The following is a 57,671-nucleotide window of genomic DNA, read 5'->3' on the forward strand; positions in this document are numbered from 1 at the left end:
TAATAGCTGAAATTAGGCACAGTAAAATTAGGCTAACAAGATACCAGCGGATATATTGAATTGAGAGGCGAAGCTGCTCAATTTTTGTTTGATGCTGTAAATATTCTTCCTGAAGGCCAGACATAAGATTTTTCTATCCTATTTTTTTACATTTATACAGAAAGAATCTGATTTATCAGTGGAAAAAAATTTAAATTAATATTCATACTGTAAAAGTAAGTTAACTTTAATTGTTGATTTAATCAATGTTCAATAAGTTTATATGGATAAAAACCGATAATTTAAAATAGATAATGCTACAACAGGTGCAGTTTCAGTACGTAATACACGGTCCCCAATACACCAGTTCATAAATCCAGCTTGATTGGCTTGCGTAATTTCATTGTCACTTAAACCACCCTCAGGACCAATTAAGAGGGCTAGTTCAGGTTGTATCCCTGCCAATACATCTTTTTGCTCTTTTTCAGGAGCCAAAACAAATTTAGATGCAGGAAGGTCGGATGAGTTTAACCATTCATGAAGAGCAATAGGTGCTAAAACTTCTGGAACTAAATTGAGTCCACATTGCTCACATGCTGCAATTGCAACAGCTTGCCAATGATCTAATTTTTTTTGATCGCGGTCGTATTTCAAACGCATTTCGCAACGTTCACTGGTCAAGAGCTGAATCTTACTGATGCCAAGTTCAGTTGCTTTCTGAATGGCATAATCCATTCGGTCACCTTTACTCATGACCTGACCAAGAATGGCTTTAAATGGGGCATTACGGTTTACAGGATTAAAATTCTCAATAGTGACAAACGCATTTTTTTTATTAATTTCGGTCAATGTCGCGAGATACTCACCACCTTGCCCATTAAATAGTGTGGCTTGTTCTTGTAATTGTGCGCGTAAAACACGTACCCAATGATGGAAGACTGATTCAGTTAGTTGAATTGTTGAGCCAACTGTAAGTTCAGTTTCGATAAAAAAACGATTCATTGGGTACGCCTTACAAAATTAATTTAAACCAAGGTCAACAACAAGCTGACGAGTTGGTTCGACTTGGTTCATTGAGTAAAAGTGTAAGCTTGGTGCACCACCTGCAATGAGGCGTTCGCATAGCTTAACAACAACTTCATGACCAAAAGCTTTAATACTTTCACTGTCATCGCCATAGGCTTGTAATTGCTTACGAATCCAGCGAGGAATTTCAGCACCAGTACCATCTGCAAAGCGAATTAAATTACTTGCATTGGTAATAGGCATGATACCAGGAGCGACTGGAATGTTAATTCCAGCTTTATCCAAACGCTCTATAAAATAAAAGTATGAGTCTGGATTAAAGAAGAATTGAGTAATTCCCGCATTAGCACCAGCTTGTACTTTTTCAATAAAACGTTGGATATCTGAGTCGAGGCTTTCGGCTTGAGGATGCATTTCTGGATAAGCCGCAACTTCAATATGAAAGTGGTCGCCTGAGTGCTCACGAATAAAACGTACTAAATCTTGAGCATAAGGAAGTTCGCCAAGACCAACCTGTCCAGATGGTAAGTCACCACGTAAAGCGACAATACGGTCAATGCCTTGAGCTTTGTATAAATCGAGTAGTTCAGCAATACGCGTCTTATCATCACCAATACAAGAAAGGTGAGGGGCAACAGGAGTGCCTTTACCATTGAAATCTTCAATAGCAGCAAGTGTGCGTTCACGAGTAGAACCACCAGCACCATAAGTAATCGAGAAAAACTCTGGATTTAATTGCTGTAATTCTTGGTGAACAATACGAAGTTTTTCAGCACCGGCATCAGTTTTTGGCGGAAAAAACTCAAAAGAAATAGGTGTACGTTTAGTCATGTCAAATCCTTGTAAACAGCGAAACATTTTTAGAAAAAAGGGCAGTCGGTTCACCGTCTGCCCTTATGTTCTTAGTATTTGTAAGCGTCAGATTTGAATGGCCCCTCAACAGCAACGCCTAAATAATCAGCTTGCTCTTGAGTTAACTGAGTGAGTACACCACCGAAACCTGCAACCATTGCAGCAGCAACTTCTTCGTCAAGTTTCTTAGGAAGAACTTCTACGCGAATTTTTGCAGCTTTTTCACTTGCAGGTAGGTCGGCAAATTTCTCTTGGAATAAGTGAATTTGACCTAAAACTTGGTTAGCAAAAGAACCGTCCATAACACGTGATGGGTGACCAGTTGCATTACCTAAGTTTACAAGGCGGCCTTCAGAAAGAAGGATAAGATAGTTGTTTTCGTCTTCTGAACGATAAACTTGGTGAACTTGTGGCTTAACTTCAACCCACTTGTAACCACGTAAATAAGCCGTGTCGATTTCTGTATCGAAGTGACCGATGTTACATACAACTGCACCAGCTTTTAAGCTGTCTAACATCGCTGCATCACACACATGGTAGTTACCAGTTGTTGTTACAACAAGGTCAGTGTTGCCAAGAAGATCGTGGTTAATATCTTCTTTTTTACCTGTTTGTACGCCGTTTTTGTATGGAGATACAACTTCATAACCATCCATACATGCTTGCATTGCACAAATTGGGTCAACTTCAGTTACACGAACGATCATGCCTTCTTGACGTAAAGATTGAGCAGAACCTTTACCTACGTCACCGTAACCGATCACAAGCGCACGACGGCCAGATAAAAGCATATCTGTTGCACGTTTGATTGCGTCATTTAATGAGTGACGGCAACCATATTTGTTGTCGTTTTTAGACTTAGTAACAGAGTCATTTACGTTGATTGCCGGTACTTTTAAAGTGCCGTCTTTCCACATTTCGATAAGACGTTGAACACCTGTTGTGGTTTCTTCGGTAATACCGTGAATGCGCTCTAAAAGTGCAGGATATTTTTCATGAACAAGAGCAGTTAAGTCACCGCCATCATCCAAGATCATGTTGGCATCCCAAGGTTGGCCATTTACATTGATTTGTTGTTCAAGACACCATACATATTCTTCTTCAGTTTCACCTTTCCAAGCAAAAACTGGAATACCGCGAGCAGCAATTGCAGCAGCAGCGTGGTCTTGAGTCGAGAAGATATTACAAGATGTCCAGCGAACTTCAGCACCTAATTCAACAAGCGTTTCAATAAGAACCGCTGTTTGAATGGTCATGTGGATACAGCCAAGAATTTTTGCGCCAGCAAGTGGTTTAGAAGCTGCATAGCGTTTACGTAAGCCGATCAAAGCTGGCATTTCTGCTTCAGCAAGTTTGATTTCTTTACGACCGTAGTCAGCAAGTGAGATGTCAGCAACTTTGTAATCTGTAAATGAAGCATTAACCGCGTTCATCAGGATCTCCTAGGAAAAAATAGTATTGATCATTCTGTTCGCGGATGCCGTTGTTGGTTAAAACGAGTGTTTAACCGATCGTCGAGCCTGGCAAAATGATCTTTAGTGCCGATCATTTGTCGCAGCATCCCTCGACTAGCGAAACATTGTACTTGGAAAAGCTTTTAGTGCCAATCCAGTTTTGTTTATTATCTGCGTAATTACGACTTTAGATTTAAATTATGGCCTTAAATATTCCCGAATCTTTGGCAAACCTCGAAGCGAACTGTGGCCTTTTTGCAGTTTGGATGGTACTTCAACATCATGGAGTGCAAATTGATGTCGCTGAGCTAATTAAAGTTTGCCGTTATGACGATGAAGGAACTTATACGATTGCTTTAGCCGTTGCTTTAAAAAAGTTGGGCTTTGAGGTGTCATTTTACTCAGATCATGATCCTAACATTAGCTCAAGCGAACGCATGAGCTATAAAGAAGCAAAGGTATTAAGAATACCAACTGGGCCAGCGCTGAGCTATCAAGATATTCAAACAGAGACGCAAAATGGAAAAATGGTGATTGTGTACTACGACACTTTAGAAGGGGTAGGGAATCAGTCACTCATTTATTCTATAGATCAAAATGAAATCTGCTTTTTTGATAGTTTTGAGCCGATGTCGGCAGCAGTTTTTGAGAATCAACGTAAAGCAGAAGGTATTTGCCGTCAGGCTGTCGTGATTGGTGATCGTAATTTAAATATTCATTCGACTAAATTGAATTAAATTTAAATGAGCCAGTAAAGTGCTGGCTCATACTGAAGTTATTGTTGTTGATATTCTTGAATGACTTCTAACGCAGCCCGGAAAGCTTCCTGAGTAGCAGGGGCACCGCAATATGGCAGGCTATGCAATAAAGTTTCCTGAATTTCTTCAACTGTACAACCATTGTTGAGTGCACCACGAACATGGCCCTTGAGCTCTGTTGGTGATTTGAGTGCAGTTAACATTGCCAAAGTAATTAATGAGCGATATTTACGTGGCAGCACACCTTCACGTTGCCAAGTCGATCCCCATGCATGTTCATTAATCCAGTCTTGTAAAGGCTGGGTAAAGGGCACGGTATTTTCTTGGGCACGTTTTACAAAAGCTTCTCCCATCACTTCTGTGCGAACTTTTAATCCATTTTCGTAATCTTGCTTAGACATTAATTTCTCCTAAAAATAAAAGCGTCGAGTGACGCTTTTATGGCTGTTTATTAATTAATGCGATTCAAAAATGATTGCAATAGTGAATTAGTGGAGGCATCAGTCACACTATTTGATGAGGATTTGATAAAGGTAGGTCTTTATTTAGCTTTTCATCAAAAACATCGGTAAGCATGCTATCGAATCGAATTGCGTTGTACTGCAATAATTGTTGAGCTTCGCTTTCAGAAATAAAGCCTTCTTTTATCGCTTGCGCAATATTCTCTTCAAAAGTAAGACCCGTAAATTTGCCTTTGGATTCAGCTTTCTTAAACTTATCCCAAAGCGGCTCAATGGTTCTTAACATTTGGAATGTGTGCTCTAGACGGCCAGTGACATCATTAGGTTCAGTTGAATAGTACACATGGCGTTTGAGTTGCTCTCTAAACGGATGTTCTTCCATCATGAGTTCAGCAACTTGTTGTTTTAACTCATCGTCAGGTTTTGAAATCACACGACCTAGCGGGAAACATATCCATTTGACAAATGCTGCTGGAAGCTTGGCTGGGAAGTTGTCAAATAGCCCCCAAAATGCTTCCTGAATATTCAAGAATGCTTTTTGCAGTGCTAGTTTTGCATGCAATTGTTCAGCTTCAGTTTTTTGTCCAGCCTCATAAAATTTTAAAATCGCTGTGGCAATAAACAAGTGCGCGTGAATATCTGCCAAGCGGCCTGATAGCATTTCTTTACGCTTTAGGTCTCCTGCGAGTAAGCCAAGTGCCATATCGGAAACAAGTGAAAAATTGGCGCTAAAACGATTGATGGTTTTATAGTAACTTGCAGTGAATTGATCTGCTGATTGAGGTGCATCACTCGAACCACCCGTCCAACCATAAGCAAATGATCTAGCACCGCGGTTAAAGGTATAGGCTAAATGTTTAAACAACAAATCATCGAATTTTTGTACGGCATTGGCTTTGTCATCAGACTGAAGTAATTGCAATTCTTCAAAAAGATAAGGGTGACAGCGCATTGAGCCTTGACCAAAAATCATCAATGAACGGGTTAAAATATTTGCGCCTTCTACCGTAATAGCAATTGGAATCGCTTGATAGGTGAGAGCAAGGAAATTGCGTGGCCCAAGTTGAATTGCACGTCCTCCAGCAATATCCATTCCGTGATTAACCACTTTACGCATCGTTTCAGTTGCATAGTATTTTGCCATGGCAGTCATTACAGCAGGGGTTCCACCTTGGTTTAGACCACACGTCACTAAATAACGGAATGCTTCAAGCATATAGGCATCGCTGGCAATTTCACTGCTTGCTTCTTGTACACCTTCAAATTTGCCGACAGAAATATTGAACTGTTGACGAATTCTTGCAAATGCACCGACAGTGAGATAGCTCATTTCACCTGCGGCTGTGGCTAATGCTGGCAATGAAATGCCGCGGCCAACACCTAGGCATTCCATCAGCATGCGCCAGCCTTTACCGGCATTTTCTTGTCCGCCAATAATCCAGTCAATTGGAATGAAGACATCTTCACCTTCTACTGTCCCATTCATGAATGGAGAGCCTGGATAATGTCGTGCACCTATTTTTACGCCTGCATGATTGGCTGGAATTAAAGCACAGGTAATCCCGTACTCAGTTTTAGTTTTATCTCCAAGTAAACCTTCGGGGTCATAAAGTTTAAATGCTAGACCGACCACTGTGGCAATTGGAGCGAGCGTAATCCAACGTTTAGAGAAATTCATGCGGAGCCCAAGAACTTGAGCACCTTCATATTCGCCATAGCAGATTACACCCGAATCTGGAATTGCACCTGCATCTGAACCTGCTTCCGGACTGGTTAAACCAAAGCATGGAATTTCTTCACCTTTAGCAAGTCCCGGTAGATATTGCTGCTTTTGCGCATCTGTACCATAATGCATGAGTAATTCACCGGGTCCTAATGAGTTAGGAACCATACAACTCACCGCAGCAGTTAATGAACGCGAGGCAATTTTGCTCATAATGCGACTTTGAGCAAATGAGCTGAACTCTTTACCGCCAAAGGATTTTGGAATAATAAGACCCAAGAAGCCTTTATCTTTAATGAACTGCCAAACTTCAGGAGGAAGGTCTTTTAATTGATGGTGAATTTCCCATTCATCAAGCATGCTACATAGCACTTCAACTTCATTATCGATAAAACTTTGTTCTTCTGGTGAAAGTGTAGGATAGGGATATTTTTCAAATTGCGACCAATCTGGAGCCCCCATAAATAACTCTTTTTCCCACCAGCTTGTTCCTGCTTCTAAGGCTTCTTGTTCAGTGGTACTGATGCTCGGCATTGAGTTGGCCAGAGTTTTATATGCAGGTTGGGTAATTAAGTTAAACCGTAAATGTTTAAACAAAATAATAATGCTAAGTGCAATAAGGGGAATCCCTAAAAGTAATGCCCACGGCGTTAAAATGAAAGCAGTAAGTATGGCTACAGCAATCGTAATAACACTACCAGCGACTCTATTTAGGTTAAAAAAGAAAATTGCCCATATTGCAACAAGCTGAATGACAATACTTAAAACAAAGAGTAGGAAAATCATACTTGCTCCTTGCTAGATAAGCCCTCAAGTTAGAAATAATAAAAAAGCGAGGAGAGATTTAAGGCTTAACTAGCGAATTTTTTAATGCTGTTTAAATTTGATTTTTTATGTCGCAATTGATGTATATGCTAGAGCAGGGATATATCGTGCTTTTAGGTATAAAATATTTTTGAATGAAAGTGTAATGGCTTGTTTTATCGATTTGTCAAGAAATGTTATTGATTTTCTTATACAAATAAAAAGCCCTCTGAACTAGAGGGCTTTCATTGATTTTAATTTTTAAGCTTCGACAACTTGAACAGCAATTTTTTTAGCTGGATCTACTTTACGACGAACTTCTGGTACTGGTTCACCGTGGTATTGACGATCAGCAAAGTAACTTGAACGAACCATTGGTGCAGACCAAATATTTCTAAAGCCAAGTTTACGGCCATGCTCTGCATAACGTTCGAACTCTTCTGGCGTTACAAAGCGGTCAATTGGTGCATGTTGTTTAGAAGGCTGTAAATATTGACCAATAGTTACATAGTCAACATCGTGAGCACGTAAGTCATCAAGTAATGCAATAACTTCTTCTTCAGTTTCACCAATACCGACCATCAAACCACATTTTGTTGGGATATCTGGGCAGTATTCTTTAAACATTTTTAATAAGTTTAAAGAGTGTTGATAATCTGAACCTGGGCGCATCGCTTTATATAGACGTGGCACAGTTTCAATGTTGTGGTTAAATACGTCTGGCGGACATTCAGTCATAATGCGTAAAGCAATATCCATACGTCCACGGAAGTCTGGTACTAAAATTTCAAGTAATGTATTTGGGCTAAGTGCGCGAGCTTCTTTAATACAGTCCACAAAATGTTGTGCACCGCCGTCAAGCAAGTCATCACGGTCAACCGAAGTGATTACTGCATATTTGAGCTTAAGATTGGCAATTGTCTCTGCCATATGGCGTGGTTCATCAGGGTCCAATGCATTTGGACGACCATGCGCTACGTCACAGAAAGGGCAACGACGTGTACAAATATCACCCATGATCATGAATGTTGCTGTACCACCGCCAAAGCATTCTGGAAGGTTCGGACAAGCTGCTTCTTCACAAACGGTATGGAGTTTTTGAGCACGTAAAGTCGTTTTAATACGCTGAACTTCTTCTGGTGCCGTCATCTTGACACGAATCCAGTCAGGTTTACGCGGCACTTCAACCGTAGGTACAACTTTTACAGGAATTCTTGCGACTTTTTCTGCGCCACGAAGTTTTACACCCTGTTCAGGTTTACGGTGTTCTGACATATTTAACTTTTCCACTCGTTTATAGAGACATTGACATTGTATTATAGCGGACTTCTACAAGTAATAGCGGAAAATAACTATTCATATAATAAATGTGGCTATTCAGAAATATAGGGTTGAGAAATACATAAATTCACCGCATATTAGCCATAATTTATTATAAAATATGGTCATTCAACAGAGGAAGGAGCTTTCAATGCCACGTAAAAAAGAGGTCGTTAGTGGGAATTTCGTTAAGTACGATGCGGTAGTTCTCGGTTCTGGACCTGCAGGTGAAGGCGCGGCAATGAAGCTTGCAAAAGCTGGTAAGCGTGTTGCAATTGTAGATGTACGTGATCAACTCGGTGGTAACTGTGCACACGTAGGAACCATTCCAAGTAAAGCATTACGTCAAACAGTTTCTAGCATTATTCGCTATCAGCGTGATCCAATGTTTCAAAAAGTAGGTGAATGGAAGCAGTTCACTATGAAACAGGTCTTGCGTAATGCGCACAAAGTGATTCAACAACAGGTTGATACGCATACACGCTTTTATGACCGTAACAAAATTGGTGTCTTCCACGGTCGTGCATATATTCAAGACAAAAACACAGTTTTAGTTTTTAGCCACGAAGGCATTAAAGAAACAATTATCTGTAAGCAAATCGTGATTGCGACAGGTAGCCGTCCTTATCATCCGCAAGGTCTTGATTTTGACCACCCGCGCGTATTTGATTCGGACAAAATTCTTGATCTTGATTACTCAATTCAAAAAATCATTATTTACGGCGCAGGTGTTATTGGCTGTGAATATGCCTCAATCTTTATTGGTTTAGACCATAAAGTTGACTTGATCAATACTCAACAAAAACTCTTAAGTTATCTAGATGATGAAATCGCCGATGCTTTGTCTTATCACTTACGTGAACAGGGCGTGTTGATTCGTCACAATGAACAAATGGATCATCTTGAAACATTTGATGACCACGTTGTTCTACATTTACAAAGTGGTAAAAAGATTAAAGCTGATGCGATTCTTTGGTGTAATGGCCGTTCAGGTAACACAGAAGGTTTAGGTCTTGAAAATGTTGGGTTGGTACCAAATAGTCGTGGTCAACTTTCTGTAAATGATCAATATCAAACTGAAGTTGAAAACATCTATGCTGCTGGTGACGTGATTGGTTGGCCTTCACTTGCTTCGGCTGCCTATGACCAAGGGCGCTGTGCTGGTGCAAACATGAGTGGTGAAGACGCTAAGCCAGTACGTGATATCCCTACAGGTATTTATACCATTCCGGAAATCTCATCTATTGGTAAGAATGAACAGGAATTAACGGAAGAGAAAATTCCGTATGAAGTCGGTCAGGCTTCTTTCCGTCATTTGGCTCGTGCACAAATTACCGGTGATACAGTAGGTGAGTTGAAGATTCTTTTCCATCGTGACACTTTGGAAATTTTAGGTATTCACTGTTTTGGTAATAATGCTGCTGAAATTATCCACATTGGACAAGCAGTTATGCACAGCCCAAACAATACTTTGAAATATTTTGTTGAAACGACTTTTAACTATCCAACAATGGCTGAAGCATACCGTGTAGCTGCACTTAATGGTATGAATCGTTTATTTTGATTTTAAATAAGTTTTTCATAAAAAAGCCCGCAAACTTGCGGGCTTTTTTATTTTTATTAGACCATATGTTTTTTATATTTTTATGACAATGTACAGAGTGATTTCAGCGTCTCATCTTTCTAGTGTGCACAAAATGCTTGATTAAAATATTCAAACAAATCAGGTGTCTGTTTCCATAAAACAATAGATAAAACCAGAAGAGCTAAGATGAGGAAAGTCATAATTGTTTTCAAAAGTACAGCATTATGCGTCATGAATAACAGCCTCCTCATTTACAAAGAAATGTACGATTACCCCTAATATACTCAATGCGATAGAACAGAGCCAAATCGCATTGTAATTACCTGTTAAATCATAGTTAACACCGCCAAGCCAACCACCAAAGAAAGACCCGACTTGATGGGTGAAAAATACAATACCACTTAACATTGAAAGGTATTTAACACCAAACATATTTGCCACGATACCGTTGGTGAGCGGAACCGTAGAAAGCCATAGAAGCCCCATGATAATACCGAAAGCATATACTGTATAAGTGCTTAGAGGTAATAATAAGAAAGCAATGATTGCGATGCCGCGGCTACCATAAAGTGCCATTAATAACTTAGGTTTCGAGAAACGATCTCCTAACCAGCCTGCGCCATAAGTCCCTATGATATTAAATAATCCGACTAAAGCAAGAAACACCGTACCTGTAGCGGCATCAAAGCCGTGGTCGATTAAATAACCTGGTAGGTGAACACCCAAAAAGACAACTTGGAAGCCACATACTAAAAAGCCTAAAGCTAACCACCAAAAAGGTTTATGTTTTCTAGCAATATTCAGTACTTGTTTAAAGGTGAGCTGAGGTTGGGCAATTGCTTTTGGGGTTTGGTTGCTTGGCCCTTTTAACATCCATGCTAGAGGAATAATAAGAGCGATTAACAGGGCACTTACCATTAAAGCTGATGACCATCCCACTGTCTTAAGTAAGAGAAGGGTAGAAGGCAGCATAATAAATTGGCCAAAAGAACCGGCTGCACTAGCAATACCCATTGCCATACTTCTTTTTTCTGGCGGAGCAGCTCGGCCTACTGCGCTAAGCAAAACTGTAAATGAGGTTGCTGATAAAGCTAAACCAATAATAAGACCTAAGCTTAAATTCAAAATGAGTACACTTGAACTAAAAGCCATTAAGAGTAAGCCAAGGGTATAAAGTAATCCGCCGACTGTTACCACAACTTTACTGCCATATTTATCTGCAATTGCCCCAGTAAAAGGCTGAACTGCACCCCAGATTAGATTTTGCATGGCAATTGCTAGACTAAAAACATGCTGCCCCCAACCGAACTCATGACTCATCGGGACTAAATAAAGCCCAAAACCATGTCGTACACCTAGTGACAAAGCCAAAATAATGGCACTTCCAATGAGCATATAAATGAGTGATTGAGAAAACTGATGGCTTGTTTTAGTCATTGTGAGTAGAAAATTATAAGAATGTGATAAATCATTGTAGAAGATATATCGAATAATATCGATATATCTATAAAATTATTTTAAGAAAAGTTAAAAAGTATCTTAGAGATTGTGGACTATTATGAGAAAGGGGAAGAAGCAAAAATCATTTTTGATTTCTGCTTCTTATCAGAATTAGGCTGCGGAATTGCGTTCAAGTAGAGCCTGTTCAAAAAGTACTTTTTCTTTTTCTTTGTGCTCGGTTGTGAAGCGAATCAAAATTACACTACAGCCTGCAACCATAACCAGTCCACCTAAAATAAATAGACAAGTTTGAATATCAAGTACGCCTTTTAGTAAGAAACCAGCTGCCACTGCGCCCACATTTCCACCTGCGCCAATAATGCCTGCGACGCCGCCTAATGCATTTCGGTCAATAAAAGGGACCAGTGCATATGTTGCTCCGCAAGCCATATGGGTAAACAATGCAAAAATTGTCATGGAAATAATTGCAAGAGCTACGACGTTCATTTGAGAGAAGAGTATTAAGAATAAACCTTCGCCTAAAATCATTAGTACAAGCACTTTAGTACGTCCGTCTAAACCTTTTTTAAGTGCGACTTTATCGGAAATAATACCACCTAATGCACGTGCAAATAAGGCAAGAAGACCAAATATACCTGCGGTTAACCCTGCTGTTTTTAAATCCATTTTGAATTGGTCAACATAGTACATTGCCGCAACATTATGGATGAAAATTTCAATACCAAAGCAAGCACCATAAGCGAGGAATAAAATCCAGACACGGTAGTTACGAGCCGCTTGCATTAAGATTGCCATGCCACCCTTTTTACCGCTACCCACCTCAATACCTTGTGCACGAACTTCTTTAAAGTTTCCTTGAGGACAGTCTTGGGTAAGTTTCCAGTAAAGAACCCCGACAATTACCATCATTACGCCTGGTACGATTAATGCAACGCGCCAACCCATAGTTTGCTCGACACCGAACATGACAATTGCGCCGAGTAATAAAGGCATTAGAGCTTGTGTTGCACCACCGCCAGCATTACCCCAACCCGCAGCAGCTGCATTTGCTGTGCCTACGACATTTGGCGCAAACATGATACTGGTATGATATTGCGTAATGACAAAGCTTGCGCCAATTGCACCGATGAGTAAACGGAAGAAAAGAAAAGATTCATAGCTGTTGGCAGCGGCAACACCAAATACAGGAATACTGCCAAGTAAGAGAAGGGTGGTGTAAGTAATACGAGGACCATATTTATCACAAAGTGGTCCGACAGCAAGCCGCACTAAAATTGTAATTGCAACGGCGGCAATATTAATATTGGCAATTTGATCTTTGGTTAAGCCGAACTCACCTTTAATAACGGGCATTAATGGAGCGCAAGCAAACCATGCGAAGAAGCAGACAAAGAACGCGAGCCAAGTCATGTGGAAAGCACGCATGGCTGGGGTTGAAAAACTGAATAATTTAATTTCAGTCGCTTTTTTTGCATCTAAATTAATATTTGAAGACATACGCCGTCCCCCTGAACTGAACGAAATTTTAATTTGCACGACAAAATGAATTGTCTATTTGCATACCGATCAGAGCGGACATCTTTGGCCGTCTTGGTTTATCCATTGAATCGCCATTGATTCATCATGTCATAAATAAAGCAAAGGACGTGCCAAAAGATAATTTTTACTAAAAGGAAAATCTTAGTTTTTAATTTTATTAGGTTAGTTGTCTAATATAAAAATGATTAGAGAAAAGGAATTAAAAGAAGAGGTGATAATAAAAAATAAAGAAGGTTGAACTTCGTAAACATGATCCTAAAAAATGCTCATTTTTTTGGCATTTTGGTTTAAAAAGAAGCAATTTTAGTGGGATAAAAAAGCTATAAAAGCTTAAGTAAAGCTTTTATAGCTTGTGTGCTTTTGAGATTTAGAATCGGTAACCAATACCGGCATAACCTAATATTGGATTAATTTCGATATCTGCTTTTGCATTAATTAACTCACCGTATTTGGCGTCATTGACTGTAATAGTTGTATCTGTTTTTAAGTGAGCATAAGACACAGAACCAACAGCATACCATTTGTCATTAAAGTCATAGGTGAAACCGGCAGTCGCAACAGGTGCAATGGCATCGGAAGCCTCAAGATTTACTTTTGGATCACCAGAACTTTTTAAACGATCAAGAGCAGCTCCCGCTTTGCCATCTTTAATATTGACAATCATATGACCAGCATTTACTAAATCTTTTTCGATTTCAGGATTTATTTCTAATTCATTGAAATACGCATACATTACGCCCAGTCCAATATAAGGTCTGAACTTATTTACACCGGTCTTGCCAAAATGATATTGAAATTCAAATGCTGGTGTCCAAGCTCGAGCTGATGCCGCACTTCCATGGCCTTCAAGGTCAGTGATAAAAATTTGTTTTTCTAAATCAATAGATGGTAAACCAATACCCCCAATTAAAGGTAGCTCAATTGATGGATGAGCTTGGGCTTTAAGGGGAGCATAAATTTTACCTTTACCCTGTAAGTCGACTTTTGGGGGAATACCTGCCTTTATTTCTAATGAAACATTATCGGTAAAGAAGTAGTTTGTCATAATGCCTAGTGTTGTAACATCATCTGCTTCTAAACCTGTCCCCGGATTATCCCATTGATCTAATCCATAAATATTCGCATTACCACTTAATTCTGCTGGTAGTTTTTCTTTTCCTAATTTATCTAAGAAATCTATAAAGAATGTAGATAAGTTGGGATCCATATCTTTAGACATACTCTCTTTGACTGTCTTAATAGAGACATCGCCAACCTGAGCTTGTTCACCTTTTTTCACAGCAGTATTCACAAAAACAGGTTGGGCTTTTCCTGTTGGTTTGACATATAAAGGACCAGCTGAGACTGAAAAACGTTTGAAACCATCACCATCTTTTAAACTAAAATATGGGGAAGCGGCGGAAGTGACTGTTGGCAGAGCAAATAAGGCAGCTGTCATACAAAATAATGACTTTTTCATCATAAAAGGACTCCATGTCCGAGCATTTGTTTACTGATTTTTATTGAGCCCACCATAACGCGTTTTATTGAAAAAATTGTGTATTAAAAATTAATAATTGTAATTTTTTTGAAATATTTGTTTATATTTGGAAATATTTATTAATAAAAAGTACAAAATAAAAAAGAAAAGGCTACATAAAGCAGCCTTTTATTAATTTTGATTAAATTATTGATTAAAGCGTGAAAGATCTTCTTCTGGGCGAGCTGTTAATACTTCAATCCCTGTTTTAGTAACTAAAATAGTATGTTCATATTGAGCTGAAAGTTTATGGTCTTTGGTTACAACTGTCCATTTGTCACCAAGCAATTTGGTTTGCCAAACACCCGCATTTACCATAGGTTCAATAGTGAAAGTCATACCAGCTTCTAAACGCATGCCCGTACCAGCTTGGCCATAGTGCAACACTTGAGGTTCATCATGGAAAACGGTACCAATGCCATGACCACAATATTCACGCACTACGCTAAAACGCTCTGATTCGACATATTTTTGGATGGCATGTCCAATATCGCCTAAATACGAACCATCTCTAACTGTTGCCATTCCGCGATACATCGCTTCTTGAGCTACTTTACATAAACGATTTGCCAGAATAGAAGTTTCACCACCCACGATATACATCATGTTGGTATCGCCATGATAACCATCTTTAATGACGGTCACGTCGATGTTAAGGATATCGCCATTTTTTAAGATTTTATTTTCAGAAGGAATACCATGACATACAACATGGTTAACCGAAGTACAGATAGAGTGTTGAAAAGCAGGGCGTCCTGGCGCACCACCGTAACCTACACAGGCCGGAATAGCGTGCTGTACATTTTCAATATGATTACGACAAATCGTATCAAGCTCGAGTGTGCTTACACCAGCTTTAATATGCGGCTTGATCATATCTAGAACTTCAGCCGCCAGTCGTCCTGCAATGCGCATTTTTTCAATTTCATCTGGAGTTTTGATTAATCGACGTGGAGCTGTATAAGTACTGTTCATGATCTCTAAAAACTTTTGGTAATTTACAAGCGTCTATGGTATAAATAGCCGCCCATTTTATCAAATGCTTTTCGTGAATATCTTTTACGAAGAATTTTGATAGGTGGAGTAAAAATCCGCACATATATCGTCACATTACTCTGGGTGCCCGTAAAAAGGTGGAGAATGCGGATATATGGAGGCCTAACCCAACTTTTAAGGTAAAGAAAATGGCAGATTACAACGTAAGCATGCGCGACCTTCTTCAAGCAGGTGCGCACTTTGGTCACCAAACTCGTTTCTGGAACCCAAAAATGCGTCAATACATTTTTGGCGCGCGTAACAAAATTCACATCATCAACCTTGAGCACACTGTTCCTGCGTTAAATGATGCTTTGAACTTCGCTAACCAATTAGCAAGCAAAAAGAACAAAGTTTTGTTCGTTGGTACAAAACGTGCTGCTTCTAACATCATCCGTGAACAAGCTCAACGCGCTGGTCAACCATACGTAGATCACCGTTGGTTAGGTGGTATGTTGACGAACTGGAAAACACTTCGCCAATCTATCAACCGTTTAAAAGATCTTCAAACTCAATCTCAAGACGGTACTTTTGCTAAGCTTACTAAACGTGAAGCTTTAGAACGTACTCGTGAGATGGAAAAACTTGAGCGCTCTTTAGGCGGCGTTAAAAACATGGGTGGTTTACCTGACGCATTATTTGTAATCGACGTTGATCACGAAGCGATTGCAATCAAAGAAGCGAAAAACTTAGGTATTCCTGTTATCGGTATCGTTGATACAAACTCTAACCCAGACAACGTAGATTACGTTATTCCTGGTAACGACGATGCGATCCGTGCAGTAACTTTATATGCTTCAGCTATGGCTGATGCAATTCTTGCTGGTAAAGAATACGCTCAATCTCAAGCGAACGCTCAAGCAAAAGGCGATGACGCTGCGAAAGACGCTTCTGAGGCTTAATGCGTTTTGACGCAGGCTTGTCATTTTTGCGACATGTAATGGTGGCAAATTAAGCGTCGAGAGTGCAAACGGCCCAGAGTTTCTTTGGGCCGTTTTTGTTGAACAGATTTATTTTCTACCGATTTTAGGAGATCAACATGACTGCAATTACTGCAAGCATGGTAAAAGAATTACGTGACCGTACTGGTCTTGCAATGATGGAATGCAAAAAAGCATTAACAGAAGCGAACGGTGACATCGAACTTGCTATTGATAACCTTCGTAAATCTGGTCAAGCTAAAGCTGCTAAAAAAGCTGGCAACATTGCTGCTGACGGTGCAATCACTATCGTTCAAGACGGTAATAAAGCGATCTTAGTTGAAGTAAACTGTCAAACTGACTTCGTTGCTAAAGACGAAAACTTCTCTAACTTTGCACACACAGTTGCTGCTGCTGCATTAGCTGCTGGCGAAACTGATGCTGCTAAAATTGCTGAATTAAAATTAGCTGATGGCCAATCAGTTGAAGAAGCTCGTATCGCGCTTGTTCAAAAAATCGGTGAAAACATCCAAGTTCGTCGTGCGAAAATCGTTGAAGGCGAACAATTGGCTATCTATAAACACGGTTTAAAAATCGGTGTTGTAGTTTCTTATACTGGTGATGCTGACACTGGTAAAGGTATTGCAATGCACGTTGCTGCATTCAACCCAGTAGCAGTAAATGCTGAAGCTGTTCCAGCTGACCTTATCGCTAAAGAGAAAGAAATTGCTGAAGCGAAAGCGTTAGAATCTGGTAAACCAGCGAACATCGTTGAGAAAATGGTAACTGGTTCTGTTGAGAAATACTTAAACGAAGTTGCTCTTGACCGTCAAATGTACGTTATCGACAACGAGAAAAAAGTTGCTGACGTATTAAAAGCGACTGGTACAAATGTTGCTAACTTCGTACGTTTCGAAGTTGGTGAAGGTATCGAGAAAAAAGCTGAACTTAGCTTTGCTGAAGAAGTTGCTGCTGCTCAAGCTGCTGCGAAGTAATTCGTATCTTCAAAAAAAGCCCCCTATGGGGCTTTTTTTATCTCTGTTGAAAACGGAATCTAAAGATGACAAATAAAAAGAATCTAGGTATTGGCGGCATAATTGTTTTATTGATTGCTGCATATTTGGGTCTGGACTTATCTGGGCATAAAAACAACCCGACACCATCATCAAGCATACCTGCGAGTCAGCGTACTGAAACGACGTTTTCAAATGATGGAGTAGATACTATAAAGGCTGCTTATGAACGTAGACAAAGTAACGTTCAAGTGCAGGGTAGTGGTCGAGTAAAAGCAATCTTAAGAGAAGATAATGATGGGTCGAGACACCAGAAATTTATTTTGGTATTAAAAAATGGTCTTTCAATTTTAGTAGCACATAATATTGATTTAGCACCAAAAATTGAAGATTTAAGAAAGGGTGATATTGTCGAATTTAACGGGGAATATGAATATAACGAAAAAGGTGGAGTATTACATTGGACGCATCATGATCCCCAGAATCGCCATGAAAATGGTTGGCTGAAACATAATGGTCGTATTTATCAATAGAAAATAGGATATCCATTTCCGCATAACAGCAATTTTGTTCTATGCATCTTTTTAAAACATGCTATGTTTTTTTGTAGATAAATAGATGAGATGTATATATGCACCGGGAACAGGCTGACTACTTGCATTTGCGAGAGTTGGGCGGTTTAGAATTATTAAAAGCACATTATCACCAAACACAATTTTCAAAGCATACTCATGAAGGATATTGTATTGGTGTCATTGAAGAGGGTGCACAGTCTTTTTTTAGGACGGGTCAGCTACATGTTGCCCCTAAAGGTGACATTATTTTAGTTAATGCAGATGAAATTCACACAGGCTCATCTGCTGTTGAATCGGGCTGGCGTTACCGTGCAATCTATCCTACACCTGAAATGCTTGCTGAAGTAAGCCAAGATTTTTTTGAGCAAGGCCATGGGGCACCTTGGTTTCCGCAAGCTGTAATTCAGGACTTGGGATTATCTCAACAACTCTGTTTATTATTTGATTTATTAGAACAAAAAGACAATTTTTTGCTTAAAGAAACCATGTATTTATCAACATTAGCATGTTTAATGGTACGTCATGGTAAATCAAGACACACCTTTTGCGAGTTACCAGAAGCTTATTCAAAAGTATTAAAAGTTAAAGATTTGTTAGCTGATATGCCTGAAAAGAATTTTTCTTTGCAGGAATTGGCTGATATGGTCGGGTTAAGTGCATGGCATTTTTTAAGACAATTTAAAAAACATGTGGGTTTACCGCCTCATGCATGGTTAGTACAGGCGCGTTTGCAAAAAGCGAGACAATTATTAAAACAAGGCGTTCAAATTGTAATGGTTGCACAGCAATGTGGTTTTTCTGATCAAAGCCATTTTAATCGTCATTTTAAAAAGGCGATGGGTGTTACACCAACCCAATATGTGGCGAGTCTTAATCTTTAAAATTTATTTGCAGTGCTAACCGCAATTTTGTTCAAGCGAAGCTGAGCTAAATACCAGAAAATCTATAAATAATAACTGTTATAGATGTCTAGGGATGAATACTCATTTAAATCAATCTATTAGATTTTCTAAAAGCCGACCACCGCATCTTTTTTTACGAGGAGCGATAGATATATTGCCACTATCTATTTCGGTTATACCATGGGCTATTTTAGCTGGATCAATGGCAATTCATGCGGGTTTATCATTTTATAAAGCACTAGCGATGTCAGGAATTGTGTTTGCTGGCGCTGCGCAATTAGTAAGTTTAAGCATGGTGATGGAAGGTGCATCGTTATTAACCATCTATGTCACTATTTTCTTTCTTACTGCTCAACATTTTATTTATGCTTTAACTTTAAGAAATCATGTTTCTATTTTGCCTCTTCCAAAAAGATTAACTTTAGGGTTTCTGCTTACCGACGAATTATTTGCAGTAAGTGTTCCTAATGAGAAAAAACATCCTCAATACTTATTCGGAGCAGGTCTTTGCTTTTATTTATTTTGGGTGGTTTTTAGTTTAGTGGGTATTTTATTAGCAACAGCGCTACCTAATTTATTAAATTATCATTTGGATTTTTCCATTATTGCTATTTTTGTTGCCATGATTGTTCCTATGTGTAAAGGGAAGCCTGTAATGGCAGGTATTTTAATGACTTGTATCAGTGGTTTTGTGCTTAAATTTTTTCATATAGAAGGAGCCATTCTAATCTCTGGTTTATTGGGGATGTTTATTGCGGTAATAGTCGAAAATAAAATGGGAGAAAAATAAAATGTCATGGCTTATGATTTTAGGACTGGCAGCTATCGTATTTTTTAATCGTTATTATTTTTTGGAACCAAACGTAAAAGTCAAATTACCAGTACTTATGAATAAAATGTTGAATTATTCAGCTCCTTGTTTATTAAGTGCTATTTGTATTCCAGTAATTTTTTTTGAAAATAATGAATTAAGAGGATTTTTAGATAATCCTTACTTATACGCAACGATATTTTGTACTGTCGTGGCTTTCTATTTTAAAAAAGTGTTACCGAGCGTTCTGCTGAGCCTGGCATTTTTTTATTTTATAAATTTTCTAATAAATCATTAAGTTAAAGCTGAATCTTTTTAGGATTCAGCTTCTTAAAAATTTATTGAGCAATCAGTTTCTTCTGACGGCTTTTCCAATGAGGTAATATCTTTGCAAGATAAGCATCCATACACCAGACCGGACCAATCAAGAGAAATTGCAAATCTTTAAAGAAAGAAGGTTTTTTTCCTTCAATTTTATGTCCATAAAATTGTCCAATCCAGGCAAACACAAAAAGAGCAATATAAAATCCTACACCTACTGGTAGAACATAAATAAGCCATGCCATCACAACAAGTAGAGCAGCCATTGCTACTGCAAGTACAAGATCAAGCCGAGCATAAAAAATGAGGGTAAGTACTACGAGTAAAGCGGTGAGTAGGGCACTAAAGTGAGCAATAATTCCAATAATCGAAAATAAAATAGCTGGTACACATACCCAGTGAATTTTCTTATTTATCGGGTTTTGATGACTTTCACTATATTCATCAAACCATTCACTGATAGATTTCATAGACCTTGTTCTCCTTGTCTAATTTTGAGTCATTCTTTTTCTGTTTATATTTTATCCTCTCGTTACCGAGAGAGACAAGACAAGTTGTATATCGACATGTTTGTTAAATCAAGTAAGCCTAAAATTTAAAGTTTATTCATTGCGGCACAAAAATGAAAAACAGCACTGAAGAAAGGGGAGGATGAGCTCAAAAATTTCAGGTTATTTATTTGTGATTTTGAGAGAGTCGAATCCTCAAAAAAACCTCATTTTCATGAAGAATGGGAAAATAATAGAAAAATATTCAACTCATCTTGTCTTAAAACGCGTTAAACAACTCTTTTTAGACTAAAGTGGTACTAGGGTAGCGGAATTATTTTAAAATGGCTGTAATCGAAAAATATGCGCAAAAATCGATAAAGAATAAATAAGTGTGTTTTTGGGTTAAAAAATAATCATTTTTGTAATGAAAAAACGAGTCTAGACACAAAATTTTTATAGGATTTTTTTGCTCTTTTTATATTAAAAAAGCCACAATTTAACTTGTGGCTTTTTCATGAACTCGAGGAGTAATCGCTTATGAAGTAGGACCGTCTACACGCTCAATACTTACTTTAGCAGTACCAGCATTGGTAATACCAAGGCGTTTAGCTGCACCGTATGATAAATCAAGCACACGATTACCATGGAAAGGACCACGATCGTTTACTTTTACCACTACGCTTTTGCCATTGTCTTTGTTGGTGACACGGATATAACAGTTAAGCGGTAAGCTACGGTGAGCAGCAGTAAGTGCATTCATATCGAATGTTTCACCACTTGCAGTTTTACGGCCATGGAATTGACGACCATACCACGATGCCATACCAGTTTGGCTAAACTTACGAACAGTATTTGAAGCTACTGTGTTAAGTTTTTCAATCACTGAAGGCTCATCTTCAGGGATTTCAATTTTAGCTGCGATAGCTTGACGACGGATTTGATCGCCAGAACGTTCAGTGATTGAAAGACTGTTAATGTTAGAGAAACGAGAATTAAAGTTTTGAGTATCTTTACTCAACACACGAGCAGCTAAATTTGCATTTGGACCATCTACATCGCTATTTAATGATGATGATTGCATCATTTCAGCGTGCAGTGGGGCCATGCTTAAACTAGCCGTCAGTGCAAGAATGTATTTCAGCGATAACTGCATTTATATAAACTCCTGAGAACATGCACTTTTTCATTTAGCCAAAGAGCTAAAAATTGAAGTGAACATGCCTAATTATTCACTTTTGCAATTGCTTGATTGGGGTGGATAATATTCATCGCTTACGGAGAGTGTCTAGTCTTTAACGAGAAATAGTTACAAAAAGGGCAAAAACTTACAGTTTTAGGTTAAAAAATAACCAAATATGTAACAAGGTATTTAAAATGTTTGTATTGTGATCGATTTAACAAAAATATTTATTGACTTTTACATAAACTCATCAAAAAGCTAGCCTATCGGCTAGCTACTTCTGTACCTAACAACCATACGGCAGTCGCATACATTCGGCTTTTGTTATAAGTCGTAATTACTTGAAAGTTCGGATAGGTTAAATAGTAAATTGGACCGTTATAGTCTTGTAATTGAATAACATTTACCATATCTAAGTCATCAATTTTGACTAACGGATTTAAAGGGGAAATCCCTTGATTTTTTAGTACACCATACGGAGTGGGCTGGGTCAAATCTTTAGCAATGATACTTTCCGGATTTGAACCTGTGTAACGAGCCATAAAACCAATAGGTTGATCGCGTTGCCAGCCTTGCTTTGCTAAGTAATTTGCGATTGAACCAATCGCATCTTCTGCAGAGTTTCGTAGGTCGATATGACCATTACCATCAAAGTCGACCCCGTACTTACTAATGTTGCTTGGCATAAACTGCGGGAAGCCAATGGCACCAGCATAAGAACCTACAATACTATTGGTTGGATAACCTTCTTTGTAAGTCCATGCAATGAGAGCAGCTAACTCATCGCCAAAATATTCAGCACGGCGTGGGTAGCCAAAAGCTAACGTTGCAAGTGCATCACGAGTAATAAACGAGCCTTTATTGGCTCCATAACCTGTTTCAACACCTAAAATGCCTAGAATAACCGCTTGAGAGACACCAAATTGTTGTTCAGCACGATTGAGAGCATCGGCATATTGGTTTTTAAAGCGGACACCACGTTGAATAGTACCTTCGACTAAAAACATAGAGCGATAGTCGTACCAAGGCTTACTTTCACCAGGGCGAGTCATAATATTTATAATGTTTGGTAAATTTTTTGCACCATTCATAGCGGCGTCAACCTGTTCACCGCTTAAGCCATAAGTGCTCATGGCTTTTTGTTTAAAATTTAAATAGTTAGGATGAGTTACAAAATCATTGGCCTGAGCAAAATGACTTGTGCTAATAAGGCCAGTACACAAGGCAAGCACTTTTAAAGTTTTATTAACAAATTGAGACAACATATCTTTTTTAAATTCCAGATTATCGATGTGTATGAATAGACATGACTAAACCAAAAGTGGCCATTAAAGTAATAATAGCGGTACCGCCATAACTCATAAAAGGTAAGGGAACACCCACTACAGGTAAAATACCACTGACCATTCCTGCGTTTACAAATACATAAACAAAAAAAGACAAACCAAACGCGCCAGCCACTAATCGGCCATAATTGTGAAAGCTTTGTAAACCGATTTGAAATGTTCTAAAAATAATGGCCGAATAAAGAATTACTAATATAAGTACACCAATTAAACCGAATTCTTCTGAGTAAGCAGCAATAATAAAGTCAGTATGGCCTTCTGGTAAGAAGTGCAAATGTGATTGAGTACCTTCGAGGAAACCTTTCCCTGAGAACCCACCAGAACCGATTGCTGTTTTGGACTGAATAATGTTCCAGCCTGTTCCTAAAGCATCCGCTTCTGGGTCAAGCAACGTTAATACCCGTTGACGTTGATAGTCGTGTAAAAGGAATTCCCATGCAATTGGAATCACAATAGCTGCACAAGCTGCTGCTGCACCGATCATGCGCCAAGATAGCCCACTTAAGAACAGTACAAAAATCCCACTTGCTAATACTAATAGTGATGTTCCTAGGTCAGGCTGTTCTGCAATAAGTAAAAATGGAACACCAATTAACATTAAAGACAAAATAACCTGCGAGAAGCTAGGAGGAAGAGGTTTACGAGCTAAAAACCATGCAACCATCATTGGCATGCCAATTTTCATAAATTCGCTGGGTTGAACACTCCCGAACCCTGGAATATCGATCCAGCGTTGAGCACCCATGCGAACTTCACCAAAAACCATAACGCCAATTAAGGAAAACAGGCCAAATAAATAAAAATAAGGTGAAAAAGCTTGATAAACCTTGGGTGGAATTTGCGCTAGGCTAATCATGACCAGAAAGCCGATACCAAAGCTCATGGCCTGTTTACTGACGAGTCCCACATCTTGTGCAGATGCACTATAAAGTACCGTTAAACCTAACAATGCATTTAGGAATAAAAATAGGCATAACCAAGGGTCAATATGAAGCTGCTGCCAGCGTGAAGGTTGCATGGCAGTACTAAGGCCATCTCGAGGAGCTTGGCGTAAAAATTTATATTGTGGACTAGGAGACATGCGGCTTTAACTAAAGGTCAATCAGTGCTTGGCGCATGCTAACATAAACTTGATTTATGACAATGTATATCAATATTTTGCAATAAAAAAACCTGGCTCTCACCAGGTTTCCGATAGACTATTTTTTATTAGTTAAAGAATAGTCCATCATGATATTCAGCCATCGCTTTTAGTTCAGTGCGATTTAAACTTGGAATGAGTTTGTCGATCGCAATATGAACTGCTTTAGTTACAGCAGCAGCGCCAATATCGGCTGCTTTACGCTTAATCATGCCTAAATCTAATGTTTTATTAAAGTCAGACATAAAATGTCTCACCATAGCATCACCGAACTGTTTATATAGTTCTGCTAATGCTGCTTTATTAATATCATTACCCGCTTGAAGCTCGCCAAAATTATGCTTCAAGTTGGTAACTAGGCCAGCATCTAAAGCTACGCCAACTTTATATTGGCCTTGCGGATCTTTAAATAAGCTTTTCTCTGAAAACTCAACTGACTGTTTAACCACATCGTTTGGCGCTTTGCTGAGTAATTGCTTTAAAAGCACGGCAACTGTTGATTTGACATAACCAGCTAGTTTTTCGGCGGTATCTCTTTTTTCACTCGCTGGGAAATGTTGTACTAACTGGGTAAGTACATTTTCAATAATTTCTTCATTGAGTTGTAAAGCGATTTTGTCTCGAAGTGGATATAACGGTTCACTAGAATTTTTATTCGCAATTCCAGTCTGTATATCATTCAATAAGCCTTCAGAAGGGGTAAAACCAAAAAACGGCATGGTGTATCCTCAAATTATTCGTTTTATTGTCGTGCCAATCGAATCGGTTTTGGCATCCATGTAAGATCCGATACTCGGCAAGGATTGATATCAAGTCCACCGCGGCGAGTATAAGTTGCATAAACCATCAGCTTTTCAGGTTGCAAATTTTGCCAAATATCGGCAAAGATTTGTTCGACACATTGTTCGTGGAAACCGTTATGCTGACGGTACGAAATAATATAGGCTAAAAGACTACGATAACAAGGTTTTTTGCCCTTAAAACGAATAAAAACTGTCCCCCAATCCGGCTGACCCGTGACTGGGCAGTTACTTCTCAAAAGATGAGAATACAGTTCAACTTCGATTTCTTCACCTGACTCATCAAGTTTTAAGAGAGTAGCATCAGGATGTTGTTCTAAACGCTCTGGCATAAGATCATCAATACAGATCCCTTGAGGTTTAGAAATCTCTAAATCATCTACTTGAAATAGGGTTAATTCAACTTTTGCACCTGCCGCAGCAGATAGATCTTTTTCAACTGTTTCAATGAATGACTGTGTAGAGTCAAACTGAGTGAAGTTAAGACTATTGAAATAAAGTTTTAATGATTTTGATTCAATTAAATTCGGTGAAGAAGCTGGCAGTGTAATTCTGCCAATAGCAACCTGTGGAATACCGTGAGCATTCAACCAAGAAATTTCGAAAACGTGCCACCAATCTTTACCTTGGGTTATACCTTCGATATGAGCATATTTTTCACGAGATTGAGCACGTGCAATTGGAAATAACACATCGGGTTGATAGCTAGTTGGATATTGGGTTTCTTTGCCCAATAAAGACTGTTCGACACTCATTCACGCATTCCTGAACCACGAGCAAGTAAATAATAAGCAATTCCGTAAAGTACAGCACAGCATAATGTCACAATGATTAAAGAGAACGAAACGTTCACGTCACTATGACCTAAAATGCCGAAACGGAAAGCATTTACCATATAAACAATAGGATTAATTAAAGAAAGTTTTTGCCAAAAAGGACCAAGTGCACTAATGGCATAAAACACACCACCTAAATAGGTAAGTGGAGTAAGTACAAATGTTGGAATAATAGAAATATCATCAAATGATTTTGCGTAGACTGCATTAATAAAACCGCCTAAAGAAAATAAAACGGATGTAATTAATACTGTATATATAGTTACGAACCAGTTATGGATAAAAAGATCAGTAAAAAACATACTCATCGCGGTAACGATTGCACCAACCAAGACACCTCGACAAATACCACCAATAACATAGCCCCACAAAATAATATGCAGAGGCACAGGGCTCATAATCAGCTCTTCAATGCTTTTTTGAAATTTCACACTAAAGAAACTCGATGATACATTGGCATAACTGTTGGTAATGACAGCCATCATGATGAGGCCAGGTACAATAAATTGCATGTAACTTACGCCACCCATTTCACCAATACGTGAGCCAACCAAATTACCGAAAATGACAAAGTACAAACTCATGGTAATTGCCGGCGGTAATAAGGTTTGTGGCCAAATGCGTAGAAATCGGCGTACTTCTTTACGAACTAGAGTCCAGAGGGCAATTTGCAGTTGGTTAAAGTTCATTTTGCCGCTCCTTCAAGATTTTTCTCGACCATTTTGACAAATAGCTCTTCAAGACGATTCGATTTATTTCGCATGCTGCGAACACGAATACCTTGTGACTCTAAAAGTTGGAATAAATCATTTAATGTATGTGCTTTATCCATTGTTACTTCTAAAGTACTACTATCAATTAAGTTGAACTTCACACCAATAATATTGAGCTGGAGTGGGGCAATAGGTGCAGCCAAATCAAAAATAAAAGACTCTTCACTCAGCTGGTTTAAGAAACTTTTCATGCTGGTATCTTCTTTAATGACACCACGGTCAATGATGGCAATTTGACGACACAACATTTCTGCTTCTTCGAGATAATGTGTCGTTAAAATAATAGAAGTACCGTTTTCGTTCATTTCAGTCAGAAAATCCCACATAGAACGGCGTAACTCAATATCTACACCTGCAGTAGGCTCATCTAAAATAAGAAGTTTAGGCTCATGCATCATGGCACGGGCAATCATAAGACGGCGTTTCATACCACCTGACAGCATACGTGCTTGTATATTACGTTTTTCCCATAAGCCCAGTTTTTCTAAATAATGTTCTGCGCGCTTTTCTGCAATCTTTCTATGGATACCGTAATAACCAGCTTGCGTTACTAAAATATCAAATGCTTTTTCAAACTGCCCAAAGTTAAATTCCTGAGGGACAACGCCAAGCTGCTGTTTTGCCAAGGATGGATGAGTATCGAGATTATGTCCAAAAATCTCAACTGTTCCAGAGGTCTTTTTCGTGAGGGAGCTGATAATACCAATGGTTGTTGATTTGCCGGCGCCATTTGGACCTAACAACGCATAAAATTCACCTTCAGGCACAGTGAGGTTAATACCTTTTAACGCCTGAAAACCATTACGATATGTTTTGGACAAATCTCTTAAAACCAAAGCATCAGTCATGAAATTCTCACATTATGAAAGAGGGGTATATTTTGAGCGATAATGATTAATAAACCAAGTAAAATAGTCGGAATTTTATAAAATTGAGATAAATTTATGAAGTTATTATATATAAAATGGTGCGCTCGGCGGGGATCGAACCCACGACCCCAGGCTTCGGAAACCTGTACTCTATCCAACTGAGCTACGAGCGCATGTGTGGGGCACATCATAGGAAAAAAACACTTGCAGGTAAAGCACGAAATACGTACCAAGTGAATTTAATGCTTAATTAAACAGCAGCTTGTTATGTTTTAGTTCTTTTGCTGAATGAGCTGAATTGAATAATTAATAGAGTGAAGCGTATGTGCCAGCTCATGAGGGGGAATCCTTGACTCTTGCAAACTGGTAATCCATTGCATTTGGCAAATTTTTAGTTCTTGAAGATTTTTAATTTGTTCTATTTTTTGAATAAGTGGTTTGGCCATAAGCCCACAGTATTGGCTTAAGCTTTGTTTCATTAATAGTTGTATTTCTTCAAAAGTAAGTTGTTGAACAGGAATTGGTGGCTGAGTATTTTCAATATTTGAAGAATGGCATGATGGTTCTAGAGAAACTTTAATTTCTCCAGTCAAATCGGCACTTTCATTTTCATCTATGGTGCTTTTTTGTTGCGCTTTTACTTCTAAACTCGTGGTAGGTGATACTGAGAGAGCTATTTGTTCAGTAAATTCTGAATCGTTTTCACTAATAGGGGCAATAAGCTTTAAGTCAATAAGTTGTTGAATGAGTTCTGGTGGAGCAATGCGTTTTTTAAACTCGGTATTGAGAGTTTGAAAATCTTCATGATCAATTAATAGAAGTAAACGTCTTTGTTTGGCATTTAAAGCAATATTACGTTGTTGAAGCGCGACTCTTCCCAAATTGGTTCGATAAAAACCAGCCATCATTTTTCCCCAATATAAAAATGAAGCAGCCTGTTTGATTTTTTCTATCAAACAGTACTGTTCTTAATAAAATATAAATGGGGCTAACGATAAAACTCAAAAATGACAATATGATGAAGAATTTATGAATATCATCTATTTAGGCCGTTAAAATGCACTTTCTAATGCTTTACGTAGGTAAACGTCCAGCTCGTCTTGGCGCAATAGCCATTGAATATAGTCTTTAGGGAGTTCAGCAATAGCTGTACCTTTATGCTTGCCAAAGTTAATTGTTGTGGGAATACGTGCTTCTTCAGAAACACGGTACAACTCTTCAATGTCATGAATATTTAAATGATAGACAATATGCATCAAGATATTGGCAGTTAAAATAATATCCGCATCGGCACGGTGCGCGCCTTTGAGTAATTCACGAGCTTTACTGCTGCCTTGAGAAATCATATAGATCAGTGCTGAGATATTATGCGCTTCTGCATCAGGCCAGGTTTTACGTGCTAAAGCTAGCGTACAAATTGGTTTGATATGAGAAACATCTACACCGCAACGCGCAATCGCGGCAATATCATAATCAATATTGTGGCCAATAATATAAGTTGTAGTGTCTGGCAATTTAAAAGTTTTATAGTGGGGCTGATTTTCTAAATCTGATTCTAATATATGGTGTACTGCCATAGCCGCGTAAGAGATAGGGGTCCCAACTTGATAAAGTTGATCAAACAATTTGCTTTTATCTAAGGTGAGCTTGCCTGCATTAATTTCAATTGGGGCATATGCAATTTCAATAGGCAAACCATTTAGTGTATGTGTTTCTGTATCTAAAATAATGGCTTGCATATCCGGCCCTTTAAACAATTACGAGTAATCAAGAATGTTAACAGTTGGCCTCGCACTTTAAAACCTGAAGTGAGGTTAGAAAGTGGTGAGAACGACAATTTATATTAAAAATAGAATTTTTCAGGGATTGATTTTGTCGAATAGAACTTGCGGAAAATTAAGATTAGGCGTAATTGTTTTTAAGACATTAGAGAATGTTGATTAAAAAACTAAAGCACAACAAAAATGGAATTTAAGGGAAGATATACCAATGAAAATGAAACTATTAATGACGAGCGTTCTTAGTACGAGTTTATTTTTAGTCGCTTGTGGAGGTGGAAGTAGTGATGATGGCCCAGCTACTACTAATCCATCTGGAACTCCAACCAATAATATTCAAAATCCAGTTGTTAAAGTTGAAGCCTATACAAGTACTAACTTAGGGTCAGTTGCCGCAGAAAGTAGTATTTTAACTTATAAAATGTTAGGTCAAAGTGGACAAGAAGTGCAGGCAACAAGTCTAGTGTTTACACCAAACACTCCACCACCAGTCGGCGGTTGGCCCATTGTAGTCTGGGCGCATGGCACTACGGGTGTGGCAGATGTATGTGCACCAAGTAAAGCAGCTTTAGCAGACAGTACAAAAGATTTAATTAGTAAATTACTAGCAGCAGGTTATGTTGTTGTGGCACCTGATTATGAAGGTTTGGGTACCCCAGGTATACATCCTTTTTTAAATGTTAAAAGTGAGGCTTTTTCAATTACCGATGCAGTGGTTGCAACACGCAATTATTTATCGCAACGTAATTTATTAACTTCGAAAAAATGGGTCACTGTGGGTCATTCTCAAGGTGGGCATGCTGCATTAGGAGCTGCACAGTATGCGAGCCGTGCACAACTAGACTATAAAGGTACTGTAGCTGTAGCACCTGCTTCTAATTTGGGAAGTATTTTAGTAGATGGAGAGGCACAAGTTGCGAATGCACCTATAGACATTAAAATTGGAACCTATGCACAGCTTGATACATATACAGCTTTAGTTACAGCTGGTATTCGCAACACACAGCCGAGCTTTGATTATGGACAAGTATTTACTTCACAAATTTCAAGTATTGCTGCCCAAGCAGAAAACCTTTGTTCTGGACCATTGTATGGAGCCTTTTATGAAGGTATGAGTAATTATGCTAAAGACCATAATGGGACACTAGATGGCTTTACACGTACACAACCTAACTTTATGGCTGTACCGTTAGTTAAAACATTTTTAGATAAAGATTCGCAGCCGTTACAAGTAAAAGTTACTACTCCAATCATCATTTATCAAGGGATAGCTGATCCTACAGTACCTAAATTGGCAACTGATCTATTGATATCTAATGCCACTGCTGTAGGCACTAAAATTAATAATTATGTGACGGGTAACTGGGATCATGGGACGGCGATGAGTAGTAATGTAGATAATATCGTTGCCGATGTGAAAACTTTAATGCCTCCGCAATAATGAATAAATATAGCGAAGCCCAAGTTTGGCTCCTAAATGAGTAAACTTGGGCTTCTTTGCTAATTTCTAATAACTTGAGTTTCCCAACCATCATATTCTGCATTAACTTGTTGAGCGAATTTCCAAAGTTGTAGCGTGCAAGTATCTATTGCATGGTGGTTTACATGATCAATTCTAGAAATTTGCAATTGATAAGGCGAATCCGTTCTGTCTTTTATTTCATTTTGTTGAACAATTTCAAATCCTAAAGGCTTAATCAATTCGAGGAAGATTGCTTGATCAGATTTATTTTTAAAATAAATCCAATGATCTACAGGACGGGCAATTTCAAGAGAATCTCCATGTTTTTCTAAATTTTCGATAACAGCATTATTTGAAATAATCTGCATGATTTCTGGACTTGGATACATATAATCAAAATAAGTTGACCAATTAGGGTCTGATTTTTGACCGAAACGATAATTATAGTTTGGATAAGATTGCATGACTTGGTGAATGATGTGGTTAACATCTAGTCCATCCTCACAATAAAAGTAAAAATCTCTCAAGTGATTATGTGTTAGACGTCCGGCATAAAGGATAGGATGTGTTGCAAGTGATAGAGTGATTTGATCTTCGATTTCGATGAGTTGATCAAATTCTTCATTAGACGATAACCCATCTTCTCTAGAATGATTCATTTGTATTTCAAGCCAAAGCAAAATCGGTTTAGATGTTAGTGGAGCAATTTGGGTTAAAGCTAGATTTAGAAAGTAACTTGCTGGTTGTTCATCTATTTGACAGATGTATATATTCCAATCTTCGGGAATTTCTAAAGCTTGATCAGTTGCTTGCTGGTCTGTTCTAATATACTTTTTTTTGAACCAAAATTTATCAAGTAATCCCATATAGATATCCTTTTTATTTGTTTTATAGCATAACTAATAAGCTGAAGAAAATTCATAGATAATTAACTAAATATCAATCTGTGCAAGGACAAACTTCGTGTTACAATACGCACCAATCTTAGCACGGCTTAAAAGCCCTAATTTATAGGACCCCCGCTAATGTTTGCCAATATTTCCATTTCTGAATTTGATCCAGAATTAGCTCAAGCAATTGCTTCTGAAGATGAGCGTCAAGAAGCACATATCGAGTTAATTGCATCTGAAAACTATTGCTCTCCTGCGGTAATGGAAGCGCAAGGATCAAAACTTACGAACAAATATGCAGAAGGTTATCCAGGCAAACGCTATTATGGCGGTTGCGAATTTGTAGATGTTATTGAGCAAATGGCGATTGACCGTGCTAAAGAACTTTTTGGTGCAGATTACGCAAACGTTCAACCACACGCTGGCTCACAAGCTAACTCTGCTGTTTATCTAGCGCTTCTTAACCCAGGCGATACAGTTTTAGGTATGAGCTTGGCTCACGGTGGTCACTTGACTCACGGTGCAAAAGTTAGCTTCTCTGGTAAAACGTATAACGCTGTTCAGTATGGTCTAAATGCTGAAACTGGTGAGATTGATTACGAAGAAGTTGAACGTTTAGCATTGGAACACAAGCCACGTATGATCGTTGCTGGTTTCTCTGCTTATAGCCGTGTTGTGGATTGGCAACGTTTCCGTGACATCGCGGACAAAGTTGGTGCTTACCTTTTTGTTGATATGGCTCACGTTGCTGGTCTTGTTGCTGCTGGTGTATATCCAAACCCAGTTCAAATTGCTGACGTAACAACAACGACGACTCACAAAACACTTCGTGGTCCACGTTCTGGTTTAATCCTTGCGAAAGCGAATGAAGAAATCGAGAAAAAACTTCAATCAGCTGTATTCCCTGGTAACCAAGGTGGTCCATTAATGCATGCGATTGCTGCTAAAGCAATCTGCTTCAAAGAAGCAATGTCTGACGACTTTAAAGCTTACCAACAACAAGTTGTGAAAAATGCTCAAGCAATGGCTGAAGTATTTATCGCACGTGGTTATGATGTTGTTTCTGGTGGTACAGACAACCACTTATTCTTGTTATCTTTAATCAAACAAGACGTAACTGGTAAAGATGCAGACGCTTGGTTAGGTGCTGCTCACATTACTGTGAACAAAAACTCAGTTCCAAATGACCCACGTTCTCCATTTGTGACTTCTGGTATCCGTATCGGTACTCCGGCAGTAACAACTCGTGGTTTTGGTGAAACTGAAGTTCGTGAACTTGCTGGTTGGATCGCTGACGTGATTGATAGCAAAGGTGACGAAAAAGTTATTGCTGATGTAAAAGCAAAAGTTGAAGCTGTTTGTGCAAAATTCCCTGTATATGCAAAATAATTTGTGTATATAAAAAAAGCGCCGTAAGGCGCTTTTTTTATTAACTATTCCAACCGCCCCCTAAAGCACGGATTAAATTGATGCTTGCAATGATTTGGCTACCTTTCAGCTGAGCTGCTAATTGTTCTTGTTGCAAAATAGTGCGGTCAGAATCAATGACATCAAGATAGCTAATAGCACCTTCTCGATAACGTAAATGAGAAAGTTGATTGGCATGACGAGAAGAGGAGAGTGCTTGGTTTTGAGCCTGAATTTGTTGATCGAGAATTCTTTGATCAGATAAACCATTTTCAACTTCACGAAATGCATTCAGTACAGTTTGTCTATAGTTGGCGACGCTTTCCTCATAAGCCGCTCTTGCTTGAGCAACGCCTGCTTTACGTTGTCCACCATCAAATAAAGGTAACGACAAAATAGTACCAGCGACAGGTCCTAGTAAAAAAGTCCGACTCGACCATTTACCCAACTCGCTTAAACTTGAAGATTCATAACCTAAAGCTCCTGTAAGACTGAGTTTTGGGAAAAATGCTGCACGAGCAATTCCAATACGCGCATTATCGGCTGCCATTGCACGCTCTGCAGCCGCAATATCGGGTCGTCTTTCAAGTAAAGTTGACGGCAAACCGGCAGGGAGACGGATACTATTTGCAGTTAAAGGTTGAACTGCCAAGTTAAAGTCTGCTGGTGGTTTTCCTAATAAGACTGCAAGCGCATGTTCTGCACTGGCTCTGTTACGAGCAATATTTAGGGCAGTGGTTTGTGCGGTAGCAAGTTCGGTTTGTGCACGAGAAACATCTAATTCACTGACCAGTCCGTTTTTAAAACGAAGCTGCATTAAATCTCGTGTTTCACCTAATAATTTGATTGTACGGTTATAAATTGCTTGTTCGGTATCAAGTTGACGTATCAGAAAATAACCTTGAGCTACATCCGCTTGTAGAGCTAAAAGTGCCGACTGATATAGTGCCTCTTGTTGCTGTAGATCCGCTGTTGCTGCGTTGACACTACTTGCTACACGACCAAATAAATCGAGCTCATATGAAACATTGGCTTGAGCTCGCCATAAGGTTTGAGCCGAAGTATGTGCATTGTCATCTAAACCGAGTGAAGCTGGAGACGGCTTTTGGCGGGTTGGCCCAAATCCGGCATCAATACTTGGTAAGCGTTCAGCTTGAGCTGCCGAACGTAGTGCACGTGAAGCCTGAATATTTGCTGCCACCGCTTTTAGGTTCTGGTTGCCTGCGATAGCTTGCTGTTCAAGTTCATTCAGTTGAGCATCATTGTAAATGCGCCACCATTCACCACGAGTTTGCTGATCGGCAGGTTGGGCAATCTTCCAGTTATTATCTTCCAGTTTGGGGTCAGATTCTTTGAATTTGACTGGCACTATAACTTTTGCAGGTTGATATTCCGGAGCTAATGAGCAGCCTGCAAGGAGCAGGCTTCCCATGAGTGAGGACAACAACCAGTTTTGTTTTGATGTAATCACCAAATGTCCTCCTTAATGATCGTGTGGGCTAGCTAACGGCGCTTCATGAACTGCCGCAGAATGCAGTTTATGTTTGCTGTTGAGGGTACGAATCAGAACGTAAAAGGCAGGGGTGAGGAATAAACCAAAGAATGTTACACCGATCATGCCGAAGAATACGGCAACACCCATCGCATGTCGCATTTCAGAACCTGCACCAGTTGAAGTAACCAGTGGCACTACACCCATAATAAATGCAATAGAGGTCATTAAAATTGGGCGTAAACGTAGACGACTTGCTTCAACGGCTGCTTTAAAGGCAGTCGCACCTTGCATTTCAAGTTCCCGCGCAAATTCGACAATCAAAATGGCATTTTTACAGGCTAGCCCGACCAGTACCATTAGACCGATTTGAGTAAAGATGTTGTTATCTCCAGCAGTCAGCCAGACACCTGTCAGAGCCGCTAAGATTCCCATTGGTACAATTAAGATAACTGCTAATGGTAGGGTTAAGCTTTCATACTGAGCAGCTAAAACCAAGAACACGAGTAATACGCTAATAGGGAATACCCAAAGTCCAGCGTTACCAGCCAAGATTTTTTGGTAAGTTAAATCTGTCCATTCAAACTTGATACCACGCGGTAGAGTTTGTGCAGCAATACGTTCAACCGCAGCTTCTGCTTGGCTAGATGAATAACCTGGGGCAGGGCCGCCGTTAATATCTGCTGATGTGTAACCGTTATAACGAACGACCATTTCAGGACCATAGGTTTGAGTTACATTCACCAATGAAGATAATGGCACCATTTGTCCGGCACTATTACGGGTTTTAAGCTGCAAAATATCTTCAGGGTTAGCACGGAAAGGCGCATCGGCTTGTGCACGGACCTGATAAACACGTCCAAAACGGTTAAAGTCGTTAACGTACTGAGAACCTAAATAAATCTGCATAGTGTTGAAAACATCTGTCACAGCAACGCCTTGCTGTTTAGCTTTTACACGGTCCAGATCTACATTGAGTTGAGGTACGTTAATTTGATAACTTGAGAACATTGGACCAAGTTCAGGGGCTGATTGTGCTGCCTTCATAAAGTTTTGAGCAGCATCGTTCAAGGCTGAATAGCCTAAGGCACCTCGGTCTTCAAGTTGGAGTTTAAAGCCGCCCATCGTGCCTAAGCCCATCACTGGTGGTGGTGGGAAAACCGCGATATAAGCATCTTGAATAGCTGAATATTTCTGGTTGAGCGCACCTGCAATTGCATTTGCAGATAAGTCTTTTGCCTTACGTTCATCAAATGGCTTTAAAGTCACAAAGACAATACCGGCACTTGAGCTATTGGTGAAACCGTTAATTGATAGGCCAGGAAAGGCAACTGCACTTTCTACACCAGGTTGTTTAAGTGCAGTGTCACTCATTTTACGAATGACCGCTTCGGTACGATCTAATGATGCGCCGTTTGGTAGCTGCGCAAAGCTAATTAAATATTGTTTGTCCTGCGCAGGAACGAAACCACCTGGAACAATATAGGAAATACCAACGGTTAAACCTAAGAGTGCTGCATAGACACCCATTGCCGAAGCTTTATGGGAAATGACACGGCTGACGCCTTGACTATAACGGTCTGAAGCACGTGAAAACACACGGTTAAACAGTGCAAAGAAACGACCGAATACACGATTCATAATACGTGTTAAGGCATCCGGTTTAGCATCATGTCCTTTCAGTAACAGCGCTGCCAAAGCAGGAGATAGGGTAAGCGAGTTAAATGCCGAAATAACCGTTGAAATGGCAATGGTCATGGCAAATTGTTTATAGAATTGCCCTGTTAAGCCTGTCATAAAGGCAAGAGGTACGAATACTGCAACGAGTGTTAAAGCAATGGCTATAATCGGTCCACTGACTTCTCGCATGGCACGGTAAGTCGCCTCCCTTGGGTTTAAGCCTGCTTCAATATTCCTCTCGACATTTTCGACGACCACAATCGCGTCATCGACGACAATACCGATGGCAAGTACCATCCCGAACAGTGATAGCGCATTGATTGAGTAACCAAAAGCGAGCATGAGCGCGAATGTACCAATAATTGAAACTGGTACGGCAAGCAATGGAATGATTGAGGCACGCCATGTTTGTAAAAATAAAATAACAACCACAACAACCAGTGCAATTGCTTCAAGTAGGGTATGAACGACCGCTTTAATACTGGCACGTACGAATTGAGTCGGGTCATAAACAATGTCGTATTTAATTGAAGATGGGAAATCTTTTGAAAGCTCCTTCATCGTGCTACGCACTTGATCGGAAACTTGTAAAGCATTCGCACCCGGAGCTTGGAAAATTGGAATTGCGACAGCTTGTTTATTATCGAGTAATGAACGTAAGCCATATTGTGAAGCTGCGAGTTCAACACGTGCAACATCACCCAATCGGGTGACTGCACCGTCGGGAGCAGTTTTTAAAATGATATCGGCAAATTCTTGCTCAGTGGTTAAACGACCTTGAGCATTGACCGAAAGCTGTAAAGGTGAATTACTTGGTGAGGCGCCAATTGTACCCGCTGCAACCTGAATGTTTTGTTCACGGATTGCATTCACAATTTCAGTGGCTGTAAGGTTACGCTGTGCTACTTTTTGTGGATCGAGCCACACACGCATCGCGTAGTCACCAGAACCAAATAATCCGACTTCACCAACCCCTTGTAAACGTGCCAAACGGTCTTTTACGTTGAGCACCGCATAGTTACGTAAGTAGGTCATGTCATAGCGATTATCTGGGGAGGTCAGATGTACCACCATAGTTAAAGTAGGTGAGCTTTTTAGTGTGGTTACACCTAAGCGCTGTACATCTTCAGGTAAACGGGGCATGGCCTGAGACACACGGTTTTGAACCAATTGTTGGGCTTTATCTGGGTCTATACCGAGCTTAAAGTTCACCGTAATGGTTAAATTGCCGTCGCTGTTTGCTTGAGATTGCATATACAGCATGTCTTCGACGCCGTTGATTGACTCTTCGAGCGGAGAAGCAACCGTTTCAGCAATCACTTTTGGGTTTGCACCTGGATATTGGGCGCGTACCACCACAGATGGTGGAACAACCTCGGGATATTCAGAAATCGGTAATTGGAATACCGAAAGCAGACCGGCGAGTAAAATCAAGACTGATAGCACACCAGCAAAGATCGGCCGATCAATAAAAAATTTAGAAATATTCATATGTGATTAACCTTTTGCCGGAGTTGATGTTTTATCTGTTGGCTGAGGTTGAGGAGGAGTAGCGCTAGCAGTGATTTGTGAATTTGGCATCGGAACGAGATGCGGTGTAACAGGGTCACCCGGACGAATCCGTTGTAAACCATTCACTACAATACGATCACCCGCTTGTAATCCGCTATTTACGATTTGCAAGCCATCTTGTTGGGCACCGAGTTTTACTTCTCGGTAAGCAGTTTGATTTTTCGCATCAACTACTACGACAAAACGTTTATCTTGGTCGACACCAACCGCGGTTGGACTAATCAGAATCGCTGGGCGAGGTTGGCCTCCACCTAAACGAATTCGTGCATATAGGCCCGGTAATAAAACGCCGTTTGGATTGTCAAAAGTTGCGCGAACACGAATCGTACCTGAAGTTGTATTCAGATTGTTATCGATTGAGTTGATCGTACCTTCGCGAGTAAAGCCTGTTTCATTGGCAAGTCCCATATAGACAGGTACTTGAGAAGAATTGCGCTGATTACTGATATATTTCAGGTAAGTTTGTTCATCAACATCGAAAGATGCGTATAGGCGTGATACAGATACTAAACTTGTTAAGACTTGTGCTCCGTTACCTGCAGAGACGACATTACCCACGGTCACTTCAGCTCGTGAAATCCGGCCGCTGACTGGTGCAGTAATACGGGTGTATTCCAGATTTAAACGTGCAGATTGGACAGCAGCTCTAGCGGCTTGCAGGTTAGCATTGGCTGAACGTGCATCATTTTCGGCTAAATCCAGTTCTTGGCGAGAAACAGCATTACTCTGAATGAGACGTTGAATACGCGAAAGATTGCTTGCGGTATATGTTACCTGTGCTTCAGCTGAAGCAAGCTGGGCTTTTGCACGGTTCAGTTCTGCTTCAAAAGGACGAGGGTCGATTGTGAAAAGTAAATCACCTTTTTTAACGAAGCTTCCATCTTTGAAATGTACGGCAATGAGTTTTCCTGAAACTTGAGGTCGAATATCAACTTGATCAATTGCTTCTAAACGACCGGAATATTCTTGCCAATCGGTAATGGTTTTGCTTACTACTGGGGCTACATCAACAGTAGCAGCTTGTTGGGCAGCGGTTGGTGCAGCTTTTGCATCGGCATTTTCATGTAACAACATAAAACTGCCACCGGTTGCTAAAATAGCGACAAAGATGGCAGACAGTGCAAACTGTTTGCGGGAAAATGACATGAGGTGCTCCTAGTTATTTGGATACCTGTTTTCAGACTTTTAGTTATGGTCCGTATGGGAGAAACAGGGTTTATGGAATGGACGGAGCATAAAAGTTTGTCAATCACGAATAAATATATTAAATTTGATAACACTATTCGTATTTTTATAACAATTGATGTGTTTGCACTAGAAAATGCATTAATAGGAGTGTGCGTGTGGATCTATTTCATGCCATGAGAGTATTCAACAAAGTTGTTGAAACAAATAGTTTCAGTTTAGCAGCTGATAGTTTGGGTTTACCGCGTGCTTCTGTGACTACAACCATTCAGGCTTTAGAGAAGCATTTACAAGTTCGATTGCTTAATCGGACAACACGAAAAATTAGTCTCACACCGGATGGCGCCGTATATTATGATCGGACAGCCCGTATTTTAGCCGATGTTGCCGATATTGAATCTTCTTTTCATGATGCAGAGCGGGGGCCAAGAGGTCAGCTTCGTATTGATGTGCCTGTGTCCATTGGCCGTCTAATTTTAATTCCAAGGCTCCGCGATTTTCATGCACGCTATCCTGATATTGATTTAGTAATTGGTCTGAACGACCGACCTGTAGACTTGGTTGGAGAAGCAGTTGATTGTGCAATTCGGGTGGGTGAATTAAAAGATTCAAGCTTAATTGCGCGTCGTATCGGAACTTTCCAGTGTGCAACTGCTGCTTCACCGATTTATTTAGAAAAATATGGCGAACCTACCTCAATTGAAGATTTGCAAAAAAATCATAAAGCGATTCACTTCTTTTCAAGCCGTACCGGACGCAACTTCGATTGGGACTTTGTGGTTGATGATTTAATTAAAAGTGTGTCAGTACGTGGACGTGTTTCGGTAAATGACGGTGATGCTTATATCGACTTGGCTTTGCAAGGTTTTGGTATAATTCAAGGCCCACGTTATATGCTCACCAACCATTTAGAATCAGGTTTATTAAAAGAAGTATTGCCTCAGTGGACGCCAGCGCCGATGCCGATTTCAGCAGTTTATCTTCAAAATCGTCATTTATCGCTTAAAGTAAAAGTGTTTGTTGATTGGGTCGCTGAACTTTTTGCAGGCTGTCCATTACTTGGCGGTACAGCTTTACCTTTCGACCAGAAATGTGAATTTGCCTGTGATAAAGAAACTGGTCATGAATATACAATTCGTACTTTGGTCGAGCAGCATAATATTGCTGAAGCTTATACGCTCAAAACTTAATCTTAAAATTTGATTGATTTTTCAACATTTAATCCGTCAATACAGATCATTGCTTAGACATCTTCATAAATCCTTAACTTATGGTATAGAAATTGCTGTTATTTCAGCAGATGAGTAAGTTCGAAATACTCAAGTTTTTATCACCTTATTTGTGTTTTAAGGAGAAGCTTCAAGATGGCAAGCTTTATGAAAAAAATATTCGTTTCAACAACCTTAGTTCTGGCTGCTGTTGCGACGAATGTCCAAGCAAAGGATTGGAAGGTGATTCGTTTTGGTACTGAGTCGTCTTATGCGCCGTTTGAATATAAAACACCAGATGGCAAGTTAACTGGTTTTGATGTTGATTTGGGTAATGCTATTTGTGCAAAACTCAAAGCTAAATGTGTTTGGGTTGAAAACTCTTTTGACGGGATGATTCCCGCACTTAAAGCGAAAAAATTTGATGGCATTCTTTCATCAATGACCGTTACTGATGAACGTGCAAAACAAATTTTATTTAGTAGCAAAATCTACAACACGCCAACCCGTATGGTTGCAAAAAAAGGTTCACCGTTGTTACCAACACCTACTTCATTAAAAGGTAAGCGTGTTGGTGTACAGCAGGGCACAATTCAAGAAACTTACGCTAAAACTTATTGGGCTCCAAAAGGTGTGAGTGTTGTTCCTTATCCAACTCAAGATTTGATTTACCAAGACATGATGTCTGGTCGTTTGGATGCAACTTTACAAGATGCAATCATGGTTGATGGTGCTTTCTTAAAACAACCGAAGGGTAAAAACTTCTCTTTTGTCGGCGGCAATGTGGTTGATGTCAAAACATTGGGTGTAGGTGCGGCTATCGGTTTACGTAAAGAAGATGCAGACTTGAAAGCGAATATTGACAAGGCACTCGCTGCAATCATTGCGGATGGTACATACAAGAAACTCGAGAAAAAATACTTCTCTTTTAGCATTTACTAATGATGTGAAAAATGTCGGCTGAGTGCCGACATTTTTAAATCTATTCTCATCTCATCAATATTAGATATTGTTTTTAAGGAGAAGATGAGTCATGTCTTTTTCTGGCTATGGGCCACTCCTTCTTAGCGGAACATGGATGACCATACAGCTTGCGCTGTTATCACTCTTGCTTTCTGTCATTATTGGCTTAATTGGTGCGAGTTCAAAACTCTCTAATATTAAAGCCTTACGTTATATTGCAACCGCCTATACCACGCTCATCCGTAGTGTGCCTGACTTAGTGATTATGCTGTTGTTATTTTATAGCTTGCAGTTGGGCTTAAACCAAATTACTGAAGCACTGCAAATGGACCAAATTGATATCAACCCATTTGTAGCTGGTGTGATTACTTTAGCGTTCATTTATGGTGCATATTTTACCGAGACCTTTCGTGGTGCATTTCAATCGGTTCCAAGGGGACAAATTGAAGCAGCAATGGCCTATGGGATGACGCCGTGGCAGGTTTTTCACCGTGTATTATTCCCTCAAATGATGCGTTTTGCATTGCCCGGCATTGGTAACAACTGGCAAGTTTTGATTAAGGCGACCGCACTGGTTTCCATTATTGGTCTAACTGATATCGTAAAAATTACGCAAGATGCGGGTAGAAGTACCATGCAACTGTTCTTTTTCAGCATCGTCGCTGCCGCTATTTATTTGGCAATTACCACAGTGTCGAACCTGATTTTAATATGGCTTGAACGTCATTATTCTGCTGGTGTGAGGAAGGGACAATTATGATTGAAATCCTTCAACAATATTGGCAGTCATACCTTTGGACCGATGGCCTACAAATGACCGGTGTGGCGATGACTGCTTGGTTATTGGTGCTATCGATTGGTATTGGGTTTTTGCTTGCTGTGCCTTTATCACTTGCACGAGTATCAGAAAATATCTGGTTGCGTGGTCCAGTTTGGTTGTTTACTTATATTTTTCGTGGCACACCACTGTACATCCAACTACTGATTATTTACTCAGGTATTTATAGCTTTGATTACGTTCATGAGCATCAGACGCTCGATGCATTTTTTAGAGAGGGCATAAATTGCACTATTTTGGCATTCGCGCTTAATACTGGTGCATATACCACTGAAATCTTCGCTGGAGCAATTCGTTCTATTCCACATGGTGAGATTGAAGCTGCCCAAGCTTTTGGTATGTCAAAATGGAAACTCTACACACGTATTATCATTCCGTCGATGTTAAGCCGTGCTTTACCGTTTTACGGCAATGAAGTCATTTTAATGTTGCATGCCACAACCATTGCATTTACAGCAACAGTTCCCGACATTTTAAAAATTGCGCGTGATGTGAATGCGGCAACCTATGACACTTTCAGTGCTTTTGGAATTGCTGCGGTGTTGTATGCGGTGTTGGCTTTTATTTTGATTTGGATATTTCGTAAGTTGGAAAAACGTTGGTTGGCATTTTTAAAGCCATCGAATCATTAGGAGACATAAATGGAACAGGTTGCAAAACTAGTGATTCGCGATTTACATAAAACATTCGGCGATCATGAGGTACTTAAAGGGATATCACTTGATGCAAATGCCGGTGATGTAATTAGTATTATTGGTTCATCTGGTTCAGGTAAAAGTACCTTGCTGCGTTGTATCAACTTTTTAGAACAACCGAGCAATGGCACGATTAAGCTCAATGGTGAAAAATTACGCACGGTCTTTGATAAAAAAGGCAATTTAAAAGTGGTTGAACCAAAGCAACTACAAAAAATGCGTACCCAGCTGATGATGGTATTTCAGCACTTTAATTTATGGTCTCACATGACAGTAATGGAAAATGTCATTGAAGGGCCAATCCATGTACTTGGAGTAAAGCGTTCTGAAGCGGAAGAACGTGCGCGCAAATATCTACGTAAAGTGGGATTACCTGAAAGTGTTGAAAGTAAATATCCGGCATTTTTATCTGGTGGTCAGCAACAACGTGTAGCGATTGCTCGTGCTTTGGCTATGGAACCGGAAGTGATGTTGTTTGATGAACCAACCAGTGCGCTTGACCCAGAGTTGGTAGGTGAAGTACTAAAAGTAATGCAGGGCTTGGCTGAAGAAGGACGTACCATGGTTGTAGTGACACATGAAATGGGTTTCGCGCGTCATGTATCTAATCAGGTGATTTTTTTGCATCAAGGGAAAATTGAGGAACAGGGCCATCCTGATGAAGTACTCAATAACCCGAAAAGTGAACGTTTAAAGCAATTTTTGACGGGCAGTTTAAAATAAGCTGCTGATACCGAGTATGATGAAATTTTTTAAAAGGCTTCTCAGCATACTCGGTTGCTTTTTATTATATTTTATAGATGGGTGTTTTTAGAAAACACATTAATAATCACAATGCCTGCGATCATTAAAGCTAAACCAATGCAGGCAGCCAAGTCTAAATGTTGTTTGTAAAATATCCAGCCAATTGCAGAAATTAAAATAATACCTGCGCCTGACCAAATGGCATAGGCAATCCCGATCGGAATTGTTTTGAGCGTAAGAGATAATAAATAAAAAGCAACTGCATAACCCACAACCGTAATAATAGACGGAATTGGAACAGTAAAACCTTGAGATGCTTTTAATGCTGAAGTTGCAATAACTTCACAAGCAATCGCAATTGCTAAATAAAGATAAGACATGGGAAGCTGCGCCAGAAAGGGTTTTAATCAATCTACATGAGATGTTGATATAGTTTGACCTGTTTTAACGATTGTTCAATTTTTTTGGTACAAAAGTACCAGTAAATGGAACTAAACTGATAAATTGATTTTATCACTAGCAATATGCTCTAGACCATTTCTTCATTTATTTAATAGCTGGTCAGCATAGTCATAAAAAGAGGATCAGCGATTTTAACTTGATCCTCTAAATGGTTTTAAGAAGAGAATGAGCCGATTAAATTCAGGCCTTTAAATTTCTCTAATAATTGTTCTTTGTTTTCAATATGCACAGGGTCTTGTTTAATGCAATCGATTGGACAAACCTCCTTACATGTTGGTGCAGCATAAAAGCCTACGCACTCCGTACAACGAATCGGATCGATTTCATAAACTTTGCTCCCTTCAAAAATAGCTGTATTGGGGCATTCCGGTAAGCACATATCACAATTGATGCAGTCACTCGTAATTAAAAGTGCCATATTTAACTCGCTGAATAAGCCAATGTAGATGCAGTAATACTTTCTTTTGCATGCGGCAAGTTGCGTATGAGTAGGGCATAACTGATATCAACCTCTTGTGAGAATGGAATCTCAACAAAATGCCCCGAGCCTTTAGCATCTGTAATTGGGTTACCTTTTAAATCGCGCATTTCGGTTAAGTTAAAGGTGATATTGCCTTGAGGCGTCATCAGCTCAAGTGAGTCACCCACCACAAAACGGTTTTTAACTTCAATCCGAATATAATCACCATGACGTCCTAAAACCTCTCCACAAAATTGTTGGTAGTCGAAATGTGATGATCCATCAGCATAGTTTTGATATTCGCTATGTACATGCCGTCTTAAAAAGCCTTCGGTATAACCGCGATTTGCCAACCCTTCGAGTTGGGTCATTAAGCTTGGGTCAAAAGGTTTACCTGCTAATGCATCATCAATGGCTTTTCGATAAATTTGAGCAGTACGGGCACAATAAAAATAGGATTTAGTACGGCCTTCAATTTTCAGTGAGGCGATGCCCATTTTTGTTAAACGGTCTACATGTTGTACTGCACGTAAATCTTTGGAGTTCATAAAATAGGTGCCGTGTTCATCTTCTTCGGCAGCAAACATTTCTTCATCATTACGTTGTACGAGTAAAGTTTGAACCGAGGTTGTTTCTGATTGTCCTGATGAGCAGCAAGACTTTTCTGGTGTATTTAGCTGAGTGACTGGAATTACATCGCCGTTTAAATCTTCTTGGGCTTCATGCAGTTTATAGTCCCAACGGCAAGCATTGGTACAAGCACCTTGGTTGGCATCACGTTTGTTCATATAACCAGAAAGTAGGCAACGGCCTGAGTAGGCCATGCATAGTGCGCCATGTACAAAAACTTCGAGTTCAATATCTGGCACATGTTGCTGGATTTCTTCGATTTCTTCTAATGATAACTCACGAGATAAAATGACACGGCTTAAACCGTAATCTTTCCAAAATTTAACAGTGGCCCAATTAATAGCGTTGGCTTGAACCGACAAATGAATTTGCATATCAGGAAAATGCTCACGCACCATCATAATTAAGCCTGGGTCAGACATAATAAGAGCGTCTGGTTGCATAGCTACAATCGGCTCAAGATCACGAATAAAGTTTTTTAATTTGCTGTTATGGGGCTGAATATTCACCACAACATAAAACTTTTTACCCAGAGCATGGGCTTCATCAATTCCGATTTTTAAGTTGTCATGATCAAAAGCATTATTACGAACACGTAAGCTATAACGTGGTTGTCCTGCATATACGGCATCTGCACCATAGGCAAATGCATAGCGCATGTTTTTAAGTGAACCTGCGGGAGAGAGAAGTTCGGTTTTCATAAAATAAAAGGCATAAAAAATATATGGTTTTATTTTATTAACTCTATATTTTCGATTCAACCTACTGAATTAGTAGGGATTTGATCTATAGCTTTTTGTACAGGTAGCATTTTTTTTGCTAACTCTCCTAAACGCATCAAAGCATTTAACATTTTAGGATTTAACTCAAAACAAGCTGCAATACGTAAACAATGACTAAAACGTTTATCAGCCGAGCACAAAATTCCCGGCATACATAAGATTTTTTCATCCATGGCCTGATGAAACAGTTCTAGGGTATCAATTGATTCGGGTAGCTCTAACCATAAAATAAATCCCGCTTGTGGACGACTGACTCGAGTACCGACTGGAAAATAACGACAAATATAAGATTTGATGGTGTCAATTTGTTGTTGATAGCGTTTTTTGAGCTGACGTAAATGTAGATCATATCCGCCATTTTCTAAAAAAAGTCCTAACGTTTCTGTGAGTAAAGCTGGCTCGGCAACAGTAGTTGTAAATTTAAGCTGCTGGGCAATATTACGGAAGCGTCCAGCTTCTAGCCAACCAATTCGATAGTCGGGTGCCACAGTTTTTGTGTAGCTGCCACAAACCAAAACCCATCCATTTTGGTCAAATGCCTTAATGTTGGGTAGTAGAGGTTCGGTGAGTTGTAATTCGGCATACATCGCATCTTCAATAACAGGAATTTGGAATTGATTAGCGAGCTCTGCTAAACGACGTCGGTTGTTTTCAGGCATGCTAAAACCAAGAGGATTATGTCCTGTTGGAATAGTTAATATGGCTTGTACGCTTTGAGATTTTAAGAGTTCTTCAAGTGCGTCTAGACACATCCCTGTATGCGGCGAAGTAGGCACTTCTACAATTTTTCGTCCTAAATTCTGAAGAAGTGGATATAAGTTATGAAAAGTAGGAATCTCAAGTGCTATGCTGTCACCTGCTTGGGTGGTTGCCATAATCGCGAGACTTAAAGCCTCCATAGTGCCATGAGTCAGCACAATGTCATCTGCGGATAGAAACATGCCAAGCTGTAAACTTCGCCTCGCAATTTGAGTACGTAAACGTATAGAGCCAGGCGGTAAAGTATAGCTTTTAAAAATATCCGGCTGTGTTCGTAAAACCTGAGCAGTTAAACGTTTTAAGCGTTCAATCGGGTAGAAGTTTTCACCTGATGGGCAAGCTAGGGCCAAATTGACATAGTCGGGGTCCATCTGCTTTTTAACAATTTGCGCGAGAAAACAGCTAATTCCTGAAAGGGACACTTTTTCTTCACTGATATAACGCTCCTCAAGATCTGGCAAGTTTGAAGGTGCATGACAAACATAGTAGCCAGACTGTGGGCGAACTGAAATTAAACCTTGGTCTTCAAGCTTCCGATAAGCTTCTTTTACGGTGTTAATACTAACTTGATAATGTTGGGCACAGTCTCGAATTGATGGCAACCGAGAACCCACAGGTTGCCTGCCATTCTGAATTTGAAGAGTAAGGTCATCACTCACTTTTTTATATTTGTACATATCAATTTATTAAAAAGCAAAAGCAATGGATACACTTTATAGTGATCTCATATTTATCTCAAATATTGTGATTAATTTAGTTTAATGCTTTTAATGGAGGATTTAGTTTTAAAAACTGTGTCTATTATTTTTCATATTAACTGATACTGTGACCATTAAAAATAAAACAGTAAGATCAAAAAATGGTGAGGATTTAAAGCCATATTTTAAATTATAAAATCAGTAGGAGTGGTCTATGTCTGTTGTTGCATTTAAACAAGTCGATGTTTTTACTTCACAAGCATTTAAAGGTAATCCTGTTGCAGTCATTATGGATGCCAGTACCTTAACATCTGAGCAGATGCAAGCCATTGCGAACTGGACCAATCTTTCTGAAACCACATTTGTATTGCCAGCCACTGATTCACAAGCTGACTATCAGGTTCGAATCTTTACTCCACAAAGCGAGTTGCCGTTTGCAGGACATCCTACCATTGGTACAGCCTATGCTTTGCTTGAGGCAGGTCTAATTAAAGCGAAAGAAGGTCAGCTGGTACAGCAGTGCGCTGCTGGTTTGGTGACATTGACCGTGAATGACTCAAATCATATTTCCTTTGAGTTACCTACACCTAAAATTACACCATTAGATGCACTGCAAACCGAGAAGTTGGCCCAGATTTTAAAATGTAAAATCAATATTCAATGGAATGCCGCATTGGTAGATGTCGGAGCCCGCTGGGTTGTATTGCAAGCTGTTAATGCCAAGGCTGTTTTGGCAAGTCAGCCTAATCTAAACGCTTTAAAGCAATTTAGTTTAGATATGAAAGTAACAGGCTCTACAATTTATGGATTTTATGAAGAAAGTAATGAGCAAAAGCGCATAGAAGTTCGTTCATTTGCTCCGGCATATGGAGTTAACGAAGATCCTGTTTGTGGTAGCGGTAATGGTAGTGTGGCATCTTTCATTCGTTACCATGGTATTTTGCCTGCGCAAAATGATGTGGTGCTTTCTTCTCAGGGGCAAGCTTTAGGGCGTGAAGGACAGCTTCAACTTGAATTACATCAAGATAAAATTTTAGTGGGTGGAGCTGCTGTTACTTGTATCGACGGTACGATTAAGTTGTAAAAACAGAAATAAAAAACCGAGGACTTTGCCTCGGTTTTTTAATTAGAAAAAATCTTATTTTTCTACGAACGCACGTTCAATGACATAGTCGCCCATTTCACCCATACGAGGTGATTCAACTAAACCGTGTTGGTCAAGTAACGCAGCAACATCTTTCAAGAATGCAGGGCTACCACAAAGCATTGCGCGGTCAGTTTCACGGTTGAAACGTGGTAAACCAATTTTTTCAAATAAAGCACCAGTTTCAATTGCAGTTGTTACACGGCCTTGAGTATGGAAAGGTTCACGAGTAACGGTAGGGTAGTAAACAAGTTTGTCTTTAATACCTAATTCTTCAAAGAACTCATTGTTTGGTAATTCGTTCAAGATTAGATCTTGATAAGCTAATTCAGAAATATAACGTGTACCGTGAACCACGATTACTTTTTCAAAGCGTTCGTAAGTTTCTGGGTCACGAATAATTGACAAGAATGGAGCAAGACCAGTACCAGAAGATAATAGGTACAAGTTTTTACCAGGTAAAAGGTCATCATGAACCAATGTACCTGTTGGTTTTTTAGAAACTAAAATTTCGTCGCCAACTTGTACTTTTTGCAAAATCGAAGTTAAAGGACCGTCTTGTACTTTAATCGAGAAGAATTCTAACTCTTCTTCGTAGTTCGCACTTGCAATCGAATATGCACGCATTAACGGTTTGCCATTCACTTCAAGTCCGATCATCACGAACTGACCATTTTTAAAACGTAAGCTAGCGTCGCGTGTAGTTTTAAAACTGAAAAGGGTGTCATTCCAGTGGTGCACATGAGTAATGCGTTCAACGTTAAAAGCAGCCATTAAAGGTCTCGATCACGATTAAAAGAAAACAGGTTGCTATTCTAATCTAATTTCATTCCCGATAAACTGAATATATTTAATTGTGTTTATAAGAAAAAGTGATGATGAATTCTGTCACCCTCCCAATAGTCGGGCACATGTGCTCACCTTTTCGAGAAAAATTTGGTATTCCACGTCAGCCTAATTTGGTCAATATCGAGTCTTATATCGAAATGGTAGAACCTTATAATGACTTATTAGCTTTTGAGGGAATCGAACAATTTAGTCATCTTTGGCTCATCTGGCAGTTTCATGACAATAAAAATCAGGAGACTGCAACTAAGTTTCGGCCTCAAGTTCGCCCACCACGTCTAGGGGGCAATGAAAAATTAGGTGTGTTTGCAACACGTAGTATGTATCGTCCGGCGCCTATAGGCTTATCTGTAGTACGTTTAAACAAGGTTGAAAAAGTCGGTAAATCATTAAGAGTTTATGTTACTGGCAGTGATTTATTAAATGGCACGCCAATTTTAGATATTAAGCCTTATATTCACTATTCAGATGCAATCGTTGATGCTCAAAGTGGTTATGCGCAGGCCGAACCAGAACGAAAATCGGTCTTATGGTCTGAAAATGCATTGTCTACCCAGCAGTCTCTTTTTAAAAATAAAGAAATTAATGCACAATATCTTGATGAATTAGAACAAGTATTGTCATTAGATCCTAGACCTGCCTATCAAGAAGACCCTGAACGAGTCTATAAAATGAAATTTTCGAATTTTGATATTCATTTTAAAGTTAATAGCAATGTCATTACAGTTGTTGATATGGTGAAAGACACATCGCTCGTGTAATAAATTTTAGAACCAATGTATGTTCATCCAGAGCAAGCCAATAAATATTGTCATATGCAAAATTTGGGCAGGTATGAAAGCAAGGGCATAATACAGTCCACCAGAAATGGCAGAGTTAATGCTCTTGGCAATTGCATGAACAGCAAAGCCACCCATGAACGCGATTAATAAAGATGTCTGAGAGTTATTTGGTTCACCTTGTACAATCACTGCTGCAATAGCGGCATGTATTTCGAACAAAGAGGCAAGTAGTGTCCCTGCGATTAAGCCTGCATTACCTAAATATAGGCTTAGACCATAAACCCCTGCCTGAATGAGCGTAAGTGTCCCAGCAATAATAATCGCTTCTTTTAAGCTGAACATTCTGGTATCGAGTTCGGATGAAGCTGTACTTGGTTCTGCTCTACGTAATAAGATGAAAGCCCATACTGCTAAAAAAGCCAATGCAATGAGTGTTGGAAATATAATGAGTTTGAACCACGCCAAACTTATACCGACGACAATAATTAAGGTTTGTACCAATGTGGAAACGCATGACATTAATGCTGCACCTGCATTTGTTTTTGCATTCGCGCGACCAGAGCGTACTTCTAAGCCTAGACTTGCGATGGTGGCAGTACTTGAAACAAAACCCGAGGCTAAAGAAGAAAGTAATAAGGCATTTTTAGAGGATAAAAGCCGCTTTGCAATATGTGCGAGGGCTTGTACAAATAAAATCAACGTCAGTAACTTTAAAATCACATGAGGGTTTAGAACGGGTCCCCAAAAAGGTTTATTGGGAACTAAAGGTAAAGCAATTAGAAGTAGAGCAAGTAAAAAAATCCCGTCGCGCAACTCTGATTCGGTAATCCATTGACTGGCAATGCCGTGCATTGATTGTTTTGCTAATAAAATAATCGTCATGATGACGGCGAGTCCCGCAGCTAACGAAATATTCCAGATACAAAGTGCCCCAATAAAGTAAGTCATAATAAAGGCAAGTTCTGTGGTGACACCGGGGTCATTTGGCTGATTTTTAAGAGATACAATACTGATCGCGCCTATAAGTAGAGCGCCTACAATCCCGATTGCGGTACCAAATAAAAAACAAACTGCTCCGAGTAAGGAACTAATTGCAAAAGAGCGAAAACCCGCGAAAGTTTTATATTCGTGTTTTAACTTACTTCGTTCGCGCTCCAGACCTACCAATAAGCCGCAGCCTAATGCAGCCGCAATAGTGGTAATAAACTCTTCAAAAGATACGGTTTGTAATGACATTGTCATTGGAAGATTCATAATACTTCCTCTTTGGTTTATTGTTATATGTAGATGTCAGCCATTTAAAAATCATGTATTCCATTTCAGTTTATGCTTTTTCTTGTATTGAGCCTAGTCTCTTTTTTAATCAAACTATCACAATAAGCATCTTTATAAATATGATCTATGACACAAAAAAATACTAAGTTGAGAATTGGATTAATTATTTGAAGTTCAAAGATATTTAAAAGCTAAACTTGGGTTTTTTATACAGGTTAAATCTAAAACTTCTCTGATATATTATAAAAATATATTGGGGAAAACACATGAATATACATGTAGAAATAGACACACATTGGTGTCTAGAACAACTATTACAAGAAGGCCGTATCACTGAACGAGATAAGTTACTTGTACAAACCACAAATAGGCAAAAAGATCAGTTGAAATGGCATCCATTACAGTGGATTGCGCATTTTAATTTAAAAGACCAACATCATGTACAAGCACATTTAAGTTTAAACCGTCTCTGCCAATGGTTTGCAGATCGGGCGCAATTACCTTTATTTGTGATTGATCCTTTAAAGGCAGATGTGAGTGCTTTAACTCAAGTCATGTCGCAAGAGTTTGCGATCCGTAATCATATTTTAGCTGTAGAAGTCCATGCGGACCGGATTGTGATAGGAACAGACCAGCCTTTTCAAATAGACTGGCTAAATAATTTAGAGAAGAGTTTAGCACCCAAAAAAATTGAACGGGTATTTCTCAACCCCGAGCAATTACAACGTTATTTACGAGAATATTATCAAGTCAGCCGAGCAGTAAACTCAGCTCAAAAAGATGCGGCTCATGACCGTGATAACAAAGGTGTAGAAGCGCTTTTACAACTTGGCGATAGCCAAAATCCTGATGCCAATGATCAGCATATTGTGAAATTAGTAGACTGGATTTTGCAATTTGCATTTGAACAGAGCGCCAGTGACATTCACATGGAACCGCGTAAAGACAATGGCAAAGTTCGGTTCCGTATCGATGGTGTTTTACATACCATTTATAACATGCCTTCAAATACTCTGACCGCCGTGATTTCTCGAATTAAAATTTTAGGGCGCCTAAATGTAGCAGAAAAGCGTAAACCACAAGATGGTCGATTAAAAACACGTACACCGAAAGGCCAAGAAACCGAACTACGTTTATCTACCTTACCTACAGCGTTTGGTGAAAAACTGGTTATGCGTATTTTTGATCCAGATGTGTTAGTACGTTCTTTTCAGCAATTGGGTTTTGACCAGTCTTTATTACAGCAATGGCAGCGTATTACGCAAAATAGTCACGGCATTATTTTAGTTACGGGGCCAACAGGTTCTGGTAAAACCACAACGCTATATTCTTCTTTAAAACAGCTTGCAACCGAGCAGGTTAATGTCTGTACCATTGAAGATCCGATTGAAATGCTAGAGCCTAGTTTTAACCAAATGCAGGTCAATCATGCAATTGAACTGGGCTTTGCAGATGGTGTACGTGCGCTTATGCGACAAGACCCAGACATTATTATGATTGGGGAAATTCGTGACCAAGATACTGCGAATATGGCCATTCAAGCTGCACTCACAGGCCATTTAGTATTATCAACTTTACACACCAATGATGCGCCGTCTAGTTTGACCCGTTTACATGATTTAGGCATACAACCATTTTTAACAGCCGCGACTATTTTAGGTGTATTGGCACAGCGCTTAGTGCGTAAGCTTTGCCCAAACTGCAAACAACAAACTCATATTAATGAAGATGAATGGCAGCACCTAACATTTGACTACATTATGGAAATGCCAGAAAAAGTTTATCGGGCAGTAGGTTGTGAAGAGTGCCGGCATACGGGTTATAAAGGTCGAATCGGCATTTATGAGTTTATGCCAGTTAGTCTTGAGCTTAAGCATCTTATTAGCAGTCATGCGACATTAAATGAATTAAGAAGCCAAACTAAAAAAGAAAGTGTAGAGCCTTTAAGAATTGCAGGAGCTCGCAAAGTTATTGAAGGTTTGACCACCTTGGAAGAGGTATTGCGGGTTGTTCCATTAAATTAAATTTTTCTTAAGATTCACCTCATCTACCGATGATGTAATTTTTTTATTCCAAGGGTAAACCAAATAACAGAGGGTAATTTTATGAAAATGCTTAAAGTAATTTTGATGACTGCGGGTATGGCAACTGCGGGTGTGGTTGTAGCAAATACACCTGTGAATCAGGCAGCTATTGCTCCAGCGACAGTTACTACAGTGAAACAAGCTTTAGCATCAAAAGATAATACACCTGTAAAATTACATGGTCAGGTCGTAAAATCTTTAGGTGATGAAAAATATCAATTCCGCGATAAGAGCGGTAGCATTACAATTGATGTAGATGATGAGCTTTGGCAAGGACGTCCTGTTTCAGCCAATACAAATGTGACTTTAATTGGTGAAGTAGACATAGATTATAAGCCTTTAAAACGTGTAGAAATTGATGTAGATCAGGTCCAGTTCTAATAAATTAATTTCTACATTTATTCCTTTTAGCCGCATTTAAATCATGCGGCTTTGCTTTTTTTATAAAGACTTGGCAACATCCAATCAGGATATAACAGGAAAAACAGATGAGAATTTTGCTTGCAGAAGATGATCGCTCTCAAGCTGAAAGTATTCAATCATGGTTAGAATTAGACGGTTATCAAGTAGACTGGGTCGAAAGAGGTGATTATGCCCTTACAGCAATTGAGCAGCATGATTATGACTGTATTTTGCTTGATCGGGGCTTACCCCAACTGACCGGTGAAAAAGTTTTAACAACCATCCGCCACAAACAAAAAAACGTTCCCGTGATTTTTATTACCGCACGTGACAGTATTCATGACCGCGTAGAAGGGCTTGATTTAGGTGCAAATGATTATTTGGTTAAACCATTTAGCCTAGAAGAATTATCGGCTCGCATCCGCGCTCAATTACGTAAACAAACTCTGAGTCAGCAATCGATTTTAACGTGGGGTGATTTGCAACTTGATACACAAGCGAAAGTTGTATTATGTGCTGGTAAGACTATCGATTTAACAGCAAAAGAATTTCAAATATTACGTAAACTTATGGTTCATCCTGAGCATATTATTACCCGTGATCAATTAGAAGAAGCACTTTATGCATGGGGCGAGGAAATCGAGAGTAACGCAATCGAAGTTTTTATTTATCAGCTTCGAAAGAAAATCGGAAGCAGCAGTATTAAAACCATACGGGGACTAGGCTACCGTATGGGAGACTTAAAATGAGATCAAATCGTTCATCCTTGCAGTCCCAACTGGTTAAAACCACCATGTGGAGCAGTATTGTGGTGGGACTACTGGCATTAAGTTTACTCACCATATTTTCGATTTATCACAACATGTCAGTACAAGATGAAATTATGGATGAAATTTCAGATACCTTACTGGTTTCTGACCTTTCTAAACACTCGATGAAGCAGTTTGACGAGCTGAGTGATGAATTTGATATTCAATATGAGTTATTAGATACAGGTCAGGTGCTTACCCATTCTCATACCTATCAGCATGAACTTTTTGAAAAAGGTAACTTATCAGAAGGTTTTTCATATTTTTGGTTTGATGGCCAATTATGGCGTAGTCTGGCTGCACAACAAGAAGATTCTCAACTACAAGTTGAAGTTTTTCAGCCCATTAGTACACGCATTGAAGAGGTATTGAAAGCACTTGCTGGATATAGTGGCCTTATGGTGCTGTTCTGGTTACTACAGTGGGTTATTGTAAGTTGGCGTACCGAACAACAATTGGCTGCGCTGAATTTACTCTCTAAACGTATTGCTCAAAAAACTGCCTCAAACTTAGAGCCAATTCAAGAACCAGATGTTATTACAGAAATTCAGCCTGTGATTGATGCTTTAAATCAGCTACTTGCAAGGCTACAAAGGGCACTGGTTGCTGAACAGCGTTTTACTGCAGATGCTTCACATGAACTACGTTCACCTTTATCAGCCATACAAATGCGTCTTCAGGTGTTGCAACGGAAATATCAGCATATTCCAGAGCTTGATCATGATTTTGAGCGTATTCAAGAAGACGTTTCAAGAAGTACAAAAATACTGGAAAATTTATTGTTACTCGCTCGCTTGGAACCTAATGAAACAGAGCAACTAGAACTCTCTAAAAGTGTCGTTGATTTAAATCATGTATTAGCCAGAGTGATAGATACAGTAAATATTGATGCACAAGCCAAACAAATGGTAATTGAGACAAATATTCTGTCAAATGAAACCAAAACATTTGCAAATGAAGAGCTCATGTTTATTGCTTTTAGAAATTTATTTGATAACGCTATTCGTTATAGTCCGGCTTTGGGTGCTATTCATGTTGAGCTAAGCCAGTACCAGCAAAAGCTGAAGATTTCTATAGAAGATACTGGGAATGGTGTGGATGATGAGGTCTTAAGGCGTTTAGGACAGCGTTTTTTTCGTGTATTAGGGACAAAGCAACAAGGCTCAGGGTTAGGGTTATCAATTACTAAAAAAATTATTCAACTCCATGGTGGGGAATTACATTTTATGCATGCAAGCCAAGGTGGCTTAAAAGTTGAAGTAATACTGCCTTTTAACCGTGAAATACAAAAATAGCATGGTTGCCCATGCTATCCATTTTTTGTTTTCCCACGAATATTATTGAAACGCGAGGATCGTTCTTATTTAGTTAAAATGAGACGGTTATTGCGAGTAAGGCGTAAACGATATTCCTCGCCAGCATGCATAATTCGAATTTCACGACCTAAGGCGAATAGGTTGTTAGAATGCAGCATTGGTAAGGCATGAGCTGAATCTGTATTGCGTGTAAATAAGCTAAAAGGTGCGTTCATTTGTTGTGCTCCGTGGTATATTCTTGAACGATTTAAATGATAATCATTATCGAATAGATCTGTCAACGAGATTTTAAAGATTTTATAAATTGATAAAATTTGCTTACACTTGTGAAAAATTTTAGTGAGTAGAAAAATGCCCAAACCGATTGTCGATGTCGCAATAGCTATCTTAATTCATCGTGGAAAAATATTAGTGGGATGGCGTGGTGAACAGCAGCATCAAGGTGGAAAGCATGAGTTTCCTGGTGGAAAGGTAGAGCAGGGTGAAACGCCTGAAGAAGCTTGCCGCCGTGAAATTTATGAAGAAGTCGGTATTGGTTTAAAAGATTGGCATCAATTTGATTATATTCACCATGAATATGATGACATTATTGTCAACCTTCATTTGTTCCATAGTTATGTACCTGATGAGTTATTAAATCTTATCCATCAGCCTTGGACATGGTACACACGTGAACAGCTACTTCACCTAAACTTCCCGAAAGCCAATAAAGACATTATTAAAAGATTGTATTGGCCTCATTTTACTAAAATTAGTCATACACTTACATCTGTAGCGAATAGTGATGCTTTATTGTATTGGCGTATAGAAGATGAATTTGGCCCGCGAGAAGTAGAACAATTAACGGCCTTAGATGAAGGGCAACGATCAAATTTAATTATAAATGTAGATATTTGGCAGCAATTGAACTCCGAATTAAAAAAACAGATCAAGACTGTTCATTTAAAACAATCTCAGCTCATGAGTTTACATAAAGGTGACTTAGAGGTAGGAATACGTTTTATTGCTGCTTGTCACGATGCAGTTTCTTTACAACATGCTCAGCAAATTGGCTGTGATGCCGTTTTTGTTAGTCCTGTAAAAGTGACGGCTACTCATCCGGACGTTAGTGCATTAGGATGGGATCGTTTTGCTGATTTAATCGAGAAGTGCCAAATTCCCGTATTTGCTTTGGGGGGCATGAGTCCTGATGATTTAGCCACAGCACAACAACATGGTGCATATGGCTTGGCGGGTATTCGTAATTTTCAATAGGAAATAAAGCATTAAAAGCTAGAAAGCTTTCAATGCTTGTTGTGCTTCTTGAACAGTTTTTGGGTTATTGCGCTGTTGTCCAGCTTTTAAAATGACCAACCAAAGTTGTTTTTTCATGGCTTGACTCTGCGCAAAGCTTAAACCACGTCTTGCAAGAGACTCAGCGTTAGAATATTGCTGTTTATGATTTGCAGTTAATGCCAGAAATAAATAGGTCTCGGCTGCCTGTGGCGCTAAACGCTGTGCTTGAAGAGCGTAGCGCTCAGCCTCGGACCATTGTTGGTTTTTGTAAGCCTGCTCGGTTTTTTGCATTAAAGTTTTAAAAGCGGGTAACTGGCTTCCATCATCATTAAAGCGTTGCGGCTTTTTCTGCTGAGGAACAATCACTTGTAAACTTTTACGCTGAATTTCCGGATGATCATAAGGTGTAATTTTTACACCAGATGAGGACTCGGACTTCTTCTTTTCAGAAACAGGAGGTGTTTTCTCTTTTGGAGCTGAATGATCTGGTAAAGTTGTACAGCCGACCATAAGTACAGCACCAATATAAAAAACACCTT

Annotated in this window: 55 protein-coding genes and 1 tRNA gene (2 of these 56 running past the window's edge); 22 read left to right on the forward strand and 34 right to left on the reverse strand. The window is 39.3% G+C overall.

The features are described 5' to 3' along the window. From NQ782_RS00330 to ahcY, 4 genes are all read right to left on the reverse strand, one after another. On the reverse strand, positions 1-124 hold the 5' portion of the coding sequence (locus NQ782_RS00330) for a bifunctional diguanylate cyclase/phosphodiesterase (protein ID WP_000016038.1). Its footprint begins 2,726 nt before the window's first position; 124 of the gene's 2,850 nt are visible here — the first part of the coding sequence; the start codon lies at positions 122-124; the stop codon falls past the left edge of the window. A 134-nt stretch (positions 125-258) separates the two neighbouring features. Continuing rightward, positions 259-981, reverse strand: a complete 723-nt coding sequence (locus NQ782_RS00335; protein WP_057094360.1) for a 16S rRNA (uracil(1498)-N(3))-methyltransferase — start codon at positions 979-981, stop codon at positions 259-261. A gap of 18 nt (positions 982-999) precedes the next feature. Then, positions 1,000-1,836: a methylenetetrahydrofolate reductase [NAD(P)H] gene (gene metF / locus NQ782_RS00340; RefSeq protein WP_000167013.1), complete on the reverse strand. Its 837-nt coding sequence runs from the start codon at positions 1,834-1,836 to the stop codon at positions 1,000-1,002. 71 nt (positions 1,837-1,907) lie between these two features. Continuing rightward, complete coding sequence (gene ahcY / locus NQ782_RS00345; RefSeq protein WP_000994845.1) at positions 1,908-3,290, reverse strand: adenosylhomocysteinase; 1,383 nt, start codon at positions 3,288-3,290, stop codon at positions 1,908-1,910. A 221-nt stretch (positions 3,291-3,511) separates the two neighbouring features. Here ahcY and NQ782_RS00350 point away from each other — a divergent pair, with 221 nt between their 5' ends. After that, positions 3,512-4,048 (forward strand): cysteine peptidase family C39 domain-containing protein, encoded by a 537-nt coding sequence (locus tag NQ782_RS00350; protein WP_057094358.1) that lies wholly within the window; start codon positions 3,512-3,514, stop codon positions 4,046-4,048. Positions 4,049-4,086: 38 nt separating this feature from the next. On the opposite strand, the gene NQ782_RS00355 is transcribed toward NQ782_RS00350, so the two are convergent. From NQ782_RS00355 to lipA, 3 genes are all read right to left on the reverse strand, one after another. Beyond that, positions 4,087-4,470 (reverse strand): carboxymuconolactone decarboxylase family protein, encoded by a 384-nt coding sequence (locus tag NQ782_RS00355; protein ID WP_000043121.1) that lies wholly within the window; start codon positions 4,468-4,470, stop codon positions 4,087-4,089. 103 nt (positions 4,471-4,573) lie between these two features. Continuing rightward, a complete protein-coding gene (locus NQ782_RS00360) occupies positions 4,574-7,039 on the reverse strand; it encodes an acyl-CoA dehydrogenase (RefSeq protein WP_057094356.1) in 2,466 nt (821 codons plus the stop codon). Between the two features lie 279 nt (positions 7,040-7,318). Further along, positions 7,319-8,332, reverse strand: coding sequence for a lipoyl synthase (gene lipA / locus NQ782_RS00365; protein ID WP_001289255.1), 1,014 nt, complete (start codon positions 8,330-8,332; stop codon positions 7,319-7,321). A 196-nt stretch (positions 8,333-8,528) separates the two neighbouring features. Between lipA and sthA the strand changes: the two genes are divergently transcribed. Beyond that, the gene (gene sthA, locus NQ782_RS00370; protein WP_001137505.1) at positions 8,529-9,941 is read left to right on the forward strand and encodes a Si-specific NAD(P)(+) transhydrogenase; all 1,413 of its coding nucleotides are present in this window, start codon (positions 8,529-8,531) and stop codon (positions 9,939-9,941) included. Between the two features lie 243 nt (positions 9,942-10,184). Here the strand turns inward: sthA and NQ782_RS00375 are convergent, their stop codons facing one another. The 4 genes from NQ782_RS00375 to map all read right to left on the reverse strand — a co-directional run bounded on the left by NQ782_RS00375 (position 10,185) and on the right by map (position 15,456). Further along, on the reverse strand, positions 10,185-11,399 hold the full coding sequence (locus NQ782_RS00375; protein ID WP_057094354.1) for an MFS transporter: 1,215 nt from the start codon (positions 11,397-11,399) through the stop codon (positions 10,185-10,187). A gap of 174 nt (positions 11,400-11,573) precedes the next feature. Next, a complete protein-coding gene (locus tag NQ782_RS00380) occupies positions 11,574-12,920 on the reverse strand; it encodes an MFS transporter (RefSeq protein ID WP_000097618.1) in 1,347 nt (448 codons plus the stop codon). Positions 12,921-13,329: 409 nt separating this feature from the next. Continuing rightward, positions 13,330-14,424, reverse strand: a complete 1,095-nt coding sequence (locus NQ782_RS00385; RefSeq protein ID WP_000976523.1) for an OmpW family protein — start codon at positions 14,422-14,424, stop codon at positions 13,330-13,332. A gap of 204 nt (positions 14,425-14,628) precedes the next feature. Next, positions 14,629-15,456 (reverse strand): type I methionyl aminopeptidase, encoded by an 828-nt coding sequence (gene map / locus NQ782_RS00390; RefSeq protein ID WP_001089491.1) that lies wholly within the window; start codon positions 15,454-15,456, stop codon positions 14,629-14,631. A gap of 209 nt (positions 15,457-15,665) precedes the next feature. Between map and rpsB the strand changes: the two genes are divergently transcribed. The 6 genes from rpsB (at position 15,666) to NQ782_RS00420 (ending at position 20,035) form a co-directional block, all read left to right on the forward strand. Further along, complete coding sequence (gene rpsB, locus NQ782_RS00395) at positions 15,666-16,418, forward strand: 30S ribosomal protein S2 (RefSeq protein ID WP_001982118.1); 753 nt, start codon at positions 15,666-15,668, stop codon at positions 16,416-16,418. A gap of 137 nt (positions 16,419-16,555) precedes the next feature. Next, positions 16,556-17,431, forward strand: coding sequence for a translation elongation factor Ts (gene tsf / locus NQ782_RS00400; RefSeq protein ID WP_000125378.1), 876 nt, complete (start codon positions 16,556-16,558; stop codon positions 17,429-17,431). Positions 17,432-17,496: 65 nt separating this feature from the next. Further along, positions 17,497-17,982, forward strand: a complete 486-nt coding sequence (locus NQ782_RS00405; protein ID WP_057094584.1) for a DUF3465 domain-containing protein — start codon at positions 17,497-17,499, stop codon at positions 17,980-17,982. Between the two features lie 98 nt (positions 17,983-18,080). Next, on the forward strand, positions 18,081-18,905 hold the full coding sequence (locus NQ782_RS00410; protein WP_000554500.1) for an AraC family transcriptional regulator: 825 nt from the start codon (positions 18,081-18,083) through the stop codon (positions 18,903-18,905). A gap of 94 nt (positions 18,906-18,999) precedes the next feature. Next, positions 19,000-19,716 carry an AzlC family ABC transporter permease gene (locus NQ782_RS00415; RefSeq protein ID WP_079745773.1) on the forward strand — a complete coding sequence of 239 codons (717 nt, stop codon included), beginning with the start codon at positions 19,000-19,002 and terminating at the stop codon, positions 19,714-19,716. A gap of 1 nt (position 19,717) precedes the next feature. Continuing rightward, complete coding sequence (locus NQ782_RS00420) at positions 19,718-20,035, forward strand: AzlD domain-containing protein (protein ID WP_000118659.1); 318 nt, start codon at positions 19,718-19,720, stop codon at positions 20,033-20,035. Positions 20,036-20,075: 40 nt separating this feature from the next. On the opposite strand, the gene NQ782_RS00425 is transcribed toward NQ782_RS00420, so the two are convergent. The 11 genes from NQ782_RS00425 to NQ782_RS00475 form a co-directional block, all read right to left on the reverse strand. Then, positions 20,076-20,528 carry a DUF962 domain-containing protein gene (locus tag NQ782_RS00425; protein ID WP_002045815.1) on the reverse strand — a complete coding sequence of 151 codons (453 nt, stop codon included), beginning with the start codon at positions 20,526-20,528 and terminating at the stop codon, positions 20,076-20,078. Positions 20,529-21,084: 556 nt separating this feature from the next. Beyond that, complete coding sequence (locus NQ782_RS00430; RefSeq protein WP_001177236.1) at positions 21,085-21,702, reverse strand: septal ring lytic transglycosylase RlpA family protein; 618 nt, start codon at positions 21,700-21,702, stop codon at positions 21,085-21,087. A gap of 290 nt (positions 21,703-21,992) precedes the next feature. After that, the gene (mltB, locus tag NQ782_RS00435; protein WP_029424516.1) at positions 21,993-22,994 is read right to left on the reverse strand and encodes a lytic murein transglycosylase B; all 1,002 of its coding nucleotides are present in this window, start codon (positions 22,992-22,994) and stop codon (positions 21,993-21,995) included. 19 nt (positions 22,995-23,013) lie between these two features. After that, positions 23,014-24,156, reverse strand: a complete 1,143-nt coding sequence (rodA, locus tag NQ782_RS00440) for a rod shape-determining protein RodA (RefSeq protein WP_000075224.1) — start codon at positions 24,154-24,156, stop codon at positions 23,014-23,016. A 128-nt stretch (positions 24,157-24,284) separates the two neighbouring features. Further along, positions 24,285-24,935 carry a hypothetical protein gene (locus NQ782_RS00445; protein WP_267581167.1) on the reverse strand — a complete coding sequence of 217 codons (651 nt, stop codon included), beginning with the start codon at positions 24,933-24,935 and terminating at the stop codon, positions 24,285-24,287. 23 nt (positions 24,936-24,958) lie between these two features. After that, entirely contained in the window at positions 24,959-25,771 is an 813-nt protein-coding gene (gene queF, locus NQ782_RS00450) for an NADPH-dependent 7-cyano-7-deazaguanine reductase QueF (RefSeq protein ID WP_000110166.1), read from the reverse strand. Continuing rightward, the gene (locus tag NQ782_RS00455) at positions 25,768-26,541 is read right to left on the reverse strand and encodes an ABC transporter permease (protein WP_001010536.1); all 774 of its coding nucleotides are present in this window, start codon (positions 26,539-26,541) and stop codon (positions 25,768-25,770) included. The genes queF and NQ782_RS00455 overlap by 4 nt, the downstream gene beginning before the upstream one ends. Further along, positions 26,538-27,473 carry an ABC transporter ATP-binding protein gene (locus NQ782_RS00460; RefSeq protein ID WP_000128666.1) on the reverse strand — a complete coding sequence of 312 codons (936 nt, stop codon included), beginning with the start codon at positions 27,471-27,473 and terminating at the stop codon, positions 26,538-26,540. Before NQ782_RS00460 ends, NQ782_RS00455 begins: the two co-directional genes overlap by 4 nt. 117 nt (positions 27,474-27,590) lie before the next feature. Continuing rightward, positions 27,591-27,667: transfer RNA gene (locus NQ782_RS00465), tRNA-Arg, on the reverse strand. A 99-nt stretch (positions 27,668-27,766) separates the two neighbouring features. Beyond that, positions 27,767-28,402: a hypothetical protein gene (locus tag NQ782_RS00470; RefSeq protein WP_162520258.1), complete on the reverse strand. Its 636-nt coding sequence runs from the start codon at positions 28,400-28,402 to the stop codon at positions 27,767-27,769. 144 nt (positions 28,403-28,546) lie between these two features. Next, positions 28,547-29,233 (reverse strand): putative quorum-sensing-regulated virulence factor, encoded by a 687-nt coding sequence (locus NQ782_RS00475; protein WP_001147934.1) that lies wholly within the window; start codon positions 29,231-29,233, stop codon positions 28,547-28,549. Between the two features lie 250 nt (positions 29,234-29,483). On the opposite strand from NQ782_RS00475, the gene NQ782_RS00480 reads away from it, so the two are divergent. Then, positions 29,484-30,713, forward strand: a complete 1,230-nt coding sequence (locus NQ782_RS00480) for an alpha/beta fold hydrolase (RefSeq protein WP_057094586.1) — start codon at positions 29,484-29,486, stop codon at positions 30,711-30,713. A 59-nt stretch (positions 30,714-30,772) separates the two neighbouring features. Here the strand turns inward: NQ782_RS00480 and NQ782_RS00485 are convergent, their stop codons facing one another. Next, positions 30,773-31,600: a DUF695 domain-containing protein gene (locus NQ782_RS00485; protein ID WP_000523679.1), complete on the reverse strand. Its 828-nt coding sequence runs from the start codon at positions 31,598-31,600 to the stop codon at positions 30,773-30,775. A gap of 159 nt (positions 31,601-31,759) precedes the next feature. Between NQ782_RS00485 and glyA the strand changes: the two genes are divergently transcribed. Then, complete coding sequence (glyA, locus tag NQ782_RS00490; protein ID WP_000457894.1) at positions 31,760-33,013, forward strand: serine hydroxymethyltransferase; 1,254 nt, start codon at positions 31,760-31,762, stop codon at positions 33,011-33,013. 40 nt (positions 33,014-33,053) lie between these two features. Here the strand turns inward: glyA and adeH are convergent, their stop codons facing one another. From adeH to adeF, 3 genes are read right to left on the reverse strand one after another with little or no spacing between them, the layout of a single operon-like run. Beyond that, positions 33,054-34,502, reverse strand: a complete 1,449-nt coding sequence (gene adeH, locus NQ782_RS00495) for a multidrug efflux RND transporter outer membrane subunit AdeH (RefSeq protein WP_031993181.1) — start codon at positions 34,500-34,502, stop codon at positions 33,054-33,056. A 12-nt stretch (positions 34,503-34,514) separates the two neighbouring features. After that, entirely contained in the window at positions 34,515-37,694 is a 3,180-nt protein-coding gene (adeG, locus tag NQ782_RS00500; RefSeq protein ID WP_001027060.1) for a multidrug efflux RND transporter permease subunit AdeG, read from the reverse strand. A 6-nt stretch (positions 37,695-37,700) separates the two neighbouring features. Then, positions 37,701-38,921 (reverse strand): multidrug efflux RND transporter periplasmic adaptor subunit AdeF, encoded by a 1,221-nt coding sequence (gene adeF / locus NQ782_RS00505; RefSeq protein WP_057094588.1) that lies wholly within the window; start codon positions 38,919-38,921, stop codon positions 37,701-37,703. Between the two features lie 197 nt (positions 38,922-39,118). Here adeF and adeL point away from each other — a divergent pair, with 197 nt between their 5' ends. From adeL to NQ782_RS00530, 5 genes are all read left to right on the forward strand, one after another. Further along, positions 39,119-40,150: a multidrug efflux transcriptional repressor AdeL gene (adeL, locus tag NQ782_RS00510; RefSeq protein WP_002000718.1), complete on the forward strand. Its 1,032-nt coding sequence runs from the start codon at positions 39,119-39,121 to the stop codon at positions 40,148-40,150. A 174-nt stretch (positions 40,151-40,324) separates the two neighbouring features. Then, entirely contained in the window at positions 40,325-41,110 is a 786-nt protein-coding gene (locus tag NQ782_RS00515) for an ABC transporter substrate-binding protein (protein WP_057094590.1), read from the forward strand. A 91-nt stretch (positions 41,111-41,201) separates the two neighbouring features. Then, positions 41,202-41,891: an ABC transporter permease gene (locus tag NQ782_RS00520; RefSeq protein ID WP_000010368.1), complete on the forward strand. Its 690-nt coding sequence runs from the start codon at positions 41,202-41,204 to the stop codon at positions 41,889-41,891. After that, on the forward strand, positions 41,888-42,601 hold the full coding sequence (locus NQ782_RS00525) for an ABC transporter permease (protein WP_267581168.1): 714 nt from the start codon (positions 41,888-41,890) through the stop codon (positions 42,599-42,601). The genes NQ782_RS00520 and NQ782_RS00525 overlap by 4 nt, the downstream gene beginning before the upstream one ends. 9 nt (positions 42,602-42,610) lie before the next feature. Further along, on the forward strand, positions 42,611-43,387 hold the full coding sequence (locus NQ782_RS00530; protein WP_000438621.1) for an ABC transporter ATP-binding protein: 777 nt from the start codon (positions 42,611-42,613) through the stop codon (positions 43,385-43,387). A gap of 71 nt (positions 43,388-43,458) precedes the next feature. On the opposite strand, the gene abeS is transcribed toward NQ782_RS00530, so the two are convergent. From abeS to NQ782_RS00550, 4 genes are all read right to left on the reverse strand, one after another. Beyond that, positions 43,459-43,788, reverse strand: coding sequence for a multidrug efflux SMR transporter AbeS (abeS, locus tag NQ782_RS00535; RefSeq protein ID WP_000121131.1), 330 nt, complete (start codon positions 43,786-43,788; stop codon positions 43,459-43,461). A 236-nt stretch (positions 43,789-44,024) separates the two neighbouring features. Continuing rightward, positions 44,025-44,288 carry a YfhL family 4Fe-4S dicluster ferredoxin gene (locus tag NQ782_RS00540; protein WP_057094592.1) on the reverse strand — a complete coding sequence of 88 codons (264 nt, stop codon included), beginning with the start codon at positions 44,286-44,288 and terminating at the stop codon, positions 44,025-44,027. A 2-nt stretch (positions 44,289-44,290) separates the two neighbouring features. After that, the gene (gene yegQ, locus NQ782_RS00545; protein WP_057094593.1) at positions 44,291-45,661 is read right to left on the reverse strand and encodes a tRNA 5-hydroxyuridine modification protein YegQ; all 1,371 of its coding nucleotides are present in this window, start codon (positions 45,659-45,661) and stop codon (positions 44,291-44,293) included. Between the two features lie 56 nt (positions 45,662-45,717). Continuing rightward, a complete protein-coding gene (locus NQ782_RS00550; protein ID WP_086231033.1) occupies positions 45,718-47,184 on the reverse strand; it encodes a PLP-dependent aminotransferase family protein in 1,467 nt (488 codons plus the stop codon). A 229-nt stretch (positions 47,185-47,413) separates the two neighbouring features. On the opposite strand from NQ782_RS00550, the gene NQ782_RS00555 reads away from it, so the two are divergent. Continuing rightward, a complete protein-coding gene (locus NQ782_RS00555) occupies positions 47,414-48,283 on the forward strand; it encodes a PhzF family phenazine biosynthesis protein (protein WP_057094597.1) in 870 nt (289 codons plus the stop codon). Positions 48,284-48,337: 54 nt separating this feature from the next. On the opposite strand, the gene NQ782_RS00560 is transcribed toward NQ782_RS00555, so the two are convergent. After that, a complete protein-coding gene (locus NQ782_RS00560) occupies positions 48,338-49,117 on the reverse strand; it encodes a ferredoxin--NADP reductase (protein WP_000718711.1) in 780 nt (259 codons plus the stop codon). 104 nt (positions 49,118-49,221) lie between these two features. Between NQ782_RS00560 and tsaA the strand changes: the two genes are divergently transcribed. Further along, positions 49,222-49,950, forward strand: a complete 729-nt coding sequence (gene tsaA / locus NQ782_RS00565) for a tRNA (N6-threonylcarbamoyladenosine(37)-N6)-methyltransferase TrmO (protein WP_079745774.1) — start codon at positions 49,222-49,224, stop codon at positions 49,948-49,950. 6 nt (positions 49,951-49,956) lie between these two features. On the opposite strand, the gene NQ782_RS00570 is transcribed toward tsaA, so the two are convergent. Beyond that, positions 49,957-51,225: a DUF4010 domain-containing protein gene (locus NQ782_RS00570; protein WP_057094600.1), complete on the reverse strand. Its 1,269-nt coding sequence runs from the start codon at positions 51,223-51,225 to the stop codon at positions 49,957-49,959. A gap of 287 nt (positions 51,226-51,512) precedes the next feature. Here NQ782_RS00570 and NQ782_RS00575 point away from each other — a divergent pair, with 287 nt between their 5' ends. From NQ782_RS00575 to NQ782_RS00590, 4 genes are all read left to right on the forward strand, one after another. Then, complete coding sequence (locus NQ782_RS00575; RefSeq protein WP_057094683.1) at positions 51,513-53,270, forward strand: GspE/PulE family protein; 1,758 nt, start codon at positions 51,513-51,515, stop codon at positions 53,268-53,270. 81 nt (positions 53,271-53,351) lie between these two features. Further along, a complete protein-coding gene (locus NQ782_RS00580) occupies positions 53,352-53,711 on the forward strand; it encodes a NirD/YgiW/YdeI family stress tolerance protein (RefSeq protein WP_000783090.1) in 360 nt (119 codons plus the stop codon). 107 nt (positions 53,712-53,818) lie between these two features. Beyond that, complete coding sequence (locus tag NQ782_RS00585; RefSeq protein ID WP_001221454.1) at positions 53,819-54,481, forward strand: response regulator transcription factor; 663 nt, start codon at positions 53,819-53,821, stop codon at positions 54,479-54,481. Further along, positions 54,478-55,836: a cell wall metabolism sensor histidine kinase WalK gene (locus NQ782_RS00590; RefSeq protein ID WP_057094681.1), complete on the forward strand. Its 1,359-nt coding sequence runs from the start codon at positions 54,478-54,480 to the stop codon at positions 55,834-55,836. The genes NQ782_RS00585 and NQ782_RS00590 overlap by 4 nt, the downstream gene beginning before the upstream one ends. Before the next feature lie 65 nt (positions 55,837-55,901). Here NQ782_RS00590 and hemP read toward each other — a convergent pair whose 3' ends face one another. Then, positions 55,902-56,072, reverse strand: a complete 171-nt coding sequence (gene hemP, locus NQ782_RS00595; RefSeq protein WP_000993415.1) for a hemin uptake protein HemP — start codon at positions 56,070-56,072, stop codon at positions 55,902-55,904. A 136-nt stretch (positions 56,073-56,208) separates the two neighbouring features. On the opposite strand from hemP, the gene NQ782_RS00600 reads away from it, so the two are divergent. Next, positions 56,209-57,111, forward strand: a complete 903-nt coding sequence (locus NQ782_RS00600) for an NUDIX domain-containing protein (RefSeq protein ID WP_057094679.1) — start codon at positions 56,209-56,211, stop codon at positions 57,109-57,111. Between the two features lie 18 nt (positions 57,112-57,129). On the opposite strand, the gene NQ782_RS00605 is transcribed toward NQ782_RS00600, so the two are convergent. After that, positions 57,130-57,671: the 3' portion of a tetratricopeptide repeat protein gene (locus NQ782_RS00605; protein ID WP_000913439.1), read on the reverse strand. Its footprint extends 10 nt past the window's final position; 542 of the gene's 552 nt are visible here — the last part of the coding sequence; its start codon lies beyond the right edge, outside the window; the stop codon is at positions 57,130-57,132.

The organism is Acinetobacter sp. BD54, assembly GCF_044778325.1.
Classification (GTDB): domain Bacteria; phylum Pseudomonadota; class Gammaproteobacteria; order Pseudomonadales; family Moraxellaceae; genus Acinetobacter; species Acinetobacter baumannii.

Excerpts from the sequence above, each read along its gene's own strand:
- NQ782_RS00385 (WP_000976523.1), bottom strand. The coding sequence starts at position 14,424 with ATGATGAAAAAGTCATTATTTTGTATGACAGCTGCCTTATTTGCTCTG.
- NQ782_RS00355 (WP_000043121.1), bottom strand. The coding sequence starts at position 4,470 with ATGTCTAAGCAAGATTACGAAAATGGATTAAAAGTTCGCACAGAAGTG.
- abeS (WP_000121131.1), bottom strand. The coding sequence starts at position 43,788 with ATGTCTTATCTTTATTTAGCAATTGCGATTGCTTGTGAAGTTATTGCA.
- NQ782_RS00410 (WP_000554500.1), top strand. The coding sequence starts at position 18,081 with ATGCACCGGGAACAGGCTGACTACTTGCATTTGCGAGAGTTGGGCGGT.
- ahcY (WP_000994845.1), bottom strand. The coding sequence starts at position 3,290 with ATGAACGCGGTTAATGCTTCATTTACAGATTACAAAGTTGCTGACATC.
- tsf (WP_000125378.1), top strand. The coding sequence starts at position 16,556 with ATGACTGCAATTACTGCAAGCATGGTAAAAGAATTACGTGACCGTACT.
- NQ782_RS00590 (WP_057094681.1), top strand. The coding sequence starts at position 54,478 with ATGAGATCAAATCGTTCATCCTTGCAGTCCCAACTGGTTAAAACCACC.
- queF (WP_000110166.1), bottom strand. The coding sequence starts at position 25,771 with ATGAGTGTCGAACAGTCTTTATTGGGCAAAGAAACCCAATATCCAACT.
- NQ782_RS00375 (WP_057094354.1), bottom strand. The coding sequence starts at position 11,399 with ATGACTAAAACAAGCCATCAGTTTTCTCAATCACTCATTTATATGCTC.
- NQ782_RS00515 (WP_057094590.1), top strand. The coding sequence starts at position 40,325 with ATGGCAAGCTTTATGAAAAAAATATTCGTTTCAACAACCTTAGTTCTG.
- NQ782_RS00335 (WP_057094360.1), bottom strand. The coding sequence starts at position 981 with ATGAATCGTTTTTTTATCGAAACTGAACTTACAGTTGGCTCAACAATT.
- lipA (WP_001289255.1), bottom strand. The coding sequence starts at position 8,332 with ATGTCAGAACACCGTAAACCTGAACAGGGTGTAAAACTTCGTGGCGCA.
- NQ782_RS00600 (WP_057094679.1), top strand. The coding sequence starts at position 56,209 with ATGCCCAAACCGATTGTCGATGTCGCAATAGCTATCTTAATTCATCGT.
- NQ782_RS00575 (WP_057094683.1), top strand. The coding sequence starts at position 51,513 with ATGAATATACATGTAGAAATAGACACACATTGGTGTCTAGAACAACTA.
- rpsB (WP_001982118.1), top strand. The coding sequence starts at position 15,666 with ATGGCAGATTACAACGTAAGCATGCGCGACCTTCTTCAAGCAGGTGCG.
- NQ782_RS00580 (WP_000783090.1), top strand. The coding sequence starts at position 53,352 with ATGAAAATGCTTAAAGTAATTTTGATGACTGCGGGTATGGCAACTGCG.
- NQ782_RS00380 (WP_000097618.1), bottom strand. The coding sequence starts at position 12,920 with ATGTCTTCAAATATTAATTTAGATGCAAAAAAAGCGACTGAAATTAAA.
- mltB (WP_029424516.1), bottom strand. The coding sequence starts at position 22,994 with ATGTTGTCTCAATTTGTTAATAAAACTTTAAAAGTGCTTGCCTTGTGT.
- NQ782_RS00520 (WP_000010368.1), top strand. The coding sequence starts at position 41,202 with ATGTCTTTTTCTGGCTATGGGCCACTCCTTCTTAGCGGAACATGGATG.
- NQ782_RS00485 (WP_000523679.1), bottom strand. The coding sequence starts at position 31,600 with ATGGGATTACTTGATAAATTTTGGTTCAAAAAAAAGTATATTAGAACA.
- adeF (WP_057094588.1), bottom strand. The coding sequence starts at position 38,921 with ATGTCATTTTCCCGCAAACAGTTTGCACTGTCTGCCATCTTTGTCGCT.
- tsaA (WP_079745774.1), top strand. The coding sequence starts at position 49,222 with ATGAATTCTGTCACCCTCCCAATAGTCGGGCACATGTGCTCACCTTTT.
- NQ782_RS00475 (WP_001147934.1), bottom strand. The coding sequence starts at position 29,233 with ATGCAAGCCATTATTTTAGATACAGAAACACATACACTAAATGGTTTG.
- NQ782_RS00415 (WP_079745773.1), top strand. The coding sequence starts at position 19,000 with ATGAATACTCATTTAAATCAATCTATTAGATTTTCTAAAAGCCGACCA.
- NQ782_RS00480 (WP_057094586.1), top strand. The coding sequence starts at position 29,484 with ATGAAAATGAAACTATTAATGACGAGCGTTCTTAGTACGAGTTTATTT.
- NQ782_RS00585 (WP_001221454.1), top strand. The coding sequence starts at position 53,819 with ATGAGAATTTTGCTTGCAGAAGATGATCGCTCTCAAGCTGAAAGTATT.
- NQ782_RS00525 (WP_267581168.1), top strand. The coding sequence starts at position 41,888 with ATGATTGAAATCCTTCAACAATATTGGCAGTCATACCTTTGGACCGAT.
- NQ782_RS00455 (WP_001010536.1), bottom strand. The coding sequence starts at position 26,541 with ATGAACTTTAACCAACTGCAAATTGCCCTCTGGACTCTAGTTCGTAAA.
- NQ782_RS00445 (WP_267581167.1), bottom strand. The coding sequence starts at position 24,935 with ATGCCGTTTTTTGGTTTTACCCCTTCTGAAGGCTTATTGAATGATATA.
- NQ782_RS00530 (WP_000438621.1), top strand. The coding sequence starts at position 42,611 with ATGGAACAGGTTGCAAAACTAGTGATTCGCGATTTACATAAAACATTC.
- NQ782_RS00555 (WP_057094597.1), top strand. The coding sequence starts at position 47,414 with ATGTCTGTTGTTGCATTTAAACAAGTCGATGTTTTTACTTCACAAGCA.
- adeG (WP_001027060.1), bottom strand. The coding sequence starts at position 37,694 with ATGAATATTTCTAAATTTTTTATTGATCGGCCGATCTTTGCTGGTGTG.
- NQ782_RS00425 (WP_002045815.1), bottom strand. The coding sequence starts at position 20,528 with ATGAAATCTATCAGTGAATGGTTTGATGAATATAGTGAAAGTCATCAA.
- NQ782_RS00570 (WP_057094600.1), bottom strand. The coding sequence starts at position 51,225 with ATGAATCTTCCAATGACAATGTCATTACAAACCGTATCTTTTGAAGAG.
- hemP (WP_000993415.1), bottom strand. The coding sequence starts at position 56,072 with ATGAACGCACCTTTTAGCTTATTTACACGCAATACAGATTCAGCTCAT.
- rodA (WP_000075224.1), bottom strand. The coding sequence starts at position 24,156 with ATGTCTCCTAGTCCACAATATAAATTTTTACGCCAAGCTCCTCGAGAT.
- NQ782_RS00540 (WP_057094592.1), bottom strand. The coding sequence starts at position 44,288 with ATGGCACTTTTAATTACGAGTGACTGCATCAATTGTGATATGTGCTTA.
- NQ782_RS00430 (WP_001177236.1), bottom strand. The coding sequence starts at position 21,702 with ATGCAGTTATCGCTGAAATACATTCTTGCACTGACGGCTAGTTTAAGC.
- NQ782_RS00560 (WP_000718711.1), bottom strand. The coding sequence starts at position 49,117 with ATGGCTGCTTTTAACGTTGAACGCATTACTCATGTGCACCACTGGAAT.
- map (WP_001089491.1), bottom strand. The coding sequence starts at position 15,456 with ATGAACAGTACTTATACAGCTCCACGTCGATTAATCAAAACTCCAGAT.
- NQ782_RS00350 (WP_057094358.1), top strand. The coding sequence starts at position 3,512 with ATGGCCTTAAATATTCCCGAATCTTTGGCAAACCTCGAAGCGAACTGT.
- NQ782_RS00460 (WP_000128666.1), bottom strand. The coding sequence starts at position 27,473 with ATGACTGATGCTTTGGTTTTAAGAGATTTGTCCAAAACATATCGTAAT.
- NQ782_RS00470 (WP_162520258.1), bottom strand. The coding sequence starts at position 28,402 with ATGATGGCTGGTTTTTATCGAACCAATTTGGGAAGAGTCGCGCTTCAA.
- yegQ (WP_057094593.1), bottom strand. The coding sequence starts at position 45,661 with ATGAAAACCGAACTTCTCTCTCCCGCAGGTTCACTTAAAAACATGCGC.
- NQ782_RS00360 (WP_057094356.1), bottom strand. The coding sequence starts at position 7,039 with ATGATTTTCCTACTCTTTGTTTTAAGTATTGTCATTCAGCTTGTTGCA.
- NQ782_RS00420 (WP_000118659.1), top strand. The coding sequence starts at position 19,718 with ATGTCATGGCTTATGATTTTAGGACTGGCAGCTATCGTATTTTTTAAT.
- sthA (WP_001137505.1), top strand. The coding sequence starts at position 8,529 with ATGCCACGTAAAAAAGAGGTCGTTAGTGGGAATTTCGTTAAGTACGAT.
- metF (WP_000167013.1), bottom strand. The coding sequence starts at position 1,836 with ATGACTAAACGTACACCTATTTCTTTTGAGTTTTTTCCGCCAAAAACT.
- glyA (WP_000457894.1), top strand. The coding sequence starts at position 31,760 with ATGTTTGCCAATATTTCCATTTCTGAATTTGATCCAGAATTAGCTCAA.
- NQ782_RS00405 (WP_057094584.1), top strand. The coding sequence starts at position 17,497 with ATGACAAATAAAAAGAATCTAGGTATTGGCGGCATAATTGTTTTATTG.